The organism is Arthrobacter sp. 001422645 (genome assembly GCF_059816125.1).
Genome location: NZ_JCBANT010000005.1, coordinates 115343 through 170817, shown reverse-complemented (window position 1 = coordinate 170817; position 55475 = coordinate 115343). Strand labels below are relative to the sequence as shown.

Below are 55475 nucleotides of genomic sequence, written 5' to 3'. Positions count from 1 at the left end.
CGGCACGGGCGCCGGCTCGCGCTGCGGATCGCGATCACCCTCCAGCTCGCCGTCACGGTCATGGCCGCCGTCTACCTGTCGCTGTTCGCCAGGATCCACCAATACCCCGACCGCCCGCGCACCGGCCTGCTGGGATCCGGGGTGGTCCACGTCCTGCCGCTCGTAGTGGTTCCGCTCGTGCTTGTGGTGCTGCTCGCCGCCAACCGCCGCCAGTTCCGCGTCGAAACGAGCCCCCGGGCCCGCCGTGCCCTCGCCGCCGTCGTCGGCGGCACCTGGCTGGTGCTGGCCTCCTGCTACACAGGGGTCTGGCTGGCCGCCGGCGGCATGGACCGGGACGGCGGCCTCCTGGGCCTGGCCGCAGAGCTCTCCCGGCAGTACCTGCCGCTTCCCATCCCCGGAATCTACAGCCGCATCTTTCAGGGCCGTAACGCCGCCGAGGCCTTCCTCTTCGCCACGACCGGCATCATCTTCTGGGCGGTGGCCCTGGCCGCCGTCTGGGTGGTTCTGCAGCGCAGGCTGCATCGTACCGACGCCGCAGCCGATGACCGCGACGCGGCCCGCAGCCTGATCCGCCAGGGCGGCGACTCGCTGTCCTGGATGGCGCTGTGGGAGCCCAACAGGTACTGGTTCGCCCCGGATGGCCGCGGGGGAGTGGCCTACCAGCAGCACGGCAACGTCGCGCTGACTCTGGCCGGACCGTTCGGCCCGGCGGCGTTCCGCGAGGAGACCGCAACGGGCTTCATCCGGTATTGCGCCGAACACGCACTCATTCCCTGCTTCTACTCCTGCACGGACGAGCTGTGGCCGATGCTGAAGGGCCGCGGTTTCCGGCGGGTGGCGGTGGCCCAGGAAACCAGGCTCGCGGTGCGCATGCTCGAGTTCAAGGGCAAGGACTGGCAAAACGTCCGTACCGCCCTCAACCGGGCGGACAAAACCGGCGTGCAAGCGGTGTGGGGCCGCTACGCGGACTTTGCGCCTGCGCTCCGCGCCCAGCTGGTCGAGGTCTCGGAGGAGTGGGCCGCACAGAAATCCGTCCCGGAGATGGGGTTCACCCTCGGCGGGATCGACGAGCTGGAGGACGGAGAGGTGCTCTGCTGCCTGGCGGTCGACGCCGGGGGCCAGGTCCAGGGCGTCACGAGTTGGCTGCCGGTGTACGCGGACGGGCGCCTCGTGAGCTGGACGCTGGACTTCATGCGGCGCCGCGGCGACGCCTTCCCCGGGGTTATGGAATTCCTGATCGCGTCCGCGGTGCTGGAGCTGCGGAGCACGGTGGACGTGATTTCGCTGTCCGGATCGCCGCTGGCGAAGGACACCGCGACGGTGGCTGACGTTGCCGGCCAGGAGGCCGGATCCGGCGGGCTGGCGGGAATTCTCGACGTCGTGGGGAAAGCGCTCGAGCCCATCTACGGGTTCCGTTCGTTGGCAACATTCAAGTCCCGTTTCAAACCCGAGTACCGGACGTTGTACCTCTATTATCAGGACCCCCTGCACCTGCCCGCCATGGGCAGGGCGCTGAGCCGCGCCTATCTTCCGGGCCTGTCCGTGCGGCAAAGCGCCCGGTTGCTGAGGACCCTCGTGCGCTAATGCCGTTACGCGCCGCAGTGCAGAAAGGCACGTGCCACGGCCGAGTTCAACAATGTGGGTGCAACAAACGTCCCGCAGCAATGCGGACCCGTCAATTGGGCGGGCGCCCAAACGTTCCCTAAAACAATGCACCGTGCGCGGAACAGTCCGCCAACAAAGCAAAAAAAATGATCCCCGGCACTAGGGCCGGGGATCATTCTTTGCGGAGACTGCCATAGGCAGTTCCGCGACGCGGTACTAGACCAGCGTCACGCCGGTTGCCTGGGGGCCCTTGGCGCCCTGGCCGATTTCGAACTGAACGCGGGCGTTCTCGTCGAGGGTCTTGAAGCCGCCGGTCTGGATCTCGGAGTAGTGAACGAAGACATCGCCATCGGAGTCGTCCGGGGTGATGAAGCCGAAGCCCTTTTCAGCGTTGAACCATTTGACAGTTCCCTGTGCCATGTATTTCTCCTCATTATGGATCTTGATTAAGGCCGGCACACTTCGTGCCGGACTTGGTCACTCCGCGAGAAGAACCTGGGCTGTGGGGCCGGAATATCCGGGCTTCGGCGGCAGGCGCTTCACGCTCGCAACATGTCTTGCGAGCATGAAAAAACACCTACACAAAGACTCGTATAAGAATTTCATGCCAGTTGCGTCAGGTCAACGGGCACGGCGCACAATTGGCATAAATTTTGTACAAAGGGTCGACCAACGTTATCAACGGTGCATTACCGCCGGCCGGGTTCTCTTCCGGAGCCGCAGTGCGGGCCTCAGAAGAGCCGGGATTCGACGTCGTCGACGCCGCGCATTGCGTCGTAGTCCAGGGTGACGCAGTCGATGCCGCGGTCGTTTGCCAGGACCTTGGCCTGGGGCTTGATCTGCTGGGCGGCGAAAATGCCGCGGACCGGCGCCAGGAGGGGGTCGCGGTTGAGCAGTTCGAGGTAGCGCGTGAGCTGCTCGACGCCGTCGATGTCACCGCGGCGTTTGAGTTCGATGGCCACGGTGGCACCCTTGGCGTCCCGGGCGAGGATGTCCACCGGGCCGATGGCGGTGAAGTACTCGCGGCGGATGAGGGAGAAGCCGGCGCCCAGGAGTTCGATTTGGTCGGCCAGCAGCCGCTGGAGATCCGCTTCCACGCCGTCCTTGATGAGCCCGGGGTCCTGGCCTAGCTCATGCGAGGTGTCATGGAGCTGTTCATGGATGTTGATGATCAGCCGGTCGTCGGTCTTGGCTGACTGGACGGTCCACTGCTCCACCACGCCGATTTCGACGTCGACCTCGTCCGGGGTGGAGACCCGCAGGGACGCCGGGGGGCTCATCCAGTTCAGCGGCTTGTAGGATCCGCCGTCGGAATGGACCAGCACGGAACCGTCGGCTTTGACCAGCAGGAGCCGGGTGGCGAGCGGGAGATGGGCTTTGAGCCGGCCGACATAATCAACGGAGCAACGGGCTATGACTAAACGCACCCGGTCAACACTACCGTCTGCGGCGACAGGGGGCACCCGCGCTGGGGCAGAATGGAACCATGCCCCGTTCCAACCGCCCCCGCCGAGCCGTGTCAGGACGCGCCGGGTCCGGCAAACTGCCCAAGCCCGGCGCCAAAGGAGGGCCGGTGCCGGAGCTGGACCTGGAACGCGCGCGGTCGGGCTTCGCGCGCCGGGAAAGCGCACCGGACGGCGAGTGGTCGGTCCGGCCGATCACCGCCAGCCGCGCCGAGAAGACGTACATCTGTCCGGGCTGTTCGACGGCGGTGCTGCCGGGTGTGGCGCACCTCGTCGTGTGGTCCGAGGACCACCTCTTCGGGGCGGCAGCCGGGCTGGCGGAGCGGCGGCACTGGCATACCAACTGCTGGACGTCACGCAGCTACCGGTATCGCTGACTGCTCCGCCGGTTGTTTGCCGGAAGCGGAGTTGTTGCAGGGGCAGCGCCGCCGGCTGCTTTAGCTAAGCTGGACGCATGAGTTTTGACCCGGCGTCGTACGTCTTCAGCCAGCCTTCCGGACCGACCGCGATCCGCGCCTCCACCGTTCTCCCGGCCCGCCGGGAAAACGTGGAGCTCCGCACCGCCGACGGGCACCGGCTCGTCGGGGAGCTGGCGCTCCCGGAGTCCGGCGAGCTGAAGGCCACCCTGATCACCCTTCATCCGCTGCCGACCCACGGCGGATTCATGGACTCGCACGTCTACCGCAAGGCCTCCTACCGGCTGCCCGCCCTCGCGGGTATCGCCGTGCTCCGGTTCAACACCCGCGGCACCGGCTCGCCGCGGGGAACCAGCGAGGGAGCGTTCGAGGAGGGTATCGGCGAACGCCTCGACGTCGAGGCGGCCGTGAAGTTCGCCGTCGACCGCGGACTGCCGAACCGCTGGCTGGTGGGCTGGTCCTTCGGCACCGAGCTCGCGCTGATGTACGGGGCGTCCGAGCCGGTGGCCTCCGAGGTGGAGGGCGCCATCCTGCTGTCCCCTCCGCTGCACCGGGCCACGGATGTGCACCTGAAGGAGTGGGCTGCCTCCGGCAAACCGCTCAAGGTCCTGGTTCCCGAGCTGGACGATTACCTCCAGCCGGCCGGGGCCAGGGAGCGCTTCGAGGTGGTGCCGCAGGCCCGCGTCGTGGGCGTGGACGGGGCCAAGCACCTGTGGGTGGGGGAGAAGTACGCCGGCCGGGTGCTCAACGAGATTGTCGACGAGGTAGTGCCGGGCGGAACAAGCACCGAACTGCCGCAGTCCTGGGACGGCCCGGTGGCCACAGCCCACGCCTGAGGGTTTCCGCTACGGAAAAGGACAGCCGCTACGTGGATCCACGCAGCGGCTGTCCTTTTCCGTAGCGGAAAATGTTAGTGGTTGTCCTGGCGGACGATGAAGATTTCCTTGACCAACAGCATGATGGCGGCGGCGGTGGGGATCGCGATGAGCGCGCCGAGCACGCCGAGCAGGCTGCCGCCGGCGATCACCGAGATGACGGCGACGGCGCCGGGAACCGCGACGGCCTTCTGCATGATGCGCGGGGAGATGAAATACGCCTCGAACTGCAGGTAGGCGAAATAGCAGACGGCGTAGACCACTGCCGTCTGCCAGCCTGCAGTGAGCGCGATCAGCGTGACGATGACACCGGCGATCAGGCCGCCGACCAGGGGAATGAATGCCAGCAGGGCCACCACAAAGGCCAGCAGGACGGCGAACGGGACGCCCACAATCGACATCACGATGAACGCGAAAGTCGCGTTCACCAGCGCAACGACGGCCTGGCCGATCACGTAATTGCCCACGGAACCGGTGATCTCCTCGGACAGGGCCTCAACCCTGGCCCGGCGGGACCGCGGGGCCAGGCGGTAGCCCCACTTCTTCATGGCCGGCAGGGCGGCCAGGAAGTAGAGGCTCAGGACCAGCACGATCAGGGCGCCGAACAGGCCGTTCGCCACGGTGGAGCCGAACCCGACCACCCCGCCGAAGATGCCGCCCATCGCCGCGGGATCATTGACGAACTTCTCCAGCTCCTGGGAGATGCGTTCCCGCACGCCGTACTGGTTGTCGATGCTGCGGAAGAAATCAGAGTTGATGAACTCCGTGATCCAGCGCGGCGCCTCCTCGACGATCTGGGTGACCTGCTGCACGATCGTCGGGATCAGCGTGGCGAAGAAGGCGGCGACACCCAGGGCCAGGCTGGCGACGGCAATCACGATGCCTGCGGCGCGGGGGACCTTCTTTCCTTCGAGCCAGCGCACCACCGGGTCCAGGCCCAAGGCGATGAACAGCGCCGCTACGATCCAGAGAATCAGCTGCGTCGTGTTGGAGCCGATCCAGTAGACCAGCAGGGCAACGCCGACGCCGACCGTCCCCATGAAGCCGACGTAGAGGGGGTGCTGGGAGGACATCCGCGGGCCGGGGTTGCCGAAGCGGGTGCCCGTCTCCGTCTCCGGCGTCGTCGGGTCGTTTTCCTGTTCCGGCGGCATCTCAAAGCGGAGCCGTGGCTGCGCTCCGGGAAGAGGCTGGCGAAGCCGGTGCGCCATCGAACTCAGCACTCCGGCCAGGGCGGCGCGGCGAGGGGAAACCTGCTCCTGCGGACTTCCCGCCGTGCTGCCGGATTCCAGGTCTTCTTCCGGTCCTGAGGGGGACGAGTCCGTGTGTCCAGTCACTGCGTTGAAAGCCCTTTAATCTCTGTATATCCCCGGCGGAGACGCCGCGGCGGCCCCTGTGTGATGATCACCGCAAACACTATCAGCAGGCTTGTTTTGGAGGGGTCAGGCGGCTCCGGCGGGTGGCCCGGAGGGGGTTGACAACAGCCTCGATCTGACTCGGTGGTAACAAAACGGTTACTATTGAAGCTACGTGTCCGCTGATGATAGGTAATATTTTGCGTTTCAAGACTGCAGTTGCATTAGTGCTGCTCGGCCTCCTGACACTGCTGGCAGGAGTCGGCCAGAAGACTTTCTGGGCTCCGGCCGAGACCGTGACCGCCACCGCACCCGAGGGTGCCACCGCTGCTCCGCTGACCGTTTTTGACGAGAAGCTGCGCACCATGCGCGACGGCACGGTGACCATCACGGTCAAGGGGGAGGGCAGCTTTATGCTGGCCGCGGGCCGTCCGGACGACGTTGACGCCTGGGTCGGAAAGACCGCGCACAACACGGTCTCGGGCGTCTCCGAGGACGGCAAGGCGCTGCAGTTGACGCACGCGGAAGGTGAAGCCGCCTCACCCTCACCGGCAGGTTCCGATCTCTGGGTCAGCACAGAGAACGCCAGCGGAGAGCTGACGTACAACTGGAACGCACCGGCCGACGGAGACTGGTCGCTGCTGCTCGCAACGGACGGCACCAAGCCGGCCCCCACCTCGATCACCATGACCTTCCCGAACGACACCTCCACTCCGTGGGCCATCCCGCTGATGGTCCTGGGCGGCCTGCTGATCCTGGCCGGCATCGCCCTGATGGTGCTCAAGCCCAAGTCCAAGTCCGGTGCGCGTCCCGGCGCCGACGGCGGTTCAACCGGTGATTCGGACGGCGGCAGCAGCTTTGCCCGCCGTGCGCAGGCCAAGGCCGCGGCCCGCAGCGAGGCCCGGAAGTCCGCCGAAGCCACGTCCGCGGTGCCCGTTGTCGGATCGCCGGCGGCTGATGCGAAGGGTGCTGACGCCAAGGGCGCAACCCCCACGAACACCGCCCCGACGAACGCGGCCCCCACGAACACCGCCGAGAAGTCCTCCGCCGCACCGCTGACCGCCGCGCAGCGGCTGCGGCGCTCCGGAGCGGTCGTCGCCGTGCTGACCGCCACCGCCGTCGCAGGCAGCGGAGTGGCCGCACAGGCCAGCCAGACGCCCGCCCCGACACCGGGCGAGGCCTCGGCCAGCGCAGAGCCGGCATCGGCATCCCCGGTGCTGCTCGATACCCAGTTCCGCCGCATCCTGGAGCAGGTTGCCAGCGCGTCCGACGCCGGAGACGCGGCCAAGGACGCCAACAAGCTGAAGCCCCGCGTCGCCGGTCCTGAGCTCGAAGTCCGCTCGCAGAACTACAAGATCCGCTCCCGCGTCGGCTCGTACGAGCCCCGGATGCCGGTCCGCGCCACCAAGCTCCTCACCACGGTGGTCACCGAGGACCGCGCCTGGCCGCGCAAGGTCATGGCGGTGACCCAGGGCGAGGGCAATGTTGTTCCGCAGCTGCTCACCCTGACCCAGGCCTCCCCGCGGGAGAACTACAAGCTGGTCCTTACCACCCCGCTCCAGCCCGGCACCACCTTCCCTGGGATCGAGCGCGACGGCACCGGGACACTGGCACCGACGGACAAAACCGGTCTCCTCTACAGCGGCCAGGAAGCGCTGACCGGGTTGGGTGACCGGCTGAATTCCGCCGGGTCCAAGTTCAAGGACAAGCTCGCGGAAGGTAAGTCCTCGCCGTACATCGCGGACACCCTCGCCTACCAGGCCGATGTGGTGAAGTCCGGCGTCAACGGCAAATTCGCCTTCAGCCACAAACTGGTTCCGGAGAGCGTTGTGGTCTTCCGGACCGCCGACGGCGGGGCCCTGGCCCTGGGCCGACTGGACTTCTCGTTCGACGGCACGCCCAAGGCCTCCGGCGACAAGCTGACCATCGGCGACGACGCTGCGGCCCTCGCGGGCGGCAAGGAGACAAGCACCGGCATGGTGCTGAAATTCGCCGAATCCGCCGCTGTCTACATCCCGCCGGCAGGCTCGTCGGACCCGATGAAACTTGTTGCCGCCACCCGCGGCCTCGTCGGGGCCAGCTTCAAGTAGGACCGCAGGGGTACCAGTAGATACAGAAAGGACCCGGCCCGCTGGCCGGGTCCTTTCTGCTGTCCGGGCTCGTTCAAGTGGCACCGGGAGGGGCCGGTATGGCTAGAGTGGAACCATGACTTCGCCAGCCTCCCGCCCGGTCCCGCCCGCTGCTGCCAACCCGCTCAACCTGCGGGGCGCCGTCGACCTGTCCTCCCTCAAACAGCGGCCCGTCGCGCCGCCGGCCGCCTCAGGCACGGCGGGCACACCGGGATCCCCGGCCGCGGGCAACGGGGACGAGGACCACGCCGGCCGTCCGCTCCGGGTGGACATCACCGAAGCCAATTTCCAGGAACTCGTTGAGCTGTCGGCCCAGGTTCCTGTCGTCGTCGCGCTTTGGGCGGCCTACTCGCCCGGCTCCGCCGAACTGGTCGACGTCCTCGAGCGGATCGTGGACAGCTACGACGGCCGGCTGGTCCTCGGTGCCGCCGACGTCGAGGTGTTCCCGCAGCTCGCCCAGGCGTTCCAGGTGCAGGCCGTTCCCACCGCCGTGGCGTTGGTCAAGGGCCAGCCGGTGCCCCTGTTCCAAGGCGGAGCCGAGGAACCGCAGGTCCGCAGCCTGTTCGATGAACTGCTCAAGGTGGCCTCAGCCAACGGCGTCACCGGACGGATCGGTGCGGGCGGACCCGCCGCGGACGGCCCCGAGGCTCCGCCGCTGCCTCCTTTGCACCAGAAGGCGTTTGACGCGATCGAAGCCGGGGACTACGCAGCGGCCGCGGACGCGTACCGCCAGGCCCTGCTGGAAATGCCCGCCGACGCCGAAGCCAAGGCCGGGCTCGCCCAGGTGGAGCTGATGGGCCGGCTCCAGCCGCTCTCCGCCGCGGACACTGACGCGTTGCGCCAGCTCGCCGCCGACGAGCCGGACAACCTTGAGGCCCAGCTCGGCGTGGCCGACCTGGACGTCGCCGGCGGACACGTCGAGGACGGACTGGGCCGGATCGTCGCGTTCATTGGCAGGAACTTCGGCCCGGAGCGGGAAACGGCCCGGGTCAGGCTGCTGGAACTGTTCGACGTCGTCGGCGCCACCGATGACCGCGTGGCAAAAGCGCGCCAGAACCTGGCCCGGGTCCTCTTCTGATGGGGTCGGCGCTTTTTACGCCGCTGGAACTGCGCTCCCTGCACCTTCAGCACCGCGGCTGGGTGTCGCCGATGTGCCAGTACAGCTGCGAGCCCGAAACCGGGGAAGGGGTCCCCACCGACTGGCACCTGATGCATCTGGGCTCGTTCGCCACCGGGGGTGCAGCACTGATCCTTACCGAGGCGGCCGCCGTCAACGCCGCCGGACGGATCAGCCCGCGTGACGCCGGACTCTACAACGACCACCAGGCTGCGGCCTGGGAGCGGATCACGGCCTTCGTCCACCGGCACGGAGCCGCAGAGGCCAAGATCGGCACCCAGCTGGCGCACGCAGGCCGGAAGGCGTCGTCGTACTGGCCGTTCTCCGGACAGAAAGGTACGGTGGCTGCCGCCGACGGCGGCTGGCCCACCGTGGGTCCCGGCACCTCAGCCTTTGACGGCTACGACGCGCCCTCGGCAATGACGGAGGACGAGATCGACGGCGTGATCGCCGATTTCGCCGCTGCGGCGGAACGGGCGGTCGGCGCCGGTTTCGACACGATCGAAATCCACGGCGCCCACGGCTACCTCCTGCACCAGTTCCAGAGTCCCCTCGTCAACGACCGCACAGACCGCTGGGGCGGCGACGAGGCCGGCCGGAACAGGCTGACCCTCGCCGTGGTGGATGCCGTGCGGGACGTCATCCCCGACTCCATGCCGCTGCTCCTGCGCATCTCCGCCTCGGACTGGGCCGAGGGCGGCATCGATGCGGAAGCCTCGGTCCGGATGGCCAAGGCAGCCTCGGAACACGGAGTGGACCTCGTGGACGTCTCCAGCGGCGGCGCCGTGGCATGGCAGCAGATCCCCGCGGGACCCGGCTACCAGACCGGCTTCGCCGCGCGCATCCGGCGTGAAACCGGGGTCAGGACCGGCACTGTGGGGCTGCTGACGTCGGCCGGTCAAGCCGAGCATGCCGTTGCCACCGGCCAGGCCGACGGGGTCTTCATCGCCCGCGCCGCCCTCCGCGATCCACACTGGTGGCTGCGCGCTGCGTTCGAGCTGGGCCATGAGCTGGCCTGGCCGCCGCAGTACGAACGTGCGATTCCCCGCCACTCCTTCTAGCAGGGCCTTCTCGCAGGCCCTCCCGCAGGGAGAGTAAGGTCCGCCCGCAGGGGTACGCCTTGCGGACGATCCGTTCCGCGCCATAGGGCGGTTAGTCTGACGACATGACTTTTCAGCAACCGGGTCCGCATGCCCCTGAAAACCAGCCGCCCCCGCCGGTCCCGGCCCTGTCCCTGCGCGGGCTGGCCAAACGCTTTGGCGGGAAGATCGCCGTCGACGGCCTCAGCCTGGACGTTCCGGCGGGATCCTTTTTCGGGATCGTCGGCCCGAACGGCGCCGGCAAAACCACCACACTGTCGATGGCCACGGGATTGCTGCGGCCCGACTTCGGCACGGCGTTCGTGCACGGCGTCGATGTATGGCGGCAGCCGCTGGAAGCCAAGAAGCTGATGGGCATACTGCCGGACGGCGTACGGCTCTTTGACCGGCTGACCGGCGAGCAGTTGGTGACCTACGCCGGGCTGCTGCGCGGCATGGATAAGGACGTTGTGTCCGGACGCGTGGCGGAACTGCTCGCTGCCCTGGACCTGGGCCCCGACGCCGGCACACTGGTAGTGGACTACTCCGCCGGCATGACCAAGAAGATCGCCCTCGCCTCGGCGCTCATCCACGCGCCCCGGCTGCTGGTGCTCGACGAGCCGTTCGAATCCGTGGACCCGGTGTCCGCCGCCAACATCCGCGACATCCTGGACCGCTACGTGGCTTCCGGCGGCACTGTCATCGTCTCCAGCCACGTGATGGACCTCGTCCAGCGGATGTGCGACCACGTCGCCGTCGTGGCGGCCGGACGGCTGCTGGCCGCCGGGACGGTCGACGAGGTCCGCGCGGGCGCGTCCCTCGAAGACCGCTTCGTCCAGCTAGTCGGCGGCCGCAACCACACGGAAGGGCTGGAATGGTTGCGCACCTTCTAAGGCTCAAGCTGACCCTGCTGCGCAATAGTGTCCGGCGCAGCCCTTGGCAGCTGGTGGGTCTCGGCATCGGCGTGCTGTATGCGCTGGGACTCGTAGGGCTCGCCATCGCGGGGCTCCTGGTGCTCCGCGGACAGGACGCCGGGCTGGCGCAGACGGTGGTGGTCCTGGGCGGCGCCGCGGCGCTGCTGGGCTGGGCGGTTATTCCGGTCGCGGCCGCGGCCGCCGATATGACACTGGACCCGGCCCGGTTCACCACCTTCGCCGTGCCGATGCCGCAGTTGCTGACCGGGCTGGCACTCGGCGGGCTGATCGGCATCCCGGGCACGGCGACCGCCCTGGTGGCACTCGGCACCGTCGGGACCTGGTCTCGGAGCCTCCCCGCCGCAGCGGGCGCGCTGGTGGGGGCGGTCCTCGGTGTGCTCAGCTGCATTGTGCTGTCCAAAGTGGTCACCACTGCCACGGCGGGGCTTGCGAGTTCCCGCCGCTTCAAGGACGCCAGCGCTGTGGTCTTCCTGATTCCCCTCGTCTTGATGGGCCCGATCGTGACAGGCGTCGCCGAAGGGATTGCCGGATCCGGGGACTTCCTGGCCGCGCTGGCCCGCACGCTGTCTTGGACCCCGGCCGGGGCCGCGTGGTCCCTCGGCGGCGAGCTTGCCGTGGGGAGCTATGGCGCTGCAGGCCTGAAGTTCCTGATCGCCCTGGCCACCCTCGCCGGACTCGCGCTGTGCTGGAAGCTCCTCCTGCAGCGGGCGCTCGTGACGACGCCCTATGCCGGCACCTCCAAAAAGAGGGCCGGCGGCCTGGGTTTCTTCAGGCTGTTCCCGGCGACGCCTGCCGGCGCGGTGGCGGCGCGGTCCCTGAGCTACTGGCTCCGGGACCCCCGGTACTCCGGCTCCCTCGTCGTCGTCCCGCTGCTGCCCGTGCTGTTCCTGTTCCAAGCCACGCAGACGGGGTCCTACGGGCTGCTTCTCTTCGTCGGTCCGCTGACCGCGTTCCTGCTGGCCTGGTCCATCTCGACAGACGTGTCCTATGACAACACCGCCTTTGCGCTGCATGTCGCCACGGGCGTGCGCGGGGTCCACGACCGGCTCGGCCGCGCGGTGGCGTGCCTGGTCTTCGCCCTGCCGGTAGTGGTGGGGCTCAGCGTCCTGCCGTTCCTGTTTGGTGCGGACTGGCAGCTCCTGCCCGGAGTGCTCGGGTTGTCCCTCGGGGTCCTGTTCAGCGGGGTCGGGCTTTCGTCCGTGGTCTCGGCGCGCTACACCGTCGCGGTGCCGCTCCCCGGCGACAGCCCCTTCAAGAAGCCGCCCGGCAATGTGGCGCAGACCCTGGCGGTGCAGTTCGGCGGCATGGGAGTGCTCCTGGTGCTGGTCATCCCCGAGGCGGCACTGCTGGCGGCACAGTTCGTCACCGGCAGCGCCCTGCCGGGCTGGATCAATCTGGTGTTGGGCCCGGTCCTGGGGCTCGCGTTGTTGGCCGCCGGGGTCCGGCTGGGCGGCAAGTGGCTCGATGCCCGCGGGCCGGAGCTGCTGGCCCAGCTGGCCGTCAACCGCTGACGCGGGCGCTGCGGACCGGACTGGGATAACCTGCCAGTAAGGGACGTCCGGCAACGGATGCGGCGAGGTAGCGGCGAAGTTAAGGCGAAGGGCAACGCAAAGGTAAAGGCAGGGCCATGGAAGTCGTCATTCTGTCCGGCACTAAGCCGATCGCGGCCCTCGCGGCGGACGCGATAGAGAAACTGCTCCGGCGCAAACCCGACGCCGTCCTGGGACTCGCCACCGGCTCATCACCGCTGCCGGTCTACAACGAGCTGGTCCTGCGGCACGAACGGGACGGACTCGACTTCAGCCAGGTGCGGGCTTTTGCCCTGGACGAATATGTGGGGCTGCCGGCCGGCCACCCGGAGTCCTACCGGGAGGTGATCCGGCGCGAATTCACCGAGCGGGTGAACATCGACCCCACAAACGTCCACGGCCCGGACGGCTCGGCCGCGGACATCCCCGCAGCCTGCCAGGCCTATGAGGACGCCATCCGCGGCGCCGGGGGAGTGGACCTGCAACTGCTGGGAGTGGGTACCGACGGGCACATCGGATTCAACGAGCCCGGCTCATCCCTGGCCTCGCGGACCCGGATCAAGACCCTGATCGAGCAGACACGCCGGGACAACGCACGGTTTTTCGGAAGCCTGTCCCACGTTCCGCACCATGTTGTGACGCAGGGACTGGGAACCATCCTGGAGGCCCGGCATGTGATCCTCATTGCCACCGGCGCGCAGAAGGCCCGGGCGGTCCGCGACCTCGTGGAAGGGCCGGTCGCCGCCATCTGCGCGGCCTCCGTCCTGCAACTGCATCCGCACGCCACGATCCTGGTCGATGAAGCGGCGGCGTCGTCACTGCGGCTCGCCGATTATTACCGCCACAGCTACGAAAACAAGCCGTCGTGGCAGGGGCTGTAGGGCTGTAGCCGCCCTGTATTGGCGCCCAGCCGCAGCCCTGACGCCGTCGGGCCTCCGCCCTGCCGGCGCCGTTCTGTCCGATCCAGCGGCTAAGATGGATCTCATGAACAGCATGACCGATCCTCTCGAAAACGACCCGATGCGCGAGCTCTCCGGAGCGGGGACGTCCACGGCCACTATCGAGCGCGAGGAACTGCGCCAGGAGGTTGAACCCGGTGACCGGGAACGCTTCTCGCACTACGTGCGCAAGGAAAAGATCATGGAATCCGCGCTGTCCGGTGAACCCGTCATCGCGCTGTGCGGCAAGGTCTGGACGCCGGGCCGCGATCCGAAGAAGTTCCCGGTCTGCCCCGAATGCAAAGAGGTCTACGACGGCCTCCGCCCGGGCAACGACGGCGGCAAGGGCTCCGGCGACAAGTAGCGCGGCCCTAGCACGGCGGGGGCGCAACAGCTCCTCACGTTCCGCGCTCAGCCGCGCCGCCCTGCCCCGGGAGTGCTGTTCTCCCGGCGAATGATGCCCGGTCCATGCTGGCCGGTGGCAACTCACGGTTCATCCGAAAAAGATTGGTGTTTTTGTGCTTAATTGGGTTTCTCCGTCAGCGGCGGCAGTACGCGGAATGGAGGGCACCTAGGTGACAGAGACACTCTTTGGCGGTCCCGTACTGCCTCCCGCGTATCCGGAGCGGGCAGCCTGGGGCACCGCTCCGAAACTCCGTGCCTGGCAGCAGGAAGCCCTCGACAGTTACTTCACCACGCATCCCCGGGATTTCCTGGCGGTCGCCACGCCCGGCGCCGGCAAGACCACCTTTGCGCTGCGGGTGGCCTCCATGCTGATCGAGGCCAACATCGTCAACCGCGTCACCATCGTGGCGCCCACGGACCACTTGAAGCGCCAGTGGGCTGATGCTGCCGCCAGGGTGGGCATCGCCATCGATCCGAACTTCAAAAACGCCGACGGCCAGCACGGCCGCGGCTTCATCGGCGTCGCTGTCACCTACGCGCAGGTGGCGAGCAAACCGATGCTGCACCGGGCCAAGACCGAGGCCGCCCGCACGCTGGTCATCCTCGACGAAATCCACCACGGCGGCGAGGCCTTGTCGTGGGGCGACGGGCTCCGCGAGGCGTTCGAACCCGCAGCGCGGCGGCTCTCGCTGACGGGTACGCCGTTCCGGTCCGACACGTCGCCGATCCCGTTCGTGGAATACGCTGAGGACCGGGACGGGATCCGGCGTTCCAAGGCCGACTACACCTACGGCTACGGCAAGGCGCTCCGGGACCACGTGGTCCGTCCCGTGATGTTCATGGCCTACTCCGGGCAGATGCGCTGGCGCACCAGCGGCGGCGAGGAGATGGCGGCCTCACTCGGCGAAGCGGCCGTCACCAAGGACGTCACGTCCCAGGCCTGGCGGACCGCGCTGAACCCTGCGGGCGAATGGATTCCCGCTGTGCTCGCAGGGGCGGACAAGCGCCTCAGCGAGGTGCGACGGACCGTTCCCGACGCCGGCGGGCTGGTCATCGCGACCGACCACGAGGACGCGCGGGCCTACGCCGGACAGCTGAAGAGGATCACGGGCGAGTCGCCCACGGTGATCCTCTCCGACGACGCGAAGGCCTCCAGCAAGATCGAGGAGTTCACCGCCAGCGAGAAGCGCTGGATGGTGGCCGTGCGTATGGTTTCCGAAGGCGTTGACGTCCCCCGGCTCTCCGTCGGCGTCTACGCGACCTCCACGGCCACGCCGCTGTTCTTCGCCCAGGCCGTCGGGCGCTTTGTGCGCGCGCGGAAACGCGGAGAAACGGCATCGGTGTTCCTGCCGTCCGTGCCGCAGCTGATGGCACTGGCGAACTCCATGGAGGCCGAGCGCGACCATGCCCTGGACCGCCCGGAGAAGGAGGACGGCGACGGCCTCTTCAACCCGGAGGACTCGCTGATGGACGAGGCGAACCGCGAGGAAAAAGCCTCCGATTCGCTGACCAAGGGGAAGTTCGAGGCGCTGGATTCGCAGGCCTCCTTTGACCGTGTGCTGTTCGACGGCGGCGAGTTCGGCACCGGCGGCGAGGTGGGCTCGGAGGACGAGCTCGACTTCCTCGGCATTCCAGGCCTGCTCGACGCCGAACAGGTGGGCACGCTGCTGCGGCAGCGCCAGCACGAGCAGCTCAACCGCAAGAACGCGCGCGCGCCGCAGGGTGCCGCGGCCGTACCCGCCGTGCCGGACCACCGCATGCTGATGGACCTGCGCACCGAACTGGCGAAGAACGTCGCCGCCTGGTCCGCGCGCACCGGCACGCCGCACGGCGTCATCCACACGAAGCTCAGGACGGTCTGTGGCGGCCCGGCCGTGGCGCAGGCCAACGAGGAACAGCTGCAGACCCGGCTGCGGAAGCTCCAGGACTGGTTCATCGGCCGGAAGTAACGGCCGCAGGCCCAAAGAAACAGGCACAAATAGCACAAAAAAGGACCGGGGTTTCCCGGTCCTTTTTTGACAGCTCTTCGCGGCTGCAGGTACGACGCTACTGGCCGCCGGCGCCGCAGAGCGCGCTCAGCTTCTGGCCCGCAGCGGTGTAGGACCCCTGCAGCTCCTCCAGCTTGGCGGAGTCCGGGTTCTCCTGGGCCGACGCGTCCAGGTATTCGATGATGGAGTGCAGCGGAGCCTGGATCTCTCCCGACGCGGCGGCCTCGATGGGCCGGAGCCGGTTGGCGAGGCGGATCATGCCGGCCTTGTCCGCCGCGGACGTGGGCCCCGCGCCGACGGTCTGGATCCGGGCGCAGGTTTCCTCGGTGGTGTCTTGCGGGGCCGAGCAGCCGGCGGCACCGAGCAGGGCCCCGGCAGCGATCAGGACGGTAAGGGTCTTCTTCATGATGTACTCCGGGGTTCTTACTGGTCAGACGATATTGGCAAGGATTTCGAGTCTACTGCGGCGGTGCGGATGTTGCGGCCAGCGTCCGTCGGAACGCCGACACAAACAGGCGCCGACACAAACAGGACGATACGCGGCCGGGCCGGCCCGCGCGCCGCTCAGGCGATGTCGACCCCGCCGAGTTCCATTTCGGCAATGGCGTCGTCGAGATCCTCGGCCACCCCGACGGTGAGATCGCGAAGCACGGTCACGGAGTACCCGGCCTGCACCCCGTCCAGGGCAGTCGCCTTAACGCAATGGTCGGTGGCGATTCCGACAACCACTACGTCCTCGACGTCGTGGCTCTGCAGCCAGTCGTCCAGCCCGATCGCGTCCTCGCCGGCGGCGAAGTCGCCGGCAAGAGCCTCGCCGTCGTCGGAGCCGTCGGATTCGCTGCTGCCGGCGGCGCTGCTGCCGGCAGCGGTGCCGGAGGCCGGCATGGCGCCGGGTTTCCGGTCACCGGTGGGCACGGCGTCGTCCGGGGCCAGCAGCCCCTCGAAGCCCGAGTAGGCCGCGGTGAACTGGCCCTTGCGGAAGTAGGCCTGGATGTATTCGGTGTCGAGATCCGGGTGGAGCTCGGCGCCGCGGGTTCCTGCGACGCAGTGCGTCGGCCAGCTGTCGACGAAGTCCGGGTCTTCCGAGAAGTGCGCGCCCGGGGAAATGTGCCAGTCCTGGGTCGCCACGATGTGGTCAAACTGTCCGTGGTGGGCGTCGACGTATTCGCTGATGGCGCCGGCGAGCTCCGCCCCGCCTTCGACGGGCAGGGAGCCTCCTTCGCAGAAATCGTTCTGGACGTCGACGATGATCAGGGCGCGGGACATCAGTTCTCCTCGTAGATGGTGGGGATGGCTGCTTCGCCGCGCTGCAGCCGGTTGACGACAGCGGGAAGCTCCTTCATGGTGTCCGCGTGGCGCTGGCGCGCGCGCAGCACACCCTCCGCGCCGGTCCAGCCGGGCAGGAGTTCGCCGTTCTTGACGAACTGCTGCAGCAGGGGACGGTCGTTGCCGTCGTCCTCCGGGCGGTGCCCGATTCCGACAATTTCCTGGGTGGCTGTGCCGCGCTCGTTGAGCTTGCGCAGCGCGTACTTGCGCCCTCCCTTGCTGGTCTTGTTTTTGGCGGCCTTGGCCACGGGTTCGAATTCGCCGTCGTCGTCGGTGCGGCTGACCAGCTTGTAGACCATGCTGGCCGTCGGGGCGCCGGAACCGGTCACGAGGGACGTGCCGACGCCGTAGGAATCCACCGGCGCGGACTGCAGGGCGGCGATGGCGAATTCGTCCAGGTCGGACGTGACGATGATGCGGGTCCGCTCGTTGCCCAGATCGTCCAGGAGCTGGCGTACCCATTGCGCCTGCGCCACAAGGTCGCCGGAGTCGAGGCGCACCGCACCGAGCTTGTCGCCGGCCAGTTCGACGGCGGTGCGGACAGCCGCCTCGACGTCGTACGTGTCCACCAGCAGGGCCGTGCCCGCGCCCATGGAGGCGATCTGCGCCTCGAAAGCCTCGCGCTCGGAGTCGTGCAGGAGGGTGAAGGAATGCGCGGCCGTGCCCACAGTCTTGAGCCCGTAGCGCAGGCCGGACTCCAGGTTCGAGGTGCTGTCGAAGCCGGCGATGATGGCGGCGCGGGCGGCGGCGACGGCCGATTCCTCCTGGGTGCGGCGGGAGCCCATCTCCACGCAGGGGCGGCTGCCGGCCGCGGTGATCATGCGGGAAGCCGCCGAGGCGATCGCGCTGTCGTGGTTGAGGATGGAGAGGAGGTAGGTCTCGAGGATGCAGGCCTCGGCGAAGGTGGACTCGACGATCAGGATGGGGGAGTTCGGGAAGTACGCTTCGCCCTCGGCATAGCCCCAGATGTCGCCGGAGAAGGAGAACCCGGCCAGGTACTCCAGGGTCTCCTCGTTGACCACATTGGTGCGGCGGAGGAAGTCGATTTCGACGTCGCCGAACCGGAAGTCCGCGAGGCCCTCCAGCAGCCGGCCCGTGCCGCCCACAATGCCGTAGCGGCGCCCGTCCGGCAGACGCCGGGCGAAGGCCTCGAACACGGACCTGCGGTGGGCGGCGCCGGAATGCAGCGCGGCCTGAAGCATGGTCAGCTCGTAATGATCGGTGTACAGGGACGTGCGGGGACGGTCCCAGCCAGCTGAGGTACTCACGAATTCACTCTAGTCCCCACCGGCTCCCACGTCTCGCTTCGCTTCGCCGCGGGGCCATCGCCGGCGTGGGCGCATCCACCGGCTCCCACGTCTCGCTTCGCTTCGCCGCGGGGCCATCGCCGGCGTGGGCGCATCCACAGGCTCCCACGTCTCGCTTCGCTTCGCCGCGGGGCCATCGCCGGCGTGGGCCCACCCACCGGCTCCCACGTCTCGCTTCGCTTCGCCGCGGGGCCATCGCCGGCGTGGGCGCATCCTCCCCATAGAATGGACAGATGACCCTTAGCGTTGCGCTCGGCCCTGACACCCAGGAGAGCACCCAGACCGGAACAGTGACGTCGACCGATGTCCTTTCTGCCCCTGACATCCCGTGGAACCTGGTGATCTGGAACGATCCGGTGAACCTGATGAGCTATGTGAGCTACGTGTTCCGGAGCTACTTCGGCTACTCCGAGGCCAAGGCCAACAAGCTCATGCTGGAAGTCCACAAGAAGGGCCGCTCCATCGTGGCGCACGGCAGCAAGGAGCAGGTGGAGCAGCACGCAGTAGCGATGCATGGCTACGGTCTCTGGGCCACGGTGGAACAAGCCACCGGCGGCGGCGACGGCAAGGGATCGGGCAAGGGCAAGGGAAAACGTGGCTAAGGCATTCAAATACGGCATCAAGGGCATCACCGGCTACCTGGAACCGGCCGAGCGGGAACTGCTGCGCAGCCTCTTCGACGACGTTGTGTCCATGCTGGAGCCCGAGGAACGCGCCAACCAGGACCCCCTCGCCGCGCTGGTGGGACTCGACGCCGAGGCCCGCGAACCCTCGGACCGGGCCCTGCGGCGCCTGCTGCCCAGCGTCTCGAAGAACGACGCCGCTGCCTCGCTGGAGTTCCGCCGGTACACCGAGCGCTCCCTGCGGGAGAGCAAGATCGGCGCGCTGAAAGCCGCGTCCCTCGGACTGGACAAGGACGATCTGGTCCTCACCCCCGACGACGCGCGGCACTGGTCCATGGCGCTCAACGATGTCCGGCTGGTGCTGGCCGAACGCCTGGACATCCGCGACGACGAGGACGCCGGGCACGTGCACCTGATGCAGGACTGGTCCCAGGCCGAAGACGTCGAAAGCTACCTGGCCCTCGTGTACAACTTCACCACCTGGCTCCAGGAATCCCTGGTCCAGGCGATGCTGCAGTCGCTGGAGACACGCGGCTGAACCGGCCGCTGAACTGGCAGCTTAACTGCGGCGGGGTAGCGGCGCCCGGTCCCGGCGGGCGGCCGAGCCTGCCGCGGCATGTGACCGATCCGACATGAGTCCGAGAACACAATGTAATGGCCGCGCCCATGGCTAAGCCCTATCCTCGAATAATCATGACTTCAGCATCGAGCATGGATCCGGCAGCGGCAGCTGTTGCGGACTCCCCAGCGAGCAACACCGCCAGCAGCCAGACCGCCAGCCAGATGGGGTCGCGTCCCATCGGTGTGTTTGATTCCGGCGTCGGCGGACTCACCGTCGCCCGGTCCATCATCGACCAGCTGCCCAACGAATCCATCCTCTATGTCGGCGACACCGCCCACGGACCCTACGGACCGCTCCCCATCGCCGAGGTCCGGGCCAACGCCCTGGGCGTCATGGACGAACTGGTCGATTCCGGCGTGAAGCTGCTGACCATCGCGTGCAACTCCGCGTCCGCCGCCGTGCTGCGCGACGCCCGCGAACGCTACACCGCCCGCTACGGGATCCCCGTCATCGAAGTGATCCAGCCGGCCGTGCGCCGCGCCGTCGCCGCCACCCGCACCGGCCGCGTCGGTGTCATCGGGACCTCCGCCACCGTCGGCTCCCGCGCCTACGAGGACACGTTCGCCGCCGCCCCGGACCTGCACATCACCTCGGTGGCCTGCCCGGCGTTCGTGCCCTACGTCGAGGCCGGCATCACCACAGGCCCGGAGTTGCTCGCCGTCGCCCGCGAGTACCTGGAACCGCTCAAGGCCGCCGGTGTGGATACCGTGGTGCTGGGCTGCACCCACTATCCGCTCCTCACCGGCGTCATCTCCTATGTCATGGGGGAGGACGTCACCCTCGTCTCCAGCGCCGAGGAAACGGCCAAGGACGTCTACCGGGCCCTGGCGTCCCGCGGCCTGGAACGGACCGACGCGACGGAGCCGTCGCACAACTTCATCGCCACGGGGGACGCGGCACAGTTCGAGCACCTCGCCCGCCGCTTCCTCGGACCCGAGGTCCTCAGCGTCCGCCACGTGGACCACGTCGCGGCCCAGTACCCCACGGGCAGCCTCGCCAGGATCACGCCGGAAATGATCGCCGCCGCCCAGGCCGGTGCGGGTCGTCCCCGGATCTCCAACTTCGTCGGCGGATCCGCGGGCGGGGGAAATCTGCTGTGAAGCTGACCATCGTGGGCTGTACCGGATCGTTTCCGGGTCCGGGCTCGCCGGCGTCGTGCTACCTGCTGACCGCCAACGACGGCGAACGGGACTGGAAGATCGTCCTGGACCTCGGCAGCGGGGCGCTCGGCGCCATTCAGCGCTACACGGATCTCGAGGACATTGACGCGATCTTCCTCACCCACCTGCATCCGGACCACTGCATGGACCTGTGCGGGCTCCACGTTGCCGTGCGCTGGAAGCCGGGCGGCTGGGGACGGGGCAGGATTCCGGTGTGGGGGCCCGCCGCCACCGCCGACCGGATGGCCACGGCCTACGGCCTGGAACTGGACCCCGGGATGCACGAGGAATTCGACTTCAGCAACTGGTCCGAGCGCAAGCCGGTGACCATGGGCCCCTTCACGGTCACCCCGTACACCGTCAACCACCCGGTGGAGGAGGCCTACGCACTGCGCGTGGAGGTCACCGAACCGGACAAGGACGGCACCCTTGTCACCCGGGTGCTCAGCTATTCGGGGGACACCGACTCGTGCAGCGGGCTGGAAGACGCGGCCCGCGACGCCGATCTGTTCCTCTGCGAGGCGGCTTTCGAGGAGGGCCGCGACGACGGCATCAAGGACGTGCACCTGACCGGGAAGCGGGCGGGGGAGGCCGCCGTCGCCGCCGGTGCCCGGCGCCTGCTGCTGACACACATCCCCGTGTGGACGTCCCCGACCACCGTCATGGCGGAAGCCAAGGGAGTCTTCGGCCAGCACGTGGCTGTGGCCGTGGCAGGCGTGCATTACACGGTCTGAGGAACGCCCTGCCTCAGGCTCTGACCCGCGCTCGGCACACCCTCTGACCGAAACGCGGACCGCGCGGAGGTCCCTGCCGGGGTCGATAAGCTAAGGGCATGACTTCCGATGCCCTTACCGCCCCCATCATCCGCGCAGACGGCCGCACGCCCGATCAGCTCCGCCCGATCAGCATCACCCGCGGCTGGTCCAAGCAGGCCGAGGGATCGGCCCTGATCGAGTTCGGCAACACCCGGGTGCTGTGCACGGCGTCCCTCACTGAAGGTGTGCCGCGCTGGCTCAAGGGCGAAGGCCGAGGCTGGGTCACGGCCGAATACGCCATGCTGCCGCGCGCCACCAACACCCGCTCCGACCGCGAATCCGTCAAGGGCAAGATCGGCGGCCGCACCCACGAGATCTCCCGGCTGATCGGCCGGTCCCTGCGTTCCATCATCGACACCAAGGCCCTGGGCGAGATCACCATTGTGCTGGACTGTGACGTCCTGCAGGCCGACGGCGGGACCCGCACCGCCGCCATCACGGGCGCCTACGTGGCGCTCGCCGAGGCCATCCGCTTCGCCCGCGAGAACAAGATGCTCGCCCGCAACGCCCAGCCCCTGACCGACACGATCGCCGCCGTCTCCGTGGGCATCATCGACGGCGTCCCCATGCTGGACCTGCCGTACGTCGAGGATGTCCGCGCCGAAACCGACATGAACGTTGTGGTCACCGGGTCCGGCAAGTTCGTCGAGGTCCAGGGCACCGCCGAAGGCGCCCCCTTCGACCGTGATGAACTCAACAAGCTTCTGGACCTCGCCCTCATGGGCACCGAGCAGCTCGCCGCCATCCAGCGCGAGACCCTGGCGGAAGCACCGTGACAGAGGGCGCAGCGGAGCAGAGCGCAGACAAGCAGGATGCAGCCCAGCAGGACGCTGGACAGCACAACAAAAGTCCGAGGCTGGTTCTCGCGACGCACAACCAGGGCAAGCTCCGGGAACTCCGTGAACTGTTGCGCGGGCAGGTGCCGGGCCTCGACGTCGACACGCAGGTGGTGGACGCCGGCGCCGTCGGGGCCCCCGACGTCGCCGAGACCGGGGTGACTTTCGCCGAGAACTCGCTGCTCAAGGCGCGCGCGGTGGCGCAGTCCACCGGGCTCGTGGCGATCGCCGACGACTCCGGGCTCGCCGTCGACGTGCTGGGCGGGGCGCCCGGGATCTTCTCGGCCCGCTGGGCCGGCCGGCACGGGGACGACGCCGCCAACCTGCAGCTGCTGCTGGACCAGCTGGCCGACGTGCCGGATGAGTTCCGGGGCGCCGCGTTCGTCTGTGCCGCGGCGCTGGCCGTGCCCGGCCTAGGCACAGGTTCCGCCCCTGAGGAGGGCCGGGAAGTGGTGGAGTACGGGCAGCTCGAGGGGACCCTGCTGCGCGAACCCCGCGGTACCGGGGGCTTCGGCTACGACCCCGTGCTGCAGCCCAGCGGACTGGACCGCAGCTGCGCCGAACTGAGCCCCGAGGAGAAGAACGCCATCAGCCACCGGGGGCACGCTTTCCGGGCTCTGCTCCCGGCCATCGTGGAGGCGTTGTCCGGGCGGTAGCTGCTGCCGCCGTCCAGGGGCGCCTTTGGGCACGATTCCGGCTCTTAGGCCCGGCTTCCGCGGCGTATCCGTGTCAAAGTGCCCCCGGACCGCAGCCGCCTTGTCCGACAACGGAGAGATAAGCAAGGAAGGCGCCCCACATCGTGGGGCGCCTTCCTTTTAGCCTGTTAGTCCGGCCAGCTCGTCCGGAGCTGGAGTTACGGCGTCTTGCGTTCCTCTTCCGGCTCGTGCTCCTCAATGAATTCCTCAACGAGGTCCGTGCCGTACTTCTCGGCCTGGCGCTTGGCGATGAAGCCGCGGCCAACCTCTATGCCGATCGGGATCACGGAGACCAGGACGATCACGATGAAGATGATGTCCAGGTTTTCCCGGACCCACGGGAACGTGTCGCCCAGGAGGTAGCCGAGGAGGGTCACGCCGCCGCCCCACAGCACGGCGCCGACGACGTTGAAGAAGAAGAACTTGCGCTTGTCCATCTGGGCGACGCCCACAATGACCGGCACAAAGGTCCGGATGATCGGCACGAAACGGGCCAGGATCAGTGCCTTTCCGCCGTGCTTCTCGAAGAACGCGTGGGCGCTGTCGACGTTTTCGCGCTTGAAGAGCCTGGAGTTGGGCTTGTTGAAGATGGCCGGGCCGGCCTTGGACCCGATCAGGTACCCCATCTGGTTGCCGATGATCGCCGCGGCGATGATCAGCGCCACGAAACCCCAGATGTTGACCTTGATGGTCCCGGTGGCCACCAGCAGCCCGGCCGTGAAGAGCATCGAATCGCCCGGGAGGAAGAAGCCCACCAACAGGCCGGTTTCGGCGAAGATGATGCCGCAGACCAGCAGGACGACCCACGGCGCCAGGGCGGGGTCGGCCAGGAAGACTTGGGGGTTCAGCCAGTCGGGCAGGAAGGAGGCCAGCTGCGGCTGGACCGGTCCTGCGCCGCCGATCGTGGACACGGCAAAGTCACTCAAAGCTAGAAGGTTCACTTGTTAAGGGTACTTGACGGCCGCCGCCGGGCGTTTCCGCATGCGCTTCCGGCTGGTTCCCGCGGTCCGCCGCAGGCCGCGGCGCGGTGCGGCCCGGGCCGGCCGGAATCCGACGGTAAAGTTGGAGCGTGGGTTTGGACTTTACGGCGATCGACTTTGAGACCGCGAACGGCTTCCGGGGATCACCCTGCGCTGTGGGGCTCACGAAAGTGCGCGGCGGCGTTGTGGTCGAGGAAGCGTCCTGGCTCATGCGGCCGCCGGAAAACCATGACCGCTTCGACCACCACAACGTCCGGATCCACGGCATCCGGCCAGAGCAGGTGGCCGGGCTGCCCCGCTTCGGTGAGCTGTTCCCGGAGATCGGCGCCTTCATCGGCGAGGACATCCTGGCCGCTCACAACGCCGCCTTCGACCTCGGCGTGATCCGCTCCGCCCTCGAGGTCTCCGGCCTCGCCGGACCCGCTTACGACTACGTCTGCACGGTGATGCTGTCCCGCCGCTGCTATTCGCTGGTGTCCAATTCCTTGCCGTATGCGGCCGAGGAAGCCGGGGTCCCGCTGGTCAACCACCACGACGCCGCCGAGGACGCGCGGGCGTGCGCCGGGATCCTGATCGACATCGCTGCGCGCAATGGTGCCGGCAGCATCGCGGAGCTTCACCTGTCCCTGGGCCTGGCCGTGTCCCGCCAGCCGGCGTTCGACCCGCTGCTCGATCCGCTCTCCAAGGCCAGCCAGTCAGCGCTGGAAGCACTCGCCGGGGGAGCGGGTGCCGTCGCCCCGGTCCGGGCCTACCAGCCGGGCTGGCCCGAGGAAGGCGCCAACCCGCTGCCGAACGCCTTCGCCGATCCCGGACACCCGCTGTTCGGCCAGACCGTGGTGTTTACCGGCGAACTCGCCATACCGCGGCCCGAGGCGAAGATCCGTTCCGCCGAGTTCGGCGCCAGGCCGGAGAGCCGGGTTACGGCCCGCACCACCGTCCTGGTGGTGGGCGACGGGTTCGTGGCCGCCGACCTGCGTTCCGGCCGCCTCACCGGCAAAGCCCGGCGCGTGCTGGAGCTGCATGAGCGCGGCCGGCGGATCGAGGTCCTCTCCGAGGGGGAATTCCTGCAGATGGTGGGCGGCCACATCCCCTCCGCCGCGATCGCCTGAACAAGCCGCTGAGCCACGTGAGGGGTCATACGGCGCAACAAACATTCCGCCCGGGCGCGGCCTGCTCCTAGCCTTGGACGATGAGCAGACTGACCTCGGCACCCTCCGGGACTCCGGCCCCCGCATCTGCCCGGACGAGCGGAATCGACTGGCGGACGGTCTTCGCGTTTCCGAACCCGGTCAATGAGTACGCCGCCCGCATCACCGCCGGACTGGTGGTGCTGCTGTCCGCGGTGACGCTGGTGACGGGCTTCGGCTGGGGCCTGGCCGCGATTGCCGCCGGGTTCTGGCTGCGGGTTCTGTTCGGCCCGCGGATCTCCCCGCTCGCCCTGCTGTCCGTCAAGGTCCTGGCGCCGCGCCTGGGGAAGTCCCGGCTGGTCCCGGGACCGCCGAAGCGCTTCGCGCAGGGCATTGGCGCGGCGATGTCCACAACCGCCTCGGTCCTGCTGGCTGCGGGACTGGCGCCGGCGGCGTGGATCCTGCTCGCGGTCCTGATTGTGGCCGCCTCCCTCGAAGCGTTCGCGGGCTTCTGCCTGGGCTGCGCCATCTTCGGCTTCCTGCAGCGCCGCGGCCTGATCCGCGAGGACGTGTGCGAGGCCTGCAACAACATCTCGCTCCGCCGCGCCTAGGGCGCCTGGAATAACAGCAGCAGCGGCCCGGCACCCGCCAGAGACGTGTGCCGGGTCAGGCGCCCGTGACGGCTGCCAGCTGCGCGGCCATGCCCCGGATGACCTCGGGAGCCTCCAGCACCTCGAGCCACTCCGCCGGCAGGCAGGCCTCGCCGTAGAACGTGCCCAGGATGTTGCCGGCAATCGATGCGGTGGAGTCGCTGTCCCCGCTGTGGTTAACGGCGACGGAGAGAGCCGCGCGGAAGTGGGCCTCCGGGTGTCCGTCAGCCGTCGCCGGCTCCGGCGCCGTGGCCAGTACGGCGTAAAGCGCGACGGCGAGTGCCTCCTCCGCCACCCAGCCCTCGCCGAGTTCCCGCACCAGTTCCTCGGGGCCCAGCAGTTCTCCCGCGGCGCCCAGCCGCAGGGCCGATTCGAGCCGCGCCAGCAGATCGGCGTCGGGCTCTTCACCCTTGCGCAGGTGGCCCGCGCCCAGTTCCCCGATCGCGGAGTCCGCCGCTTCGCGCAGGTCCTGGCCGCCGGCCAGGGCATGGATGATGAGACTGAAAATGCCGGAGCTCTGCCGGGCCGCGGGATGCCCGTGGGTCAGGGAGGCCGCATCCGCGCTGAGCTTGTAGACGGCTTCGGCGGGGATGTACGGGACCAGGCCGAAGGGGGCCGACCGCATGACGGTGCCGCAGCCCTTGGAGTCCGGATTGACGGGGCGGTAGAAGGTTCCCATCTCTCCCGTGGCCAGTCCGCTCAGGCACGCGTTGCCCGGAGCGCGTCGGTGCTTGAGGACGTCATGGGAATCGATCCAGCGGGGCGGCTGGAACGGCGCCGCGTCCGGAACCGGGACACCCTGGGTCGCGAGCCAGCGCAGGTACGCGAGCCACAGGCACGCGTTGGTGTCCGCGGCCACGCCCGAGTTGGCCCACTCCAGCGCCTCCAGCAGCCCGTCGACCGTGTAGAGCGTAAGCTGCGTGTCGTCGGAAAAGTGGCTGCCGCCGTCGAGCGCTGAAAAGTCCCGCAGACCGTCCGGTCCGTACGTCGCACGGATCGTGGCAATGTCGTCGAATTCGACGGCGTACCCCAGCGAATCACCCAGGGCGCCGCCCAGCAGGCAGCCGTGGATCCGGGATTCGCGGGAGGGTGCTGACCGCAGCGCGGGGGTGATGACGGGCTCGTTGCTCATGACTTAGAATTTTACCCCGGCCCCATGTCGGAGCGGGTGCCACAAGTCAACACCGGGACAGCAGGCGAGCAATGCGTGTACCAGCATGGCGGAAAACCGGATCCACCCCCGACTACAGGTTCTCGCTCGCCAACGAAACGACGTTCCTGGCCTGGATCCGGACATCGCTGGCCCTGATCGTGGGGGCCCTTGGCATCGACCAATTGTTCCCGGACATCGCTCCCGCCCCGCTGCGGGTGGCCATGTGTGTTGCCCTGGCGGTCATCGGCGCGGTGCTCGCCATAGTGGCCTACCGGCGCTGGGGGCAGATGGAAGAGGCCATGCGCAACAACCGCGAGCTGCCGTTTTCCGGCGTGATGCTGGTGATGACCGTCGGTGTCGCCGCCGCAGCCTTTATCCTGGCCGTGCTGCTCGTGGTGGCGCGGTGAGCGCCGGGGCCGTGCGGGACACCGGGCTGCAGCCGGAACGGACCGAGCTGTCATGGGGCCGGACGATTCTGGCCCTCCTCGCGGCCGACCTGCTGATCTGGCGCAGCTGGGCGATCGCAGCCACGCAGCCCGTCACCGCTGCAGACCCGGACCCTGACTATGTCCGGTGGGCGGGGGCCGCGACCACGGACTATCTGGGGGTTTGTGCCCTGGCGGCAATGGTCGCCACCGCGGTGCTGGGCCTCTGCGTCCTGGCCCGGGTGCGGGAACTCCGGCATTCCTCCTACGCCCCGCCGGCCTCCCTGATGCGCTGGGCCGCCGCCGGCATCATTGTGCTGGGCGCCAGCGCCGTCGCCGCCATTGCGCTGGGACGCTGAGCCAGGGTCCACCGAGGGTTCTTCCGGAGCGGTGGCTCATTCCTGTCGGTGGCAGCCGATACCGTAGGAACATGCGGTTATTGCACACCTCGGACTGGCATTTGGGCCGGTCGTTCCATGGCGTCGGGATGCTTGACGCCCAGCGCGCGTTCGTCGACCAGCTGGTCTCCTTCGTCAGGGACGAGTCCGTTGACGTGGTCCTGATCGCCGGCGACGTCTACGACCGCGCCCTGCCGGGGGTCGACGTCGTCCGGCTGCTGGACGACGCGCTGGTGGGCCTGACCGGCGCCGGCGCGCAGGTGGTGTTGACCAGCGGCAACCACGACTCGGCCATCCGGCTCGGCTTCGCCTCCCGGCTGCTGGAGCGCGGGGGAGTGCACCTGCGCACGCGGCTCACCGAGCTGGACCAGCCCGTGCTCCACCCGCTCGACGCCGCCGATCCCGACGCCGGGCCGGTGCTCGCCATCTACGGCATCCCCTGGCTGGAACCACGCCTCGTGGCCGAACAGCTCGGCGTCGAAACGGCCAGCCACTTCGAAGTGACCCGCGCCGCCACCGCGCGGATCCGGGAGGACCTGCGGGTCCGTTCCGCCGCCCGGACCGTGCATTCCGTGGTCCTGGCGCACACCTTCGCCAGCGGCGGGATCAGTTCGGACAGCGAACGGGACCTCAGCATTGGCGGCGTCGGCGCTGTCCCGCTGGATCTCTTCGACGGCTTCGGGTACACGGCGCTGGGCCACCTGCACGGACGGCAGGAACTCTCGCCCTCGGTCCGCTATTCGGGTTCGCCGCTCGCGTACTCCTTCTCTGAAGCGCAGCACAAAAAGGGCAGCTGGCTCGTGGACGTCGACGCGGACGGCATCGGCGCGGTCCGTGAAGTGCTGTGGGAAGCGCCCCGGACCCTGGCCGTGCTGCGCGGCAAACTGGAGGACCTGCTCTCCGCCGAGGAATTCGTGTGGGCCGAGACCGCCTATTGCCAGATCACCCTGACCGACGCGCAGCGCCCGGCCCGGGCCATGGAACGGCTGCGCTCGCGGTTCCCCGACACTCTCGTGCTGGGTTTCGATCCGGAAGGTGCCGGCGTCGCCGCCACAACCAGCTACAGCAGCAGGCTGGCCGAGGCCGGGGACGACCTGTCCGTCTGCTGCGGCTTCCTGGAGCACGTCCGCGGCCGGGCAGCCGACGACGTCGAGGCAGCTGTCCTTGCCGAAGCCCTGGAAGCCGTGCGCCTGGAAGGGGTATCCCTGTGAGGATCCACCGTCTCGAGATCTCCGCCTTCGGACCCTTCGCCGCGACCGAACATATCGACTTCGACCGGCTGAGCGCGCACGGGCTGTTCCTGCTGAACGGCGCCACCGGAGCGGGCAAGACCAGCGTGCTGGACGCCATCTGCTTCGCGCTTTACGGCTCGGTGCCCGGGGCGCGGCAGGACGGAAAACGGCTGCGCAGCGACCACGCCGAGGCTGCCGCGGAACCCCGGGTCACGTGCGAGTTCTCGGCGCGCGGGCGGCACTTCGAAGTTTCCCGCTCGCCCGCCTGGGACAAACCCAGCGCCCGGGGGAAAAACGGTTTCACCGTGCAGCAGGCCAACACCGTGCTGCGCGAACGCGTCAACGGCGAATGGACCGAAAAATCCGGCCGCAACGACGAAGCCGGCGCCGAAATCGCGGACGTGCTCGGCATGAACCGGGAGCAGTTCACCCGCGTCGTCATGCTGCCGCAGGGCGATTTTGCGGCCTTTTTGCGTTCCAAGGCCGCCGACCGCCTCGAGCTGCTGCAGAGCCTCTTCGGCACCCGGCGCTTCGAAGCCGTGGAGCAGGAACTCGGCCGGAAGGCGCAGGCTGCCCGCGCCGAGGTCGCCAGCCTCAACGGCCAGCTTGAGCTCCTGCTCGCCCAGGCGGAAGCCGAAACAGCCACACTTGGACTCGACTCGGCCGATGCCCCGGACCGGGCCGAGCCGGACACCTTCCTCACGTGGCTGGGGGCCGCTGCCACCACTGCCGCGGAGCGGCGGCGTGCGGCCGCGGTGGAGGCAGAGGGGCTGCGCGCCGACCAGGTGGCCGCACGGGACGCCGCAGCAGCGCGTGCTGCCCGCCAGGCCAGGCTCGCCGCGGCCGAACACCGGCGCTCCGACGCTCAAGCCGCCGCGCCCGCCGTCGCGGCCAAGATCGAACAGCTGGGCCTGCACCGCAAGGCCGAAGTCCTCGGCGGACAACTGCAGGCTGCCGACAGTGCCCGGGCGGCGGAGGAAGCGGCCGCGGCCACTATGGCCGCCGCCGTCGACGAGCTGCGCACGGCTGCGCTCACCGACCCCGAACTTGCCGCGCTGGGTGACCGGACCGCGGACGGCGGAGCGGGCCAGTGGTCCGGTGAAGCACTGCGGTCCGCGTTGGGGGAGCTGCGCTCCCTGCGCGCGGTGCTCGAGGAGCGGCTGCCCGATGAGGCCAGGCTCGCCGGCCTGCGGAGCCGCAGCGCGCAGCTTCGCCTGGGCCTGACCCGGCTGGAAGACGAACGGACCTCCCGGAATGCCGCACTGCTGGTCCTGCGCCAGGAAGCAGCGGACCTGGTCGCCGGACTGCGGCCTCTCGAAGAACTCGCCGCGGAGCTGCAGCTGCGGACGAAGGAGGCCGCCGCCGCGGAGGAACTGCTGGTCCTGGTCCGGCGCTACGCCGAGGCAGGAAAGGACTGCGGAGCCGTCGCCGAACGCCATGGCAGGGCCCGGGAGGAGTGCCAGGACCGGCGCCAGCGCTGGCTTGACCTCCGCGAGGAACGGCTGGCCAATGCCGCGGCCGAACTCGCTTCCCAGCTGCAGGCCGGCGTCCCGTGCCCGGTCTGCGGCAGCCCCGAGCATCCCGTCCCCGCCCCGGCCGCCGCGTCCGCCCTGGACGTGGCCGAGGCCGAACAATCCGCGCAGCTCGCCTGCGAGGCCGCGGAGGCCGCCCTTGCGGCGCTCGAACGTGAACTCTCCGATGCCCAGCAGGTGGTCGCCGTATTGGCCGCCCAGGGCGGCGACACCGCCCCCGACGACGCGGCCCGGGAAGCCACCCTCGCCGCTGAGCGCGCGGCCGAAGCCCGCCGCGCGGCGGCGGATCTTGCCGTCAACCGCGCGCGGCACACCGAACTGGACGAGGAGATCGCCGACGCCGAGCGGGCCTTGGTGGACGCGGCATCAAACATCACCCAAACCGAATCCACGCTCGCAGAGGTCCGGGAGCAGGCCGATTCCCTCGACGTGGCCCTGGACAATCTCCGGGCGGGCCACCCGGTCCTGGCCCGCCGCATCACCGCGCTGGACGGCACCGCTGCCGTGCTGGAACGCGCCGACGCGGCGGGGACGCAGCTGGAACAGGCCGCAGCCCTCGCCGCCGAGACCCGGCAGCAGCTGGAGCTGGCGCTTCCGGGCACCGGCTTCGAATCACCCGACGCTGCCCGGGCCGTCCTGCTCTCTGCCCGGGACGCCGCGGCGCTGGAGGCCGCCGTCCGCGCCGGACAGGACGAAGCGGCCCGGATCGGGGAACTCTTCGCCAGCGAGGAACTCGTCCTGGCGGCACACGAGCTGGAAACGGAGGGTCCCCTCGACGCGGAGCTGGTGGAACAGCTCCGCGCTGACGCGGCCGCAGCGGATCGCGCGGCCCGGGACGCCGCACTGGCGGCAGGCCTCGCGGAAAAGTCGGTGCGGACCCTGGGCACCATTGCCGCGAACTTTGCCAAGCTCGCGGAGGACGGGCGCGAACCGCGCGAACGGGCGCACCTGCTGGCAGCGGTCGCCGACGCCGCCCGCGGCGCAGGCGACAACAACTACCGCATGAGCCTGAATAGCTACGTGCTCGCCGCGCGGCTGGAACAGGTGGCCGTCGCCGCCTCGGAACGCCTGATCGGGATGAGCGACGGCCGCTACATCCTGCAGCACACGGACGCCAGGGCGGCCCGCGGCGCGAAATCCGGCCTCGGCCTGGAAGTGGTGGACCAGTGGACCGGCCAGCGGCGCGACACGGCAACGTTGTCCGGCGGTGAGTCCTTTATGGCCTCGCTGGCCCTGGCGCTCGGACTGGCGGACGTGGTGCAGCAGGAATCGGGCGGAGTGGACATCGAGACACTGTTCGTGGACGAGGGCTTCGGCAGCCTGGACGAACAAGCCCTCGAGCAGGTCATGGACGCCCTCGAGGGGCTCCGGGACGGCGGACGGGTGGTGGGTCTGGTGAGCCACGTGGGTGAAATGAAACAGCGCATCAGCACCCAGCTCCAGGTGGTCAAGGGAAGGAACGGGTCCACACTGCACATCTCCGACGACACGCCGGCCTGACACGCCTCCCGGGCCCGGTTGCTGCAGCTGCCGGGCCGGGCAACCGTGGCGGCCGGGCCCGCGCCTTCTGCTTCAGTTCCGGGTATAATTGGTGAGTTACCGGGTCGCGCGCATCGGGAGGAGGGACGATGCGCACCATTGAACGAACCCGGAATCATGACTCTCTCAACGACTTCCCAGGCGCCCGATTCGTCCGCGCCCGCTTCCCCTACGCACCTCGTCCCTGACACCGCTGCCCCTGTTCCCGGGCCAGCCACGCTGCCGACACCGGATACCGGCGCCACACCGCCGGCGCCGCGCACCGGCGGTCGGTTCTCCCGTTTGCCGCTGCTGGCCGGCAGAAGTTTCATCCCGATCGGGCTCTTCGCCCGGCTCCCGCTCGCGATGCTCACAGTCGGAGCACTCACCCTCGCCACGGCCGTTACCGGATCCTACGCAGTGGGCGGCGTGGTGGCCGGAGCCGTGGGCATCGGCTCCGCACTCGGCGCCCCCGTGTTCGGCGCGCTGGCGGACCGGCTGGGCCAGCGCCCGGTGCTGCTGTTCACCGCTGTTTTCAACACCGTCGCCGTCATCGCGCTGATCCTGGCTGCTTACCTGATCCCCGGCGGGCAGGACCTCGCGGCAGCCGCCCCCGTCCTGGCCGCCGCCTTCGTGGCCGGCGCAAGCTGCCCGCAGGTAGGCTCCCTGGCCCGGGTCCGCTGGATGGCGCTGACCTCCCGCGGGGGACGCGACGCGAACACCGCGGACCTGGACACGGCCCTGTCCTACGAAAGCACAGCCGACGAGCTGACGTTCGTCCTGGGCCCGGCCCTGGTGGGCATCCTCGCCAGCCTCATCGCCCCGTGGCTGCCGCTCGCACTGGCCGCGGCGTTGACCATCACCCTGGTCCCGGCTTTCGCCGTGCACGCCACGCATAACGCCGTGGTCCGGACGCCGGCCCCGACGGCGGCCGGCGCGGCGCAGAAGAAGCAGCTCCGGGCGTCCCTGACGGCCGGGCAGCGCGCCGGTGCCTTTGCCGCCGTCGGACTTCCGGTGCTGGCCATGGTCTGCATGGGCACGTTCTTCGGCTCCACCCAGACCGCGCTGAGTTCCTTCTCCGCGACCTTCGCCACGTCCGAGCTCGCGGGCCTGCTCTACGCAGTGATGGGCCTGAGCTCCGCCGCGGCGGCCCTGTCCGTGGCGTATTGGCCCCAGCGGTTCACGGTGAACGCCCGCTGGCTGGCCTGCGCGGCGCTGATGGCCGGCCTTGCGCTGCTCCTGTTGCTCCCCTCGACCGCCCTGCCCATGATCCTCGTGCTCCTGGTCCTGGGACTGCCCGTGGGCCCGCTGATGGTCACGGTCTTCGCGATCGGCGGACTGGTGGCCCCGGCCGGAAAACTCGGCACTGTCATGACAGCGCTGGCCAGCGGCATCGTCGCCGGCACCGCGATCGGCTCCTCCATCGCGGGGCAGCTGGCGCAGCACCAGGGTTACTCTGCGGCCTTCCTGGTGCCGGTGTGCGCCGCGGCGGCGCTGTTCCTCCTGGGCGCGGCAGCCGCCGTCGTACTCCGGCAACGGAAGAAGTCAGCGGCGGCTGCCGCCTAAGCCCCAACCACCCCCGTTGCGCTATCACTTCCTGGCCCTAAACCGGCCCGGAAGGACAATAAGTGATAGGGCAACCGAGAGGAACGGGCGACGGCGGAATGTACCTCGGATGTCAGCCCAGCTGGCTCTCGATGCGGTCGGCGGCCGCGGCGAGGGCCGCTGCGACTTCCCGGGGATCCTGTGCGGCCCGGATGTAGACGACGGCGAGAGCCGCCGGCCGCCCGCCCGGAACCCGGATCGGTACCGCCAGCGAGGAAACGCCGGAGATGACCTCGTCGTGGCTGGCCGCATAACCGCGGAGGCGGGCCTCGGCGGCTTCGGCCCGGTAGGGGATGCCCGGGGCGGCGGCGGTCCATTCCTGCTCCGACATGGCCGACTGGATCGCGATGCCGGGGGCGCCGGCGCTGATCGGATGCCGGGAACCGGGATGCTGGACCACCGTGGCCCCGGTGTGCCGCGGATCCACGGTCACCAGGGTGACGCACTCCTCGTGGTCCCAGACGGCAACAAAGGCACTCATGGTCAGCGTGTTGGCGAGCTGGGTGAGCTCCGGAAGGGCCGCCGTCTGCAGGTTCCGCGACACTCCCCGGGCCAGGACGGCAAGGCCCGGTCCGGGCTGGACCCGGCCGCCGTCGTCGCGCACCAGCAGTGAGTGGTCTTCGAGGGTGCGGAGGATGCGGTAGGCGACTGAGCGGTGCACGCCCATCGCGTCGGCGAGTTCGGCGATGGTGAGCGGGTGCTGGGCGTCGGCCAGAATCTCCAGGGCGCGGATGCCGCGCGACAACGTCTGGGACGGGGAAGCCTGCGCGCTGCCGGCGGTCGGGGTCATTGGTCCATCCTAAGGGCGGGCGGTGGTGAATCCGGGATGCACCCGGGCGGCCCTTGTGCTCCGCCGCACGGTGCGCTAGCGTTCTATATAAGAATCATCTGTTCGATTATAGAACACATGCCTGTGCAGTGCATCCCAGCAACAGCCATCACCAGCCGCAAGGGATCAATGATGATTGCCACGCCCGGCGCCGGGCCCCCGGGCCGCATGCCCGCCGCGCGTGCCCACCAATTCCGCGGCAGCCTGGGGCGGTTCGCCACCGGGGTCGCGATCGTGACCTTCGACGGCGTCACCAAGCGTCACGGCATCACCGTCAATTCCTTCACTTCGGTATCCATGGATCCGCCCCTGGTGCTCGTCTGCATCGCCCGGACCGCGAAGGCGCACGACGAACTGGCCGGCCGGCCGTTCGCCGTCAACATCCTGGGCGCGGAACAGCGGCAGCTCGCGCTGCACTTCGCCGGGCGCCCCGGCCCCGAGCCGCTCTGGGTGGAAGGCGAAACGGCTCCGCGGCTCTCCAATGTGCTCGCCTACTTTGAATGCAAGCCCTGGGCGGCGTACGACGGCGGCGACCACACCCTCTACATCGGCGAGGTCGCGGACTTCAACTACCGCAACGGCGACGCGCTGGCCTACGCCAACAGCGCGTTCACCACCATCCCGGAAAGCCAACTGGGCATGGAAGACCTGCTCTGACACTCCGCAACACCGGGCCCCGGCCCGACGACTCAGCTCAATGACGACTGGAGAAGCAACCATGGGCATCCGCACCGGACAGCAGTACCTCGACAAGCTCAACCGCATGAGGCCCCACGTGATGATTGACGGCGAGGTGGTCAGCGAGGAGATCGCGGAGCACCCCGCGTTCCGCAACGTGGCCCGCTCCTACGCCAAGCTCTTCGACATGCAGCACGACCCCCGTTACCAGGACGCGCTGACCTACACCTCGCCCAGCACCGGGGATCTGGTGAACGCCTCCTTCCTGGTGCCGACGAGCGTGGAGGACCTTGAGCGCCGGCGCCGTGCCATCTCCACCTGGGCCGAGTCCTCCAACGGCTTCCTGGGCCGGTCCGGTGACTACATGAACTCCTCGCTCACCGCCCTCAGCACGGCCCGGAAGTGGTTTTCCCAGGCAGACCCCAGGTTCGGCGAGAACATCCGCAGGTACTACGAATGGGCCCGGGAAAACGACGTCCTCGCCACGCATACCTTGATCCCGCCGCAGGCCAACCGCTCCGTCTCCGGCTCCGAACAGCTCGGCGGCCAGCTCTCGGCGCGGATTGTCGAGGAGCGCGCGGACGGCATCGTCATCCGTGGCGCCCGCATGCTGGCCACCATCGCGCCGATCGCCGACGAGCTGCTGGTCTTCCCCTCAACAGTGCTCCGCGGCACTCCGGACGATGCCCCGTACTCTTACGCCTTTGCCATTCCCAATGACACACCGGGCCTGCGGTACCTCTGCCGCACGTCGCTGTACAACGGCGGCAGCACCCACGACGAGCCGCTGGCCTCCCGCTACGAGGAAATGGACGCCGTCGCGGTCTTCGACGATGTCTTCGTTCCCAGCGAGCGCATTTTTATGCTCGGCAACCCGCAGCTGTGCAACGGCTTCTACTCCGAAACCGGCGCGGGCGCCCTGATGACGCACCAAGTGGTCACCCGGACCATCGCCAAGAGCGAGTTTTACCTTGGCCTGGCCTCCGAACTCGCCGAGTCGATCGGCATCGACGGGTTCCAGCACATCCAGGAGGACATCGCCGAACTGATTGTCGACGTCGAAATCGGCAAGGCCCTGGTCCGGGCCTCCGAGGCGGATGCAGAGCTCAACGAGGCCGGCGTGATGCTGCCGAAGTGGTCCACACTCAACGCCGCCCGCAACTGGTACCCGAAAGTGGCCCAACGCTTCCCGCAGATCATCCGGAAGTTTTCCGCCTCCGGGCTTATGGCCCTTCCCGGCGAGGCGGACGTCAACAGCGACGCCCGGGCGGACATTGACCTGTACCTGCAGGGCAAGTCCCTGACTGGTCCCGAGCGTGTCCGGCTGTTCAAGCTGGCCTTTGACGCCTCGGTCTCCGGCTTCTCCGGCCGGCAGTCGCTCTACGAATACTTCTTCTTCGGCGATCCGGTCCGGATGGCCGGGGCGATGGTGAACGGCTATGACCGGGAGCCCGTCCGGGCCAGGGTCAGGGAGTTCCTGCACCGTGCCGACTGAACCGCGCCGCCGGCACGTGCCGCGTCTGCACGTGCCGGCGCCCGGCCTGGCGCGGCCGCCGCCGATTTGGGCACGGCAAAGCTTTTTCCAAAAGGTGTGTGCCCTATCACACATTTCATAGTATGATTCTGAATACTAACTGACCGTTCGATCAGTAAATCCAGAGGCATTCAGTTATTCACTTCGCACCCATCCCCGGGCAGGATTTCTGCCCCCAGCAACGGAGTTTCAATGACCGCAACTTCAAGTGTCGACTCAGAGGCGGGTCCCAGCAGCAAGCATGAGGAACGCAAAGTCCTCGCAGGCACGCTGGTCGGGACCACCATCGAGTGGTACGACTTCTTCATCTTCGCCCAGCTAACGGCAACGCTGCTGTCACCGCTGTTCCTCGCGCCGCTGAACGCCTCCAATCCTGGCCTGGCACAGATCCTCTCCTTTGCCCTCATCGGCATCAGCTTCCTGTTCCGCCCGCTCGGCGCGATCGTCGCCGGCCACCTGGGTGACCGCCTCGGCCGCAAGGCCATGCTGGTCTTCACCCTCATCATGATGGGAGCGGCCACGGCGCTGATCGGTATGCTGCCGACCTACGCCCAGATCGGCGTATGGGCTCCGATCCTGCTGATCCTCCTCCGCGTCATTCAGGGCTTCTCCGCCGGCGGCGAATGGGGCGGCGCCGCCCTGATGGCAGTCGAGCACGCTCCCATGAGCAAGCGTGGCCTGTTCGGCGCGTACCCGCAGATCGGTGTTCCGGTCGGCATGATCCTCGCCACCGGCCTGCTGTACTTCCTCAACACCAGCATGTCCAAGGAAGACTTCGCCGCGTGGGGCTGGCGTGTGCCGTTCCTGCTCTCCATCGTGCTGATCGTCGTCGGCTACCTCATCCGCCGCGCGGTTGCTGAAAGCCCCGTCTTCAAGGAAATGCAGGACCGCAAGGAACAGAGCAAGGCTCCGCTCGGCGAGCTCATCCGCAAGCACAAGAAGGCCGTCCTCTACTCGACGATGATCTTCATCGGCAACAACGCTGCCGGCTACCTGCTGATCGCCTTCTTCATCTCCTACGCCACCAAGTCCCTGAAGATGCCCGTCGCGCAGATCCTGCTGGCCACCACGCTGGCATCCTTCGGCTGGCTGATCTTCACCCTGGTGGGAGGCTGGCTGTCGGACAAGATCGGCCGCGTCAAGACGTTCCTGCTGGGCTACGGCATCGTCTTCGCCTGGATGATCCCGATGTTTGCGCTCATCGACACTAAGAACATCGTGCTCTACGGCGTCGCGCTGTTCGTGCTGACCATCGGCCTGGGACTGTCCTACGGCCCGATGTCCGCGATGTACGCCGAGATGTTCCCGGCGAACGTGCGCTACTCCGGCATTTCGATCGGCTACGCCTTCGGTGCCATCCTGGGCGGCGCGTTTGCTGCCATGATCGCTGAGGCACTGCTGCAGGGCACCGGCTGGACCGGTTCCATCGGTATCTACATCATGATCCTCTGCGCCATCTCCGCGGCCGGCGTACTGCTGGCCGGAGAAACCAAGGGCCGTCCGCTCGGCGTCAGCCACGGCACAACTGATGTAGCGGCAAGGCACTAGTCACCAAGCACGCCAGTGGGGCGCGGGCCGCAAGGTCCGCGCCCCTCTGCCGTTAAACCCAACGCGGGGTCACTCCGCGCCCATCCGACGGCCCGGAATAGGCGCGATCTGACCCCGCGTCGGCGTTCAGGCGCGCCGGGTGCCCAGCAGCCGGACGACGTCGTCGTCCCGCACCTGCCGGAACTCGCGATAGTAGCTGCCGACGGCGCGGAACTGGCCGGGGATGAAGAGGCTGAAGACGGCGTCGGCGAGCTGCTGCAGGGGCGTCTGGGCCTCCAGCGACGCGACGGGAACCGCGACGACGACGCTCGCCGCGCCGGCCGCCCGCACCGCCTCGACGGCGGCCCGCATGCTTGAACCGGTGGCCATCCCGTCGTCGGCCACGATGACGGTTTTGCCGGTCAGTGTCAGCCGCGGCCCCGGATACGCTCCGGCGCGGCGCTCCACTTCCGCCTGCTCAAGCCGCACCACCTCATCCAGCGCCGACTGCTGGATCCCCAACTCCAGGAGCGCGTCCACGAAGGGCCGGTTCACCACGCGCACCACCCGGCCGTTCACTGTTGCCAGTGCACCGAATGCGGTCTCCCCGTGTCCGGGAATCCCCAACTTGCGGACCGGAAGTACGTCCCAGGGCAGCTGGAGCGCTGCGGCGGCCTCGGCGGCAACCGGGACACCGCCACGTGCGAGTCCCAGCAGCACGGTGTCCGGGCGCCCGCGGAACTGGGGGAGGGCGGCGGCAAGGAGTCTGCCGGCCTGCCCGCGGTCTGTGAAGCGCATGCCCATGGCGTCCCTCTTCCGGTTTCCGCCCACTCTGCTGTGGCCAGCCTACGTCCGCCGGGGTAGCTGCGCGAGACCGGTGCCAGCAATCCTCCCGGCGGGCAGTTCTATCCATCCAGCGAATGGAGTAACGCCTGTAGCATGTCCATGGGCGGGACGTACCGGTGCTCCCGCCTATGGGGAATAACTTGGGGGAATCAATGGCTGCGACTTTTTGGCGCTCCGTTTATGGCGCGGAGCCGGGCGCAGTTGCGCATCGCCCGCGTGATCTGTGGGAGCCGCGGGTGAACACCGCCAGGCCTCCCGCCCGGCTGCCGGCAGCCGTTTCCGTCCTCTGCCTGGCGGGCGCACTGGTTGCCTGCGCGCCCGCCGCCGAACCTCGGAGCCCGGGTATGGATCTTGCCACCGCGAAACAGTCCACCCGCAGCCAGCAGGACGAGTTGATGTCGGTGGTCCCGCCGGCTGTAGTGGCGACGACCAAGCAGACCGAGACGTCGCGCGCCCTCTTTGAATGCGAGACCGGCGGCTACTACTGGCCGGGCACGATGGATGTAGTCCTCAGCGGGGACGCCGACGGCGCGGCCCTGCTGGAGCAGATCAAGACCGACTGGTCCGCCAAGAGCGGCTGGACCGTCAGGGACAAGACCAGCGTCGACGGAGACCCTGAACTCGTGATCGTCAGCCAGGCGGGTTTCCGGCACTCGATCGAGTACAACCCGGAGCGGAACGCGCTCAATGTGCTGTCCTCGTCCGCGTGCTTCCAGATGGAGGGAAAGCCAAAGCCGGGCGTCGACTACTAGACCACCAGAGCCAACGCGGGGTCAGCTCCGGCCCATCGGAGTGGGCGGGACCTGACCCCGCGTTGCGTCGGGGAGGCCGGGGGACTAGACGCCCAGGAAGCTGACGGCCCCCTGCTTGAAGGCCCGGCTGGTGATGGCGTTGGTGTGGTTCCGTCCCGGCAGGACGAGCTGTTCCACCATGGCCCCGGCTTTGAGCCCGAGCGCGGCGAGGTCCGGCATGGAGGCGGCCCGCTCGTCCTTCTCGCCGGCCACGAGCAGCATCGGAACGTGCGGCACGGCCTCGGCCGGATCGAACGGCTCGCTCTTGATGGCCTCCACGAGGGAAAGCAGCGAGAAGATGTTGTTGCTCGGCAGCATCTGCGCCATCTTCAGCAGCCCGGCGGTGGACGCGTCGGCGATCGGCGTGCCGTCGGCCAGGTAGCGCTGGGCGGCAACGAGGTCGAAGTCGGCCAGCGGATCGGCGACGTTGGGGCCGCCCAGGACCAGCCGGTGCACCAGCTCATGCTGCGTGGCGCCAAACTCCCAGGCGAGCCGGGAACCGAGCGAGTAGCCGATCAGGTCCAGCCCGCTGGAAGGGTCCCCGTCGCGCAGGGGGCGGGCTCCGGCGTCGAACGCGATCTGCAGCAGGTCCGCGCGGATCCTGCTGGGGGTGTACGAGTCCATGTCCTCGGGGGCGCCGCTGCGGCCGTGGCCGGGCAGGTCCACCGTGATGACGCGGCGGCCGGCCTCCAGCAGGGCGCTGATCCAGCCCGTGTCCTCCCAGTTGAGCTTGGAGGAGGAGGAAAAACCGTGCAGCAGCAGGACCGGCCGCAGCCCGGCGTCGGACTCCGGCTCATGCACCCCGACGTACAGCTGGGGGTCGGTGCCCTCGACGGTGTGCGAATGCTGTTCGCCGGTGTGTCTGCCGCTCATGGTGTCAGTCCTCATCAAGTACGGCGCTCAGGCGGACCCGGCGCTTTGGTGCCTCTTCCTTCGGGACCGTGCCCACGATGCCGGCGGTGTTGTCCGGCACCTCAAACACAATCAGGGGCTCGCCGACATTGATTTTGTCACCGGGCCCGCCGTGGATACGCACAACCTTACCTGCCTGCGGGCTGGGCAATTCAACGGCGGATTTGGTGGTCTCCACCTCGACGAGGGGCTGGTTCCGCTCCACCTGGTCGCCGGGGGCCACGAGCCATTCCAGCACGGTCGCCTCGATGAGGCCCTCACCGAGGTCCGGGAGCGGGAAGGAAATTTCAGCCACGTTTGTACTCCAATACTCGCTGGATCCCGAAGAGGATCCGGTCAATGTTCGGGATGTATTCATCTTCCAGGTCCCCCGAGGGATACGGGACGTCAAAGCCGGTGACGCGCTCCACGGGCGCCTTGAGCGTGTCAAAGCAGCTCTGGGTGATCAGCTGTGCCACCTCGGCGCCCAGCCCGGACGTCAGCGGCGCCTCATGGACCACGACGGCGCGGCGCGTCTTGCGCACGGACGCGGCCAGCGCCTCGGCGTCGATCGGCTTGAGCCAGCGCAGGTCCAGGACCTCGACGTCGATCCCGTCCTCTGCGGCGAGCTCCGCCACCTGGAGGCAGCGCGCCACCATGGCACCCCACGCGACAAGCGTGAGGTGGCGGCCCTCGCGCATGACCTTCGCACCGGTGGGGGTGCCGCCGTCCGCATCGCAGTGCGCAAGGTCGACGTCGCCCTTCTGCCAGTACCGCGACTTCGGCTCCATGAAAATCACCGGGTCCGGCCGCGTGGCGGCGTACTTGAGCAGGTGGTACGCCTCGTGCGGGTTCGACGGCGAGACCACCTTGAGCCCGGGAACGTGCGCGAAGAGTGCCTCGAGGCTCTCCCCGTGGTGTTCGGGGGCGCGGATGCCGCCGAAACTGGGAACGCGCAGGGTGATGGGCATCGGCATCGTGCCGCGGCTGCGGTAGTTCATCCGGGCAATCTGGCAGACAATCTGGTTGATCGCCGGGTAGGCGAAGCCGTCGAACTGGACCTCGGGGATGGGGTGGAACCCGGCCATCGCCAGGCCCACGGACATGCCGAGAATGCCGGATTCCGCCAGCGGGGTGTCGAAGACGCGCTGCTCGCCGTGCTTGGCCTGCAGGCCGTCGGTGATGCGGAAGACGCCGCCGAGCCGGCCGCAGTCCTCGCCGAAGATGACGGCCTTCGGGTTCTCGGCGAGCACCTCGTCGAGGGCCCGGTTGAGGGCCTGCTGCATGGACATCACGGTGGTGGCTGCCGCGGCGGGGCCCGCGGCAGCAGCGCCTTCGAGAATCGAGTTAGACATGTTCGGACTCCTCGCGCCAGTTGGCGGCCTGGGCCTGCAGGGCAGGGGTGGTTTCCTGGAAGACCAGGTCAAACATTTCGGTGCCGGGGCGGGAACCCAGGGCCTGGATGCCGGTGCGGATCTGTTCCTCTTCGGCCTTGGCCGCTGCGAGGGCCTCGGCGAAGAACGCCTCGTCGGCGATGCCGTCGGCGACCAGCCGCTGCCGGAACCGTTCCAGCGGGTCCAGGCCGGCGCCGTCGCGCTCCTCGTCGAGCGAGCGGTAGCGTCCCGGATCGTCGGAGGTCGAGTGCGGGCCGCGGCGGTACGTCATGGCCTCGATGAGCACGGGGCCGTTCCCGGCCCGGGCGTGTGCAAAGGCGCGGCGGGTGGCCTCGACGACGGCGACGACGTCGTCGCCGTCGATCTGCAGGGCCGGCATGCCGTAGCCGGCGGCGCGGGCGGCGACGGAGCCGCCGGCCACCTGGCGTTCGGTGGGCACCGAGATCGCCCAGCCGTTGTTCTGCACGAAGAACACCACGGGGGCCTTCATCACAGCGGCGAAGTTCAGCGCCTCGTGGACGTCGCCCTGGGAGGAGGCGCCGTCGCCGAAGTATGTCATCGCGACGCCGAGCTTGCCGTCGGGGGTGCCGGCCAGCGTCTGGCCGTGCGCCCAGCCGACGGCGTGCAGCACCGAGCCGGCCACCACGGCCTGGATCGGGGCGAGCCGGGATTCCACCGGGTCGTAGAGGCCGCCGTGCCAGGTGGCCTTGTGGGTGGACATGTACGCCACCATGTCCACGCCCATGGTGCGGGCGACGCCCATCTCGCGGTAGGTGGGGAAGACGAAGTCCCGGGTGGTGTCGACGGCGTAGCCGCTGCCCACCTGGGCAGCCTCCTGGCCGAGCTCGGGCGCATAGCCGGGGATGATGCCCTGGCGCTGCCAGGCGATGGCCGAGGTGTCGAGGTGGCGGACGGCCACCATCAGCGAATAGAGCTCGCGGAGCTGGGCGGGAGTGAGCGGTTCGGCGGCGACGCCGGAAGCCACGGGAAGTGTATCCATGGCTGTGACCCTAGTCACCCGCGGGGCAGTGGGCAATCAGCCGGAAAAACACTGACCAGACTGCACAAGAGTGCTAGCAGGACGGGCGTCCGGCTTTGCAGTTTGTGCAGCCTGGTCAGTTGACGCGCCGAGGGCCCGTTACTTCCCGACGTCGACGCGGTCGGCCTGCTCGGCCGGCGCCGCGCTGCGGTTGCGGGTGAGCCGGGCGCCGATCCAGCAGGCGGCGGCAATACCGGCGACCAGGGCAATGGTGCTGAAGAGCTGCTTGCTGCTGTCCGGGCTGCTGAAGCCCACGGCGAAGATCAGGGCCAGGAGGACCAGGCCGAAGATGGTCAGCCCCGGGAAGCCCTTCATGCGCAGCGGCAGGACAGTGCCCTCACGGTCCGCGCGGCGGCGGAGGATCAGCTGGGAGACCAGCGCGGAGCCCCAGACCATCAGGCACGTCGAGCCGACCAGCTGGAAGAGTGCCGGAAGGATCTGCTCCGGGAAGACCAGTTCCAGGACGGCGGCCAGGAAGCCGAACGCCACGGAAACCGCGACGGCGAGCACCGGCACCCGCGCCTTGTTGATCTTCGACAGGAACCGGGGAGCCTCGCCGCGTTCGGACAGTGAGAACACCATCCGGGAGGCGCCGTACAGGTTCGCGTTCAGGGCCGAGAGGAGTGCGACGACGGCCACCAGCGTGATGGCGGCGCCGGCTCCGGGGATGCCGGCCACGTTGAGGACGCCGGCAAACGGCGAGGCCAGTTCTTCCGACGTGTAGGGAAGGGCCGCGGCGATGACGAAGACCGAGCCGATGTAGAAGACCATGATCCGCCAGACGACGGTGCGGATCGCCTGGCCCACGCTGTGCTGGGGGTTCTCGGTCTCGGCGGCGGCCACGCTGACAATCTCGGTGCCGCCGAACGCGAAGATCACCACGAAGAGCGCGGTGGCGATCCCGCCCAGTCCGGCTGGGGCAAAATCGGCGGTGAAGTTGGAGAGGCCGGGGGACTCGACGTCCGGCAGCCAGCCCAGCAGCAGTGCCGTGCCGATGCCCAGGAACAGCAGGATGGCAACGACCTTGAGGATGGCAAACCAGAACTCGAACTCGCCGAAGTTTTTCACCCCGGCCAGGTTGATGGCCGTGAACACGGCCATGAAGATCAGGGACAGGGCCCAGACCGGAACCACGGGCCACACGGTGAACAGCAGGGCGGCGGCGCCGAGAGCCTCGGCGGCGATCACCACCACCAGCTGCAGCCACCAGAGCCAGCCAACGGTTGCACCTGCGGTCCGGCCCATGGCCTTCGCGGCGTAGACGGAAAACGCGCCGCTGTTGGGGTTGGCGGCGGCCATTTCGCCGAGGGCCCACATGACCAGGATGATCAGGGTTCCCGCGACCAGGTAGGAGATCAGGACGGCGGGTCCGGCGGCCTGGACGCCGGCCCCCGATCCCAGGAACAGGCCGGCGCCGATGGCGCTGCCGAGTCCCATCATGGTGAGTTGGCGTGGCTTCATGCTGTGGCCCAGTTTCAGGCCGGGGCGCTCCGCGGTGGACTTCATTGTCATACTGGCGAACCTTCGTGTGGTTTGGATCTCTAAGTCCTTATGGGACCTATTGAATTTACCGTGAAAGGGCGGGGTCTCCATGCGCCGGCCGTGAGAGGATAATGGCAGTTTGTTGGCTACAGGCGGAGTTTCCATAGCGGTTTGTCGTGCGGACTTCGCTGCGGGAGGAAAATTCGATGAACGTTGATCCCCTGGACGCGAAAATTGTCCGATTCTTCACGGATTCCCCCCGCGCTTCGGTGCTGGAGGCATCCCGCGTGCTCAAAGTTGCCCGCGCCACCGTGCAGTCGCGGCTGGACCGGATGCAGGACAGCGGCGTTATCGGCTCCTGGGTGCCGCAGCCGGATCCGGCACATTTCGGCTTTCCCGTGGTGGCGTTCTGCTCCCTGACCATCAACCAGGACCTGGGGCACGACGCCGTCGTCGAGGCACTCGCGGCGATTCCGGAACTGATCGAAATCCATACCGTCTCCGGCGGATCGGACCTGATGGCGCGCATTGCGGCCCGCTCCAATTCGGACCTCCAGCGCGTGCTGGACGCCATGATCGCCACGCGGACGGTGCTGCGCTCGTCCTCGGTCATTGTCCTGAACACTCACTTCCAGGGCCGCACGCTCCCGCTGCTGGAAGCCGCAGCCACCGGCAGGTGAAAGGCCGCAGCCCCATGTGACCTGAAACATTTTGCACCCGGCGCGTGAGGTCGTAGAATTAGTTCTAGTCAATCTGACTATAACTAATCCGGCGGTCGGGCCGGAGCGTCAGGACAGTCCCCAGGGACCGGCCGGAGCCTCAGAAGGCGGGTGAATCACCGTTTACACCACAGCAGCCAACGTCTCCGAGCGCCAGCTTGCGCCGCCGTCGCTGGCCATCTCCACGGTGATCTTCGCCCTCCGTCCCAGTGAGCGCTCCGGACGGCCCACCCTTTGGATCCCGCTGGTGCGCCGGATCCGCGAGCCGTTCAAGGGACTGTGGGCGCTGCCCGGGGGCCCGCTGACCCACTCCGAGTCCCTGCCGGACGCCGCCTCGCGGAACCTGCAGGAGACCACGGGCCTGGCGCCCAGCTACCTCGAACAGCTCTACGCGTTCGGTGGACTGCACCGTTCGCCCACCCAGCGGGTCGTCTCGATTGTGTACTGGGCGCTGGTGCAGCCCACCGAGGCCGCGCTCGCGGACGAATCCGAAAACGTCAAGTGGTTCCGGGCCGACCGGCTCGGCGAACTGGCCTTCGACCACAACGCGATCATCGACTACGCGCTCTGGCGGCTGCGCAACAAGATGGCCTACGGGTCCATCGCGTACCACCTACTCGGCGAGTACTTCACCCTGGCGCAGGTTCGGGAGGTCTACGAGGCCGTCCTGGACCGCGAGCTGGACCCGGCCAACTTCCGCCGGCAGGTCAAGGCCACACCGGAGATCGAAGAAACCGACCAGTACCTGCAGGGCGGCAAACACCGCCCGCCCCGCCTCTACCGCTTTACCGGCCGCCCAGGCCTTGACCCAGACAACAGGAGCACACCATGAGCAGCGTCAATACGGCCATCCAGCTGATCACGCGCGAACAGGCCGCCAGCAGCGCCACGGGCCTTGCGACGGGCGCCTCCACCTGCAGTCCCGCGCTGGCCCGAGGACCCTGGGACTACGATCTCGCCGAGGCCCTCGCCGGTGTGCCCGCCTACGGTCCCGGCGCCTCCGTCGCGGACGTCGCTCCCGCCTCAACTCCCCGGCAGGGCCAGCTTCCGGAGGAGTACAAGCTGGCCAGCGACGCCGAACTCGACCTGCGGATCCGCGCCGCCAAAGCGGCACTGGGGGACCGCGCCGTCGTGCTGGGGCATTTCTACCAGCGCGACGAAGTGATCGAATACGCCGACTTCGTGGGGGATTCCTTCCAGCTGGCCAATGCCGCACTGACCCGGCCCGACGCCGAGGCCATCATCTTCTGCGGTGTGCACTTCATGGCCGAAACCGCGGACATCCTGTCCCGGCCGGACCAGGCCGTGATCCTGCCCAACCTGGCCGCGGGCTGCTCCATGGCGGACATGGCGGACATCGACTCCGTGACCGAGTGCTGGGAACAGCTGGAGGAACTGTTCGGCACCGAGCCCGACGCCGACGGCCGGGTCCCGGTCATCCCCGTCACCTACATGAACTCCTCCGCCGCCCTCAAGGGCTTTTGCGGCGAGCACGGCGGGATCGTCTGCACCTCCTCCAACGCCGCCACAGTCCTCGAATGGGCCTTCGAGCGCGGCCAGCGCGTGTTGTTCTTCCCTGACCAGCACCTGGGCCGCAACACCGCCAAGGCCATGGGCGTGCCGCTGGAGCAGATGCCCATGTGGAACCCGCGCAAGGACCTCGGCGGCAACAACGAACAGACCCTGCTCGATTCCCGCGTGATCCTCTGGCACGGCTTCTGCTCGGTCCACAAGCGTTTCAACGTGGGCCAGATCGAAAAGGCCCGCGCCGAGTTCCCGGGCGTCCAGGTGATTGTGCACCCCGAATGCCCCATGGAAGTGGTGGACGCCGCTGATTCCGCCGGTTCCACGGACTTCATCCGAAAGGCCATCGCCGGCGCCACGGAACCCACCACCTTCGCGATTGGCACCGAAATCAACATGGTTAACCGGCTGGCCGCGGAATACCCGCAGCACACCATCTTCTGCCTGGACCCGGTGATCTGCCCCTGCTCCACGATGTACCGCATCCACCCCGGCTACCTCGCCTGGGTCCTGGAAGCGCTGGTCCGGGGTGAGGCAGTTAACCGGATCACGGTGGCGGACGACGTCGCCGCCCCGGCAAAGGTTGCCCTCGAACGGATGCTGGCGGCGCGGCCGTGACCAGGCCGCCGCGGTTGGTTGTTGTCGGGAGCGGCATCGCGGGGCTGTATGCCGCGCTTCTCGCGTCCGACGCGGTCCGCGACGGCGGGCCCGCGTGCGAGGTGGTGCTCCTGAGCAAAGGAGCCCTCGAGCAGAGCAACACCTTCTACGCCCAGGGCGGTGTCTCGGCGGTGCTCGCCCCGGGGGAGGCCGCTCCCGGCGATTCCGTGGCGGCGCACATCGCCGACACCCTCGGCGCGGGCGCCGGGCTTAACGACCCCAACGCCGTGCGGGTCCTGTGCACCGAGGCCGTCCGGGACATCGCCGGCCTGCAGCGGTTCGGCGTGCAGTTCGACGCCGGACCCGGCGGAGGCCCGGCGCTCGGACTGGAGGCGGCACACTCTGCCGCCCGCATCCTGCATGCCGGCGGGGACGCGACAGGCGCCCGCATTACCAGGGCCCTGGTCGCCGCCGTCCTGGAGCGCGCCGTCCTGAACCGGGTGGGCCAGGGCGGGCTGCGGGTCGAGACCGGCGCGTTCGTCACGGACCTGCTCACCGACTCTCCCGAACCGGGCCCGACGGCGGTCCCCGCGCAGGTCACCGGCGTCGCCTACCTGTCCAAGGGGCAGCCGCGGCGGTTGCAGGCCGACGCGGTGCTCCTGGCCACCGGCGGTGCCGGACGGCTCTTCGCCCGGACCAGCAACCCCTCAGTCGCCACTGCCGACGGACTGGCCCTGGCCTGGCGGGCCGGAGCGGCAGTCCGCGACCTGGAGTTCTTCCAGTTCCACCCCACCACGCTCGCGGCAGACGAGGTGCCCGGCGGCGCGCCGGCGCTCCTCATTTCAGAGGCGGTCCGCGGGGAAGGCGCCATCCTGCTCGACGCCGCCGGCTACCGCTTTATGCCCGACTACCACCCGGACGCCGAACTGGCCCCGCGTGACGTCGTCTCCCGCAGTATTGCCCTGCACCTCGCCGCCACGGGCGCGCCGGCGGACAGCCCCGTCTTCCTGGACGCCCGGGGGATCGAGGCCGCCCGCGGGCCCGGCTTCCTCGCCCGGCGCTTTCCCAGCATCACGGCCGCCACCCGCGCCGCCGGCTACGACTGGACGGCGCAGAGGCTTCCGGTGTCCCCGGCGGCGCACTACTGGATGGGCGGCGTGTCCACCGACCTGTGGGGGCGCACCTCCGTGCCGGGGCTGTACGCGGCCGGCGAGGTCGCATGCACGGGTGCGCAGGGCGCCAACCGGCTGGCGAGCAATTCACTCCTGGAGGGGCTGGTCTTCGGCCGCCGCGCTGTGGAGGCGTTCTTGGCTGGCGAAACTGGCTGCGCGTCGGATTGGGCGTCGTCCGACGCCGTTCCTCCGCGTGCTGTCTCGGCCGCTGGCGGCCTCCCCTTGACGCACGCTTCCGGAACACCGTCGAACGACGGCGGCCAGACAGCACTGAGTGTCGGCCGGGAATATCACCCGGCCGGCTTGCCCGTTGGTGTTGTGAAGACTGAAGCTGGTGCCGGGCCATTTTCGCGCGAGGCCCTGCGGCGGTTGATGACTGCGGACGCCGGGGTCCTGCGCAGCGGGGAGCAGCTGCGGGAGGCGGAGTACGTCCTGGCTTCGTGGGCGGCCGTCGTCCGTCCCCAGAGCGTGACGGACGCAACGGACCCGCGGGAGCACGAGGACCGGAACCTGCTGCTCGCCGCGCAACTCCTTGTGGCAGCCGCCCGGCAGCGGACCGGCTCCATCGGCGCCCACTACCGGGCCGACGCGACAGCCGCCGCGCCCGCTGTGCCCGCGGCCCCCGCTCTGCTTGTAGCGCCCGCCCGCTCCACCCCGCCGGCCGGCGCGCACGGCCACCGGCCTGCCGCCGCGTCCCGTCCGAAACAAAGGATTTCCTCATGACAGCACCCGTTGCAGCCCCGACCACCGCTCCGACCTCCACGCTGGCCACCACCGTGGCCGCCGCGCCGTCGGTGACCGCCGCGCTCGCCGGCACCCTCCCCGCAGCTGCCGTGGACGCCGTGCTGCGGGCCGCCCTGTTGGAGGACGCACCCTACGGCGACATCACCTCGCAGACGCTCATTCCCGCGGACACTCGCGCGACGGCGGTCCTGGCCGCCCGGGTGCCCGGCGTGCTCAGCGGCGGGGAGGTGTTCGCGGCCGCGATGAAGCTCACCGACCCCGACGCCGTCGTCGAACTCCTCGTGGCCGACGGTGCCGCCTTTGCCGCCGGAACGGCGCTCGCGAGGGTTTCCGGGAACGCCCGTGCTGTGCTGCTCGCCGAACGCGTGGCCCTGAACCTGGTCCAGCGAATGAGCGCCATCGCCACCAAAACAGCGGAGTTCGTCGCCCTCGTCGACGGCACTCGGGCGCGCATCACCGACACGCGCAAGACGACACCGGGGCTCCGGGTGCTCGAACGCTACGCCGTCCGCTGCGGCGGCGGAGCCAACCACCGCTTCGGACTCTCCGACGCTGTACTGGCCAAGGACAACCACCTGGCCGTCCTGACCGGGGGAGACCCGTCGAAACTCACCGCCGTGCTGCGGGAGGCCAAAGCCCGGCTGGGGCACACCACCCACTTCGAGGTCGAAGTGGACCGCATGGACCAGATCGGACCGGTACTGGACGCCGGGGTGGACACCATCATGCTGGACAACTTCACCCCGGCCGAGCTGGCCGCGGGGGTGGCCCTTGTCGCAGGCCGGGCGCGGGTCGAGGCCAGCGGCAACGTGAACCTGGCCACCGTCGCCGGCATTGCCGCCACCGGGGTGGACGTCATCTCGATCGGCGGACTCACACACAGCGTGGCCGCCCTGGATCTGGGACTCGACATTGAACTCGGACCCGGCAGGAACCAGCACCGCGCTGAGGAGAACACCGAACAGGCAGCAGGCCAGGCCACGCCATGATTTTCCTCGACGCCGCGGCCACCACCCCGGTCCGCCGTGAGGTGCTCGAAGCGATGTGGCCGTACCTCAGCGGGGACTTCGGCAATCCCTCGAGCCACCATTCGCTCGGCGACGCGGCCGCCACGGCGCTCGCCGGGGCCAGGGCAGCAACGGCCAAGGCACTGGGCTGCCGCCCGGGCGAGGTGGTCTTCACCTCCGGCGGCACGGAGGCGGACAACCTCGCCGTCAAGGGCATAGCGCTGGCCCGGCGGGCCGCTGACCCGCGGCTGGACCGGGTGGTGATCAGCGCCGTCGAACATCCCGCCGTGGAGGAGTCCGCGCGCTACCTGGCGCGCGTGCACGGCTTCGCCGTCGACGTCGTGCCGGTGGACTCATACGGCCGCGTCACCGAGGCGGCGCTCGCCGCCGTGCTCCGGCCGGAAACCGCCCTGGCCAGCATCATGTACGCCAACAATGAGGTGGGCACCGTGCAGCCCGTCGCCCGCTTGGCCGCGCTGGCCCGCGCGCAGGGCATACCCTTCCACACCGACGCGGTCCAGGCCGCCGGCTGGTTGCCGCTCGACACCGCGGCGCTGGGCGTGGACGCCCTGAGCATCTCCGGCCACAAACTGGGCGCCCCGAAAGGAAGCGGGGCCCTGTTCGTGCGGAGCCGCACCCGGCTGGAGCCTGTGATCCACGGCGGCGGGCAGGAACGCGGACGCCGGTCGGGGACCGAGAACGTGGCCGGGGCTGTGGCGCTTGCGACGGCGCTCACCCTCGCCCGGGGCTCGCAGGGGGACCGTGCGGCCCAGGTTGCCGCCCTGCGGGATGACTTCATCCGCGCGGTGCAGGCCGGGGTGTCGGGTGCGGTCCTCACCGGCCATCCGGTGGAGCGGCTGCCGTCCGTCGCGTCGTTCTGCTTCCCCGGGACCAGCGGCGAGTCCGTGCTGCTGGAACTCGAGCGCCAGGGGGTCATCTGCTCCAGCGGCTCGGCCTGCGCGGCTGGGTCGGACGAGCCGTCCCCGGTGCTGCGCGCCATGGGCATCGAAGCGGACGTGGCCCAGACCGCAGTCCGCTTCAGCTTCGACACCACCATCACGGCCGCCGAGCTGCAGGAGGCGGCGGCCGCGGTCCGCACCGCCGTCGGCAGCGTCCGTGCCCTCGGCGCCCCCTGACCCCGCGTTGCGCTATCACTTAATGCTGTTCCGGGACCCTCAGAGGGACGTTATCTGATAGCTCAACCGGGGTTAGCGGTGCCGGGCGCGGCGGAAGATCCAGTGCCGCAGCAGGGTAAAGCGCACGGCCGTGGCCGCGAAGCCGGAAAGTGTGGTGGTCCACAGCTCGTCGGCCACGGTAGCGGCGGGATTGATCCAGTGCAGCACGCCGAGGCTGCCGCCGGTAATCAGGAGCGCCACGAGAATCACGATCAGCCCGTTGAGATGGTCGCGCTTCATCCGGTGGCGTTCGGTGATCTTGAAGGTCAGCCGCCGGTTCAGGGCGGTGTTCATCAGCGACGTCAGGATCAGGGCGGTCGCATTGGCCGGCTGCGAGCCAAAGTACGGCCGGAGGAACGCGTACAGCGCCAGGGACGTTGCCGTGCAGACGACGCCGACGGCGGTGAACCTCAGCAGCTGCCGGACCAGCGGATAGCGGAGGACGCCGCGGTGCCGGCGGCGCACGGGAGCCTGGCGGGGAGGACTGACCGTGCCGACGGGGGCAGATCCGGCGCCAGGGCCGGGGGCAGGGGTGTGCTGATCGAGCTCTGTGTCCATCCGCTCAGTACAGCTCGCCGACAGGGATCTCCACGGCCAGGCGGTTGGACGGGCCGGCGAGGGGACATGCCCACGCCTCGTTGTAAGCGCAGGACGCGTTGTAGGCGAAGTTGAAGTCAACGACGAACTCGGCCTCCGGGCCGGACCCCTGCACGCCGTGGAAGGCACCCTTGATGGTGTCCAGCAGGTAGCGGCCCGCACCGTAGCTGCCGCCGGGCTGCCCGGCCGTGGCATCACGGAAGGGCACAAAGATGCCGCCGCCGTAGCCGCGGAGCTTCCACACGGCGAGCTGGCCCATTTCCGGCAGGTCGAACGTGCCCAGCCGGACAAACCGCACCAGGCCGTCGGTCCCGGTCTCAACGTTCATTTCCCGCCCGGCACCCTCGCTGGTCAGCGGGATGTGGAAGCGGTAAATCGGATCGTAGTCCGCCGTCTTCAGCCCGCCGAAGCTGGACTTGGCGGCCGCGGTGAGCGGCGACGCGGGGTGCGTGCCGAACATCCGGTCCCGCTCCTGGCGCCAGTACGAATGCGCCTCGGCCGGATCCTCGGCCGCGATTTTCCGCACGTTGGCGTAGAGCGCAAAGGTCCGGAGCCGCCAGTCCGCGATGTCGACGGCGGAGATATCCGCCACGCTGTCCTGGTCTCCGAAATCTGTGGAGTCAAAATCCTGATCCGCCATGTCCCCAGCGTATCCCGCTTTCCCGGCGGCGAATCGCGCCCCGGGCGGCACGTCCCGGCGACGGCGCGGCCGTAGACTTTCGCGCATGCAGACCAGCCCCAAGCCTCCCGTCAGCCGCGCCGCAGCCGCCCTGGCCGAACTTGTGCGGTTCCGCACCGTGTCCTCCCGGCTGGACCATGAGGTGGACGCCGCCGAGTTCGAAGGATTCATCGCCGCGCTGGCCCGCCGGTATCCCGCCGTGCACGCCGCCCTCGACCTCGAACGCGTCAACGGCGGCGCGCTGCTGTTCCGCTGGCCCGGCACCGGACCGGATCCCGCTGCGCGTCCGTCGGCACTGATGGCCCATTACGACGTCGTCCCCGCCGGCGACCCGGAGGCCTGGACCCACCCGCCGTTTTCCGGGCACATTGACGGCACCCACCTGTGGGGCCGCGGCACCCTCGACGACAAGGGCCAGCTGGTCGCCGTGATGGAAGCGGCGGAATCCTTGCTCGAAGCCGGGTTCGCCCCCGCCCGCGACCTCTACTTCTCCTTCGGCAACAACGAGGAGACCGCCGGGGATTCCGCCGCCGCCGCGGCGGAACTGCTGGCCGGCCGGGGAGTAAAGCCCTGGCTGGTCCTGGACGAGGGCGGCGCCGTTGCCGGCGGGGCATTCCCCGGCGTGACCCGGCCGGCCGCCGTCGTCGGGGTGGCCGAAAAGGGGATCCTCGATGTGGAGCTGCTGACCCGGGACCCCGGCGGCCATGCCTCCACCCCTCCCCGGATGGGCGCGACGGCGCGGCTGGCGCGCGCCATCACCCGGATCGAGCGGAACCCGTTCCCGCAGTCGCTGCCGGACGTGACCGCGGAGACGCTCCGGCGGTTCGGCCCGCACGCCCCGGCGCCGCTGCGGGCAGTGTTCGCCAGGCTGTCCCTGTTCCGCACCCCGGTGACGCTGCTCTTCGGCCGGATGGGGAACGAGACCAACGCGATGACCCGCACCACCGTGGCCATCACCACCCTGGAGGGCAGCGCCGGGGCCAACGTCCTGGCCGCCACCGCCCGGGCCAACGCCAACATCCGGGTGGCCGTGGGGGAAACCGTCGAGGGGACGGTGGAGCGGCTGCGGCGGATCATCCGGGACCCCAAGGTGGAGCTGCGCGTGGTGGAAGGCAACGACCCCTCCCCGGTCTCGCCCTACTCCGGGCCGCAATGGGAACTGCTGGAGGCCGCCATCACCGCGGTCTTCCCCGAGGCGCTGGTCACCCCGTACATCATGATGGGGGGCACCGATTCGCGCCGTTTCACCGGGATCTGCGCCGCCGTGTACCGCTTCGCCCCGTTCTCGATGGACACCGAGGCGCGGTCCTCCATCCACGCCGTCGACGAAAAGATCCTGCTGGAGACCCTGGAGCGCGGCGTCACCTTCTACGAAACGCTGATCCGGGCACTCTAAGAGGCCCGATGTCCCGCTACGCTGGCACCATGACTGGGACGGACACCTTCCGGCGGCCCGCGGCCCGCGGCCTCCAGATCGCCGCCGCCCTGGCGCTCGCCGCCGCGGCGCTGGCCGGCTGCAGCGGCGACGGCAAGGGCACGCCCGCCTGGACGGCGGGCGGCAGTCCCGGGGCGAGCGGGGCGCCGTCGGACCCATCCGCGGAACCCTCCGCAGGCAACCCGACGCCGGGCGCCTCGCCAGGGTCCACCGTCGCGGCGTCGCCGGGTTCGACGGCGGCGGCCTGGAAGGTCTTTACGGATCCGGAGAAAAAAATCAGTTTCGAGCTGCCACGGGAATGGATTGCGCAGTCGGTACCTCCGGAGCAGGGCACCCTGCCCGGCGCGCTCAAGATCGAGGTCAAGGACGCCGACGGCGGCTACCTCGCCACCCTGCAGACCGGCCTCCGGCCCCAGCCCGCCCCGGTCTGCGCTGACAAGGCCGCCAAACCGTACGTCGTGGTCAGCAGCGTCCCGGTCGAGCTGCCGCACCGCGGCGGCGAGGGCACTATCGACCCCCACGTGGTGTTCCGGGTGATCCAGGGCTACAAGTACTTCGGCTCCTACGGCATCACCAACATTGTCGGCGGCGCGGCAGGAAAAGCCTGCGTGCTGCAGAACCTGGTCCGCGGCCCCGAAGGCATGGGGGACTACTCCTTCGCGGACCTGACGGCGCTGAAGGCGTTCGCGCCCGACCAGAAGGTGGCGCCGGCCAAGGCCTTCGACACCCTGGACCAGGCGGCCAAATACGTCAACGACGGCTCGGAATTCGCCAACGTCCAGCGGATGCTAATGTCTCTGGAGATCAAAAACTAGTCCCGCACCGCCCGCCGCCCGCACACCATCGGACCGGCGGGGGCGACGGCGACGCGACCCGTCGCTACCTCACACCCCGGAGATACATGCACCGCTCTGTAGCCGCCCGCCTGGCCTTCAAGACCGTGGCCGACACCAAGGTCGCCCTGGCGGTGTCCGTGGCAC

54 protein-coding genes (2 of these 54 running past the window's edge) are annotated in these 55475 nt (G+C 69.0%); 37 read left to right on the top strand and 17 right to left on the bottom strand.

Features of this window, described 5'->3' with window-relative positions; all coding sequences use genetic code 11:
• Positions 1-1584, top strand: the 3' portion of a protein-coding gene (locus tag AC6EUH_RS07990) for a bifunctional lysylphosphatidylglycerol flippase/synthetase MprF (RefSeq protein WP_056426137.1). The gene continues 972 nt to the left of window position 1, outside the view; the window shows 1584 of its 2556 coding nt (coding positions 973-2556); the start codon falls outside the window, past its left edge; the stop codon is at positions 1582-1584.
• A 237-nt stretch (positions 1585-1821) separates the two neighbouring features.
• Here the strand turns inward: AC6EUH_RS07990 and AC6EUH_RS07985 are convergent, their stop codons facing one another.
• Together AC6EUH_RS07985 and nucS are read right to left on the bottom strand one after the other, a co-directional pair.
• Complete coding sequence (locus AC6EUH_RS07985) at positions 1822-2025, bottom strand: cold-shock protein (RefSeq protein ID WP_024365900.1); 204 nt, start codon at positions 2023-2025, stop codon at positions 1822-1824.
• Between the two features lie 311 nt (positions 2026-2336).
• A complete protein-coding gene (gene nucS / locus AC6EUH_RS07980) occupies positions 2337-3032 on the bottom strand; it encodes an endonuclease NucS (RefSeq protein WP_056426140.1) in 696 nt (231 codons plus the stop codon).
• A 59-nt stretch (positions 3033-3091) separates the two neighbouring features.
• Here nucS and AC6EUH_RS07975 point away from each other — a divergent pair, with 59 nt between their 5' ends.
• Positions 3092-3445 carry an Rv1322 family protein gene (locus tag AC6EUH_RS07975; protein ID WP_056426143.1) on the top strand — a complete coding sequence of 118 codons (354 nt, stop codon included), beginning with the start codon at positions 3092-3094 and terminating at the stop codon, positions 3443-3445.
• A gap of 77 nt (positions 3446-3522) precedes the next feature.
• A complete protein-coding gene (locus AC6EUH_RS07970) occupies positions 3523-4320 on the top strand; it encodes an alpha/beta hydrolase (RefSeq protein WP_499738303.1) in 798 nt (265 codons plus the stop codon).
• Between the two features lie 74 nt (positions 4321-4394).
• Here AC6EUH_RS07970 and AC6EUH_RS07965 read toward each other — a convergent pair whose 3' ends face one another.
• On the bottom strand, positions 4395-5567 hold the full coding sequence (locus tag AC6EUH_RS07965; protein ID WP_156367503.1) for an AI-2E family transporter: 1173 nt from the start codon (positions 5565-5567) through the stop codon (positions 4395-4397).
• Positions 5568-5896: 329 nt separating this feature from the next.
• Here AC6EUH_RS07965 and AC6EUH_RS07960 point away from each other — a divergent pair, with 329 nt between their 5' ends.
• The 8 genes from AC6EUH_RS07960 to AC6EUH_RS07925 all read left to right on the top strand — a co-directional run bounded on the left by AC6EUH_RS07960 (position 5897) and on the right by AC6EUH_RS07925 (position 15792).
• Entirely contained in the window at positions 5897-7801 is a 1905-nt protein-coding gene (locus AC6EUH_RS07960) for a hypothetical protein (RefSeq protein ID WP_499738302.1), read from the top strand.
• Positions 7802-7916: 115 nt separating this feature from the next.
• Entirely contained in the window at positions 7917-8918 is a 1002-nt protein-coding gene (locus tag AC6EUH_RS07955; RefSeq protein ID WP_056426155.1) for a tetratricopeptide repeat protein, read from the top strand.
• Positions 8918-10018 carry an NADH:flavin oxidoreductase/NADH oxidase gene (locus AC6EUH_RS07950; protein ID WP_499738301.1) on the top strand — a complete coding sequence of 367 codons (1101 nt, stop codon included), beginning with the start codon at positions 8918-8920 and terminating at the stop codon, positions 10016-10018. The genes AC6EUH_RS07955 and AC6EUH_RS07950 overlap by 1 nt, the downstream gene beginning before the upstream one ends.
• 104 nt (positions 10019-10122) lie before the next feature.
• Positions 10123-10929 (top strand): ABC transporter ATP-binding protein, encoded by an 807-nt coding sequence (locus AC6EUH_RS07945; RefSeq protein ID WP_056426160.1) that lies wholly within the window; start codon positions 10123-10125, stop codon positions 10927-10929.
• Positions 10911-12482: a transporter gene (locus tag AC6EUH_RS07940; protein WP_499738300.1), complete on the top strand. Its 1572-nt coding sequence runs from the start codon at positions 10911-10913 to the stop codon at positions 12480-12482. The genes AC6EUH_RS07945 and AC6EUH_RS07940 overlap by 19 nt, the downstream gene beginning before the upstream one ends.
• A 116-nt stretch (positions 12483-12598) precedes the next feature.
• Positions 12599-13381 (top strand): glucosamine-6-phosphate deaminase, encoded by a 783-nt coding sequence (gene nagB / locus AC6EUH_RS07935; protein WP_056426167.1) that lies wholly within the window; start codon positions 12599-12601, stop codon positions 13379-13381.
• 112 nt (positions 13382-13493) lie between these two features.
• Complete coding sequence (locus AC6EUH_RS07930) at positions 13494-13802, top strand: DUF3039 domain-containing protein (protein ID WP_395940323.1); 309 nt, start codon at positions 13494-13496, stop codon at positions 13800-13802.
• Between the two features lie 211 nt (positions 13803-14013).
• A complete protein-coding gene (locus AC6EUH_RS07925; protein WP_499738299.1) occupies positions 14014-15792 on the top strand; it encodes a DEAD/DEAH box helicase in 1779 nt (592 codons plus the stop codon).
• Positions 15793-15889: 97 nt separating this feature from the next.
• Here AC6EUH_RS07925 and AC6EUH_RS07920 read toward each other — a convergent pair whose 3' ends face one another.
• The 3 genes from AC6EUH_RS07920 to AC6EUH_RS07910 form a co-directional block, all read right to left on the bottom strand.
• On the bottom strand, positions 15890-16237 hold the full coding sequence (locus AC6EUH_RS07920) for a hypothetical protein (protein WP_056426177.1): 348 nt from the start codon (positions 16235-16237) through the stop codon (positions 15890-15892).
• A gap of 158 nt (positions 16238-16395) precedes the next feature.
• Entirely contained in the window at positions 16396-17097 is a 702-nt protein-coding gene (locus AC6EUH_RS07915) for an isochorismatase family protein (protein ID WP_499738298.1), read from the bottom strand.
• Positions 17097-18425, bottom strand: coding sequence for a nicotinate phosphoribosyltransferase (locus AC6EUH_RS07910; protein WP_235500095.1), 1329 nt, complete (start codon positions 18423-18425; stop codon positions 17097-17099). The genes AC6EUH_RS07915 and AC6EUH_RS07910 overlap by 1 nt, the downstream gene beginning before the upstream one ends.
• A 272-nt stretch (positions 18426-18697) precedes the next feature.
• Between AC6EUH_RS07910 and clpS the strand changes: the two genes are divergently transcribed.
• The 6 genes from clpS to rdgB all read left to right on the top strand — a co-directional run bounded on the left by clpS (position 18698) and on the right by rdgB (position 23176).
• On the top strand, positions 18698-19066 hold the full coding sequence (gene clpS, locus AC6EUH_RS07905; protein ID WP_056426183.1) for an ATP-dependent Clp protease adapter ClpS: 369 nt from the start codon (positions 18698-18700) through the stop codon (positions 19064-19066).
• Positions 19059-19625, top strand: coding sequence for a DUF2017 domain-containing protein (locus tag AC6EUH_RS07900; RefSeq protein WP_056426187.1), 567 nt, complete (start codon positions 19059-19061; stop codon positions 19623-19625). Before clpS ends, AC6EUH_RS07900 begins: the two co-directional genes overlap by 8 nt.
• A gap of 155 nt (positions 19626-19780) precedes the next feature.
• Positions 19781-20809: a glutamate racemase gene (gene murI, locus AC6EUH_RS07895; protein WP_499738297.1), complete on the top strand. Its 1029-nt coding sequence runs from the start codon at positions 19781-19783 to the stop codon at positions 20807-20809.
• Positions 20806-21603 (top strand): MBL fold metallo-hydrolase, encoded by a 798-nt coding sequence (locus AC6EUH_RS07890; RefSeq protein ID WP_499738296.1) that lies wholly within the window; start codon positions 20806-20808, stop codon positions 21601-21603. The genes murI and AC6EUH_RS07890 overlap by 4 nt, the downstream gene beginning before the upstream one ends.
• A gap of 98 nt (positions 21604-21701) precedes the next feature.
• Positions 21702-22460, top strand: a complete 759-nt coding sequence (gene rph, locus AC6EUH_RS07885; protein ID WP_056426197.1) for a ribonuclease PH — start codon at positions 21702-21704, stop codon at positions 22458-22460.
• A gap of 80 nt (positions 22461-22540) precedes the next feature.
• Positions 22541-23176 carry an RdgB/HAM1 family non-canonical purine NTP pyrophosphatase gene (gene rdgB / locus AC6EUH_RS07880; protein WP_499738322.1) on the top strand — a complete coding sequence of 212 codons (636 nt, stop codon included), beginning with the start codon at positions 22541-22543 and terminating at the stop codon, positions 23174-23176.
• 197 nt (positions 23177-23373) lie between these two features.
• Here the strand turns inward: rdgB and AC6EUH_RS07875 are convergent, their stop codons facing one another.
• Complete coding sequence (locus AC6EUH_RS07875; RefSeq protein ID WP_056426200.1) at positions 23374-24141, bottom strand: VTT domain-containing protein; 768 nt, start codon at positions 24139-24141, stop codon at positions 23374-23376.
• A gap of 143 nt (positions 24142-24284) precedes the next feature.
• On the opposite strand from AC6EUH_RS07875, the gene AC6EUH_RS07870 reads away from it, so the two are divergent.
• Positions 24285-25304, top strand: coding sequence for a 3'-5' exonuclease (locus AC6EUH_RS07870; protein WP_056426203.1), 1020 nt, complete (start codon positions 24285-24287; stop codon positions 25302-25304).
• Positions 25305-25384: 80 nt separating this feature from the next.
• Positions 25385-25933: a DUF4395 domain-containing protein gene (locus tag AC6EUH_RS07865; RefSeq protein ID WP_499738295.1), complete on the top strand. Its 549-nt coding sequence runs from the start codon at positions 25385-25387 to the stop codon at positions 25931-25933.
• A gap of 55 nt (positions 25934-25988) precedes the next feature.
• Here the strand turns inward: AC6EUH_RS07865 and AC6EUH_RS07860 are convergent, their stop codons facing one another.
• Positions 25989-27104: an ADP-ribosylglycohydrolase family protein gene (locus AC6EUH_RS07860; protein WP_056426206.1), complete on the bottom strand. Its 1116-nt coding sequence runs from the start codon at positions 27102-27104 to the stop codon at positions 25989-25991.
• A gap of 71 nt (positions 27105-27175) precedes the next feature.
• Between AC6EUH_RS07860 and AC6EUH_RS07855 the strand changes: the two genes are divergently transcribed.
• From AC6EUH_RS07855 to AC6EUH_RS07835, 5 genes are all read left to right on the top strand, one after another.
• Positions 27176-27532, top strand: coding sequence for a YidH family protein (locus AC6EUH_RS07855; protein ID WP_499738294.1), 357 nt, complete (start codon positions 27176-27178; stop codon positions 27530-27532).
• Complete coding sequence (locus AC6EUH_RS07850; protein ID WP_499738293.1) at positions 27529-27909, top strand: DUF202 domain-containing protein; 381 nt, start codon at positions 27529-27531, stop codon at positions 27907-27909. The genes AC6EUH_RS07855 and AC6EUH_RS07850 overlap by 4 nt, the downstream gene beginning before the upstream one ends.
• A 71-nt stretch (positions 27910-27980) precedes the next feature.
• Positions 27981-29159 carry an exonuclease SbcCD subunit D gene (locus AC6EUH_RS07845; protein WP_499738292.1) on the top strand — a complete coding sequence of 393 codons (1179 nt, stop codon included), beginning with the start codon at positions 27981-27983 and terminating at the stop codon, positions 29157-29159.
• Complete coding sequence (locus AC6EUH_RS07840) at positions 29156-32212, top strand: AAA family ATPase (protein WP_499738291.1); 3057 nt, start codon at positions 29156-29158, stop codon at positions 32210-32212. Before AC6EUH_RS07845 ends, AC6EUH_RS07840 begins: the two co-directional genes overlap by 4 nt.
• Positions 32213-32368: 156 nt before the next feature.
• Positions 32369-33796, top strand: coding sequence for an MFS transporter (locus AC6EUH_RS07835; protein ID WP_499738290.1), 1428 nt, complete (start codon positions 32369-32371; stop codon positions 33794-33796).
• A gap of 112 nt (positions 33797-33908) precedes the next feature.
• On the opposite strand, the gene AC6EUH_RS07830 is transcribed toward AC6EUH_RS07835, so the two are convergent.
• Complete coding sequence (locus AC6EUH_RS07830) at positions 33909-34625, bottom strand: IclR family transcriptional regulator (RefSeq protein ID WP_499738289.1); 717 nt, start codon at positions 34623-34625, stop codon at positions 33909-33911.
• Between the two features lie 168 nt (positions 34626-34793).
• Here AC6EUH_RS07830 and AC6EUH_RS07825 point away from each other — a divergent pair, with 168 nt between their 5' ends.
• The 3 genes from AC6EUH_RS07825 (at position 34794) to AC6EUH_RS07815 (ending at position 38424) form a co-directional block, all read left to right on the top strand.
• Positions 34794-35321 carry a flavin reductase family protein gene (locus tag AC6EUH_RS07825; RefSeq protein WP_200912977.1) on the top strand — a complete coding sequence of 176 codons (528 nt, stop codon included), beginning with the start codon at positions 34794-34796 and terminating at the stop codon, positions 35319-35321.
• Between the two features lie 61 nt (positions 35322-35382).
• Complete coding sequence (gene hpaB / locus AC6EUH_RS07820; protein ID WP_499738321.1) at positions 35383-36837, top strand: 4-hydroxyphenylacetate 3-monooxygenase, oxygenase component; 1455 nt, start codon at positions 35383-35385, stop codon at positions 36835-36837.
• Between the two features lie 231 nt (positions 36838-37068).
• Positions 37069-38424: an MFS transporter gene (locus AC6EUH_RS07815; RefSeq protein ID WP_056426224.1), complete on the top strand. Its 1356-nt coding sequence runs from the start codon at positions 37069-37071 to the stop codon at positions 38422-38424.
• Between the two features lie 126 nt (positions 38425-38550).
• Here the strand turns inward: AC6EUH_RS07815 and AC6EUH_RS07810 are convergent, their stop codons facing one another.
• Positions 38551-39201 carry a phosphoribosyltransferase gene (locus tag AC6EUH_RS07810; protein WP_499738288.1) on the bottom strand — a complete coding sequence of 217 codons (651 nt, stop codon included), beginning with the start codon at positions 39199-39201 and terminating at the stop codon, positions 38551-38553.
• A 392-nt stretch (positions 39202-39593) separates the two neighbouring features.
• Between AC6EUH_RS07810 and AC6EUH_RS07805 the strand changes: the two genes are divergently transcribed.
• Positions 39594-40001 (top strand): hypothetical protein, encoded by a 408-nt coding sequence (locus AC6EUH_RS07805; RefSeq protein WP_499738287.1) that lies wholly within the window; start codon positions 39594-39596, stop codon positions 39999-40001.
• An 84-nt stretch (positions 40002-40085) separates the two neighbouring features.
• Here the strand turns inward: AC6EUH_RS07805 and AC6EUH_RS07800 are convergent, their stop codons facing one another.
• The 5 genes from AC6EUH_RS07800 to AC6EUH_RS07780 form a co-directional block, all read right to left on the bottom strand.
• The gene (locus tag AC6EUH_RS07800) at positions 40086-40913 is read right to left on the bottom strand and encodes an alpha/beta fold hydrolase (RefSeq protein WP_499738286.1); all 828 of its coding nucleotides are present in this window, start codon (positions 40911-40913) and stop codon (positions 40086-40088) included.
• Positions 40914-40917: 4 nt separating this feature from the next.
• Positions 40918-41247: a biotin/lipoyl-containing protein gene (locus tag AC6EUH_RS07795; protein ID WP_056426240.1), complete on the bottom strand. Its 330-nt coding sequence runs from the start codon at positions 41245-41247 to the stop codon at positions 40918-40920.
• Entirely contained in the window at positions 41240-42286 is a 1047-nt protein-coding gene (locus AC6EUH_RS07790) for an alpha-ketoacid dehydrogenase subunit beta (RefSeq protein WP_056426243.1), read from the bottom strand. The genes AC6EUH_RS07795 and AC6EUH_RS07790 overlap by 8 nt, the downstream gene beginning before the upstream one ends.
• Positions 42279-43325, bottom strand: coding sequence for a thiamine pyrophosphate-dependent enzyme (locus AC6EUH_RS07785; protein ID WP_499738285.1), 1047 nt, complete (start codon positions 43323-43325; stop codon positions 42279-42281). Before AC6EUH_RS07785 ends, AC6EUH_RS07790 begins: the two co-directional genes overlap by 8 nt.
• Before the next feature lie 138 nt (positions 43326-43463).
• On the bottom strand, positions 43464-44876 hold the full coding sequence (locus AC6EUH_RS07780; RefSeq protein WP_499738284.1) for an amino acid permease: 1413 nt from the start codon (positions 44874-44876) through the stop codon (positions 43464-43466).
• A 176-nt stretch (positions 44877-45052) separates the two neighbouring features.
• Here AC6EUH_RS07780 and AC6EUH_RS07775 point away from each other — a divergent pair, with 176 nt between their 5' ends.
• From AC6EUH_RS07775 to AC6EUH_RS07750, 6 genes are all read left to right on the top strand, one after another.
• Entirely contained in the window at positions 45053-45526 is a 474-nt protein-coding gene (locus AC6EUH_RS07775) for an Lrp/AsnC family transcriptional regulator (protein WP_056426252.1), read from the top strand.
• A gap of 154 nt (positions 45527-45680) precedes the next feature.
• Complete coding sequence (locus AC6EUH_RS07770; protein WP_499738320.1) at positions 45681-46397, top strand: NUDIX hydrolase; 717 nt, start codon at positions 45681-45683, stop codon at positions 46395-46397.
• Positions 46394-47707: a quinolinate synthase NadA gene (nadA, locus tag AC6EUH_RS07765; RefSeq protein WP_056426258.1), complete on the top strand. Its 1314-nt coding sequence runs from the start codon at positions 46394-46396 to the stop codon at positions 47705-47707. Before AC6EUH_RS07770 ends, nadA begins: the two co-directional genes overlap by 4 nt.
• A gap of 14 nt (positions 47708-47721) precedes the next feature.
• Positions 47722-49581, top strand: coding sequence for an L-aspartate oxidase (locus AC6EUH_RS07760; protein ID WP_499738283.1), 1860 nt, complete (start codon positions 47722-47724; stop codon positions 49579-49581).
• The gene (gene nadC, locus AC6EUH_RS07755) at positions 49578-50591 is read left to right on the top strand and encodes a carboxylating nicotinate-nucleotide diphosphorylase (protein WP_499738282.1); all 1014 of its coding nucleotides are present in this window, start codon (positions 49578-49580) and stop codon (positions 50589-50591) included. The genes AC6EUH_RS07760 and nadC overlap by 4 nt, the downstream gene beginning before the upstream one ends.
• Complete coding sequence (locus tag AC6EUH_RS07750) at positions 50588-51745, top strand: cysteine desulfurase family protein (RefSeq protein WP_499738281.1); 1158 nt, start codon at positions 50588-50590, stop codon at positions 51743-51745. The genes nadC and AC6EUH_RS07750 overlap by 4 nt, the downstream gene beginning before the upstream one ends.
• 72 nt (positions 51746-51817) lie before the next feature.
• Here AC6EUH_RS07750 and AC6EUH_RS07745 read toward each other — a convergent pair whose 3' ends face one another.
• Positions 51818-52342 (bottom strand): GtrA family protein, encoded by a 525-nt coding sequence (locus AC6EUH_RS07745; RefSeq protein ID WP_056426262.1) that lies wholly within the window; start codon positions 52340-52342, stop codon positions 51818-51820.
• A gap of 4 nt (positions 52343-52346) precedes the next feature.
• The gene (locus AC6EUH_RS07740) at positions 52347-53021 is read right to left on the bottom strand and encodes a DUF1684 domain-containing protein (RefSeq protein ID WP_056426265.1); all 675 of its coding nucleotides are present in this window, start codon (positions 53019-53021) and stop codon (positions 52347-52349) included.
• Between the two features lie 85 nt (positions 53022-53106).
• Here AC6EUH_RS07740 and AC6EUH_RS07735 point away from each other — a divergent pair, with 85 nt between their 5' ends.
• From AC6EUH_RS07735 to AC6EUH_RS07725, 3 genes are all read left to right on the top strand, one after another.
• Positions 53107-54456, top strand: coding sequence for a M20/M25/M40 family metallo-hydrolase (locus AC6EUH_RS07735; RefSeq protein ID WP_499738280.1), 1350 nt, complete (start codon positions 53107-53109; stop codon positions 54454-54456).
• 29 nt (positions 54457-54485) lie between these two features.
• Positions 54486-55310 (top strand): hypothetical protein, encoded by an 825-nt coding sequence (locus tag AC6EUH_RS07730; RefSeq protein WP_499738279.1) that lies wholly within the window; start codon positions 54486-54488, stop codon positions 55308-55310.
• A gap of 86 nt (positions 55311-55396) precedes the next feature.
• On the top strand, positions 55397-55475 hold the beginning of the coding sequence (locus AC6EUH_RS07725; protein ID WP_056426271.1) for a transglutaminase-like domain-containing protein. 728 nt of this gene lie beyond the right edge of the window; only the first 79 of its 807 coding nucleotides appear in the window; it begins with the start codon at positions 55397-55399; its stop codon lies beyond the right edge, outside the window.

Bases quoted from the DNA above. Each gene is read 5' to 3' on its own strand.
- AC6EUH_RS07945 (WP_056426160.1), top strand. From the start codon at position 10,123: ATGACTTTTCAGCAACCGGGTCCGCATGCCCCTGAAAACCAGCCGCCC.
- AC6EUH_RS07975 (WP_056426143.1), top strand. From the start codon at position 3,092: ATGCCCCGTTCCAACCGCCCCCGCCGAGCCGTGTCAGGACGCGCCGGG.
- AC6EUH_RS07950 (WP_499738301.1), top strand. From the start codon at position 8,918: ATGGGGTCGGCGCTTTTTACGCCGCTGGAACTGCGCTCCCTGCACCTT.
- clpS (WP_056426183.1), top strand. From the start codon at position 18,698: ATGACCCTTAGCGTTGCGCTCGGCCCTGACACCCAGGAGAGCACCCAG.
- nadA (WP_056426258.1), top strand. From the start codon at position 46,394: ATGAGCAGCGTCAATACGGCCATCCAGCTGATCACGCGCGAACAGGCC.
- AC6EUH_RS07960 (WP_499738302.1), top strand. From the start codon at position 5,897: ATGATAGGTAATATTTTGCGTTTCAAGACTGCAGTTGCATTAGTGCTG.
- AC6EUH_RS07815 (WP_056426224.1), top strand. From the start codon at position 37,069: ATGACCGCAACTTCAAGTGTCGACTCAGAGGCGGGTCCCAGCAGCAAG.
- AC6EUH_RS07860 (WP_056426206.1), bottom strand. From the start codon at position 27,104: ATGAGCAACGAGCCCGTCATCACCCCCGCGCTGCGGTCAGCACCCTCC.
- AC6EUH_RS07985 (WP_024365900.1), bottom strand. From the start codon at position 2,025: ATGGCACAGGGAACTGTCAAATGGTTCAACGCTGAAAAGGGCTTCGGC.
- AC6EUH_RS07965 (WP_156367503.1), bottom strand. From the start codon at position 5,567: ATGGCGCACCGGCTTCGCCAGCCTCTTCCCGGAGCGCAGCCACGGCTC.
- AC6EUH_RS07865 (WP_499738295.1), top strand. From the start codon at position 25,385: ATGAGCAGACTGACCTCGGCACCCTCCGGGACTCCGGCCCCCGCATCT.
- AC6EUH_RS07970 (WP_499738303.1), top strand. From the start codon at position 3,523: ATGAGTTTTGACCCGGCGTCGTACGTCTTCAGCCAGCCTTCCGGACCG.
- AC6EUH_RS07740 (WP_056426265.1), bottom strand. From the start codon at position 53,021: ATGGCGGATCAGGATTTTGACTCCACAGATTTCGGAGACCAGGACAGC.
- AC6EUH_RS07940 (WP_499738300.1), top strand. From the start codon at position 10,911: ATGGTTGCGCACCTTCTAAGGCTCAAGCTGACCCTGCTGCGCAATAGT.
- AC6EUH_RS07775 (WP_056426252.1), top strand. From the start codon at position 45,053: ATGAACGTTGATCCCCTGGACGCGAAAATTGTCCGATTCTTCACGGAT.
- AC6EUH_RS07825 (WP_200912977.1), top strand. From the start codon at position 34,794: ATGATGATTGCCACGCCCGGCGCCGGGCCCCCGGGCCGCATGCCCGCC.
- nadC (WP_499738282.1), top strand. From the start codon at position 49,578: ATGACAGCACCCGTTGCAGCCCCGACCACCGCTCCGACCTCCACGCTG.
- AC6EUH_RS07805 (WP_499738287.1), top strand. From the start codon at position 39,594: ATGGATCTTGCCACCGCGAAACAGTCCACCCGCAGCCAGCAGGACGAG.
- hpaB (WP_499738321.1), top strand. From the start codon at position 35,383: ATGGGCATCCGCACCGGACAGCAGTACCTCGACAAGCTCAACCGCATG.
- AC6EUH_RS07780 (WP_499738284.1), bottom strand. From the start codon at position 44,876: ATGACAATGAAGTCCACCGCGGAGCGCCCCGGCCTGAAACTGGGCCAC.
- AC6EUH_RS07915 (WP_499738298.1), bottom strand. From the start codon at position 17,097: ATGTCCCGCGCCCTGATCATCGTCGACGTCCAGAACGATTTCTGCGAA.
- AC6EUH_RS07750 (WP_499738281.1), top strand. From the start codon at position 50,588: ATGATTTTCCTCGACGCCGCGGCCACCACCCCGGTCCGCCGTGAGGTG.
- AC6EUH_RS07955 (WP_056426155.1), top strand. From the start codon at position 7,917: ATGACTTCGCCAGCCTCCCGCCCGGTCCCGCCCGCTGCTGCCAACCCG.
- AC6EUH_RS07810 (WP_499738288.1), bottom strand. From the start codon at position 39,201: ATGCGCTTCACAGACCGCGGGCAGGCCGGCAGACTCCTTGCCGCCGCC.
- AC6EUH_RS07730 (WP_499738279.1), top strand. From the start codon at position 54,486: ATGACTGGGACGGACACCTTCCGGCGGCCCGCGGCCCGCGGCCTCCAG.
- rph (WP_056426197.1), top strand. From the start codon at position 21,702: ATGACTTCCGATGCCCTTACCGCCCCCATCATCCGCGCAGACGGCCGC.
- AC6EUH_RS07785 (WP_499738285.1), bottom strand. From the start codon at position 43,325: ATGGATACACTTCCCGTGGCTTCCGGCGTCGCCGCCGAACCGCTCACT.
- AC6EUH_RS07745 (WP_056426262.1), bottom strand. From the start codon at position 52,342: ATGGACACAGAGCTCGATCAGCACACCCCTGCCCCCGGCCCTGGCGCC.
- murI (WP_499738297.1), top strand. From the start codon at position 19,781: ATGACTTCAGCATCGAGCATGGATCCGGCAGCGGCAGCTGTTGCGGAC.
- AC6EUH_RS07855 (WP_499738294.1), top strand. From the start codon at position 27,176: ATGCGTGTACCAGCATGGCGGAAAACCGGATCCACCCCCGACTACAGG.
- AC6EUH_RS07920 (WP_056426177.1), bottom strand. From the start codon at position 16,237: ATGAAGAAGACCCTTACCGTCCTGATCGCTGCCGGGGCCCTGCTCGGT.
- AC6EUH_RS07835 (WP_499738290.1), top strand. From the start codon at position 32,369: ATGACTCTCTCAACGACTTCCCAGGCGCCCGATTCGTCCGCGCCCGCT.
- AC6EUH_RS07930 (WP_395940323.1), top strand. From the start codon at position 13,494: ATGACCGATCCTCTCGAAAACGACCCGATGCGCGAGCTCTCCGGAGCG.
- AC6EUH_RS07830 (WP_499738289.1), bottom strand. From the start codon at position 34,625: ATGACCCCGACCGCCGGCAGCGCGCAGGCTTCCCCGTCCCAGACGTTG.
- nagB (WP_056426167.1), top strand. From the start codon at position 12,599: ATGGAAGTCGTCATTCTGTCCGGCACTAAGCCGATCGCGGCCCTCGCG.
- AC6EUH_RS07735 (WP_499738280.1), top strand. From the start codon at position 53,107: ATGCAGACCAGCCCCAAGCCTCCCGTCAGCCGCGCCGCAGCCGCCCTG.
- AC6EUH_RS07845 (WP_499738292.1), top strand. From the start codon at position 27,981: ATGCGGTTATTGCACACCTCGGACTGGCATTTGGGCCGGTCGTTCCAT.
- AC6EUH_RS07800 (WP_499738286.1), bottom strand. From the start codon at position 40,913: ATGAGCGGCAGACACACCGGCGAACAGCATTCGCACACCGTCGAGGGC.
- AC6EUH_RS07790 (WP_056426243.1), bottom strand. From the start codon at position 42,286: ATGTCTAACTCGATTCTCGAAGGCGCTGCTGCCGCGGGCCCCGCCGCG.